The organism is Streptomyces sp. NPDC058000 (genome assembly GCF_042886435.1).
Classification (GTDB): Bacteria; Actinomycetota; Actinomycetes; order Streptomycetales; family Streptomycetaceae; genus Streptomyces.
In genome coordinates this window covers 172,064-227,559 of record NZ_JBHVQS010000006.1, presented here as the reverse complement: position 1 = coordinate 227,559, position 55,496 = coordinate 172,064, and the positions used below count along the sequence as shown (strand labels likewise).

53 protein-coding genes (1 of these 53 cut by a window edge) are annotated in these 55,496 nt (G+C 71.6%); 26 read left to right on the top strand and 27 right to left on the bottom strand.

Annotation, left to right across the window (positions count from 1 at the left end; genetic code table 11):
• Window positions 1–3: 3 nt before the first annotated feature.
• Both ACFVT2_RS09650 and ACFVT2_RS09645 read right to left on the bottom strand, forming a co-directional pair.
• On the bottom strand, window positions 4–678 hold the full coding sequence (locus ACFVT2_RS09650) for a hypothetical protein (protein WP_390014345.1): 675 nt from the start codon (window positions 676–678) through the stop codon (window positions 4–6).
• 24 nt (window positions 679–702) lie between these two features.
• The gene (locus tag ACFVT2_RS09645; RefSeq protein ID WP_390014343.1) at window positions 703–1,479 is read right to left on the bottom strand and encodes a hypothetical protein; all 777 of its coding nucleotides are present in this window, start codon (window positions 1,477–1,479) and stop codon (window positions 703–705) included.
• A gap of 617 nt (window positions 1,480–2,096) precedes the next feature.
• On the opposite strand from ACFVT2_RS09645, the gene ACFVT2_RS09640 reads away from it, so the two are divergent.
• Window positions 2,097–2,504: a molybdopterin-binding protein gene (locus tag ACFVT2_RS09640; RefSeq protein WP_390014340.1), complete on the top strand. Its 408-nt coding sequence runs from the start codon at window positions 2,097–2,099 to the stop codon at window positions 2,502–2,504.
• A 22-nt stretch (window positions 2,505–2,526) separates the two neighbouring features.
• On the opposite strand, the gene ACFVT2_RS09635 is transcribed toward ACFVT2_RS09640, so the two are convergent.
• Window positions 2,527–4,044, bottom strand: a complete 1,518-nt coding sequence (locus ACFVT2_RS09635) for a PucR family transcriptional regulator ligand-binding domain-containing protein (protein WP_390014338.1) — start codon at window positions 4,042–4,044, stop codon at window positions 2,527–2,529.
• Between the two features lie 206 nt (window positions 4,045–4,250).
• Here ACFVT2_RS09635 and ACFVT2_RS09630 point away from each other — a divergent pair, with 206 nt between their 5' ends.
• The 3 genes from ACFVT2_RS09630 to ACFVT2_RS09620 all read left to right on the top strand — a co-directional run bounded on the left by ACFVT2_RS09630 (window position 4,251) and on the right by ACFVT2_RS09620 (window position 8,613).
• A complete protein-coding gene (locus ACFVT2_RS09630; RefSeq protein WP_390014335.1) occupies window positions 4,251–5,093 on the top strand; it encodes an FAD binding domain-containing protein in 843 nt (280 codons plus the stop codon).
• Window positions 5,090–7,888, top strand: a complete 2,799-nt coding sequence (locus ACFVT2_RS09625; protein WP_390014332.1) for a molybdopterin-dependent oxidoreductase — start codon at window positions 5,090–5,092, stop codon at window positions 7,886–7,888. The genes ACFVT2_RS09630 and ACFVT2_RS09625 overlap by 4 nt, the downstream gene beginning before the upstream one ends.
• A 209-nt stretch (window positions 7,889–8,097) precedes the next feature.
• Entirely contained in the window at window positions 8,098–8,613 is a 516-nt protein-coding gene (locus ACFVT2_RS09620) for a molybdopterin-dependent oxidoreductase (RefSeq protein ID WP_390014330.1), read from the top strand.
• A 134-nt stretch (window positions 8,614–8,747) separates the two neighbouring features.
• Here ACFVT2_RS09620 and ACFVT2_RS09615 read toward each other — a convergent pair whose 3' ends face one another.
• On the bottom strand, window positions 8,748–9,170 hold the full coding sequence (locus ACFVT2_RS09615; protein ID WP_390014328.1) for a molybdopterin-binding protein: 423 nt from the start codon (window positions 9,168–9,170) through the stop codon (window positions 8,748–8,750).
• Window positions 9,171–9,542: 372 nt separating this feature from the next.
• Here ACFVT2_RS09615 and ACFVT2_RS09610 point away from each other — a divergent pair, with 372 nt between their 5' ends.
• The 3 genes from ACFVT2_RS09610 to ACFVT2_RS09600 all read left to right on the top strand — a co-directional run bounded on the left by ACFVT2_RS09610 (window position 9,543) and on the right by ACFVT2_RS09600 (window position 13,131).
• Window positions 9,543–9,938 (top strand): molybdopterin-binding protein, encoded by a 396-nt coding sequence (locus tag ACFVT2_RS09610; RefSeq protein WP_100601900.1) that lies wholly within the window; start codon window positions 9,543–9,545, stop codon window positions 9,936–9,938.
• A 148-nt stretch (window positions 9,939–10,086) separates the two neighbouring features.
• Window positions 10,087–10,884: a molybdate ABC transporter substrate-binding protein gene (gene modA, locus ACFVT2_RS09605; protein ID WP_390014325.1), complete on the top strand. Its 798-nt coding sequence runs from the start codon at window positions 10,087–10,089 to the stop codon at window positions 10,882–10,884.
• Between the two features lie 120 nt (window positions 10,885–11,004).
• The gene (locus tag ACFVT2_RS09600) at window positions 11,005–13,131 is read left to right on the top strand and encodes an ABC transporter permease (protein WP_390014323.1); all 2,127 of its coding nucleotides are present in this window, start codon (window positions 11,005–11,007) and stop codon (window positions 13,129–13,131) included.
• Between the two features lie 75 nt (window positions 13,132–13,206).
• On the opposite strand, the gene ACFVT2_RS09595 is transcribed toward ACFVT2_RS09600, so the two are convergent.
• The 8 genes from ACFVT2_RS09595 to ACFVT2_RS09560 all read right to left on the bottom strand — a co-directional run bounded on the left by ACFVT2_RS09595 (window position 13,207) and on the right by ACFVT2_RS09560 (window position 19,967).
• Entirely contained in the window at window positions 13,207–13,653 is a 447-nt protein-coding gene (locus tag ACFVT2_RS09595; RefSeq protein ID WP_390014321.1) for a nitroreductase family deazaflavin-dependent oxidoreductase, read from the bottom strand.
• A 163-nt stretch (window positions 13,654–13,816) separates the two neighbouring features.
• A complete protein-coding gene (locus ACFVT2_RS09590; protein WP_390014319.1) occupies window positions 13,817–15,271 on the bottom strand; it encodes a SulP family inorganic anion transporter in 1,455 nt (484 codons plus the stop codon).
• 16 nt (window positions 15,272–15,287) lie between these two features.
• The gene (locus ACFVT2_RS09585) at window positions 15,288–15,890 is read right to left on the bottom strand and encodes a carbonic anhydrase (RefSeq protein WP_390014316.1); all 603 of its coding nucleotides are present in this window, start codon (window positions 15,888–15,890) and stop codon (window positions 15,288–15,290) included.
• Between the two features lie 105 nt (window positions 15,891–15,995).
• Window positions 15,996–16,412, bottom strand: coding sequence for a hypothetical protein (locus tag ACFVT2_RS09580; protein ID WP_390014314.1), 417 nt, complete (start codon window positions 16,410–16,412; stop codon window positions 15,996–15,998).
• Between the two features lie 235 nt (window positions 16,413–16,647).
• Window positions 16,648–17,895 (bottom strand): MFS transporter, encoded by a 1,248-nt coding sequence (locus tag ACFVT2_RS09575; protein ID WP_390014311.1) that lies wholly within the window; start codon window positions 17,893–17,895, stop codon window positions 16,648–16,650.
• Window positions 17,892–18,449: a hypothetical protein gene (locus ACFVT2_RS09570; protein WP_390014308.1), complete on the bottom strand. Its 558-nt coding sequence runs from the start codon at window positions 18,447–18,449 to the stop codon at window positions 17,892–17,894. The genes ACFVT2_RS09575 and ACFVT2_RS09570 overlap by 4 nt, the downstream gene beginning before the upstream one ends.
• Window positions 18,446–19,687, bottom strand: a complete 1,242-nt coding sequence (locus ACFVT2_RS09565; RefSeq protein WP_390014307.1) for a hypothetical protein — start codon at window positions 19,685–19,687, stop codon at window positions 18,446–18,448. The genes ACFVT2_RS09570 and ACFVT2_RS09565 overlap by 4 nt, the downstream gene beginning before the upstream one ends.
• A 115-nt stretch (window positions 19,688–19,802) precedes the next feature.
• Window positions 19,803–19,967, bottom strand: coding sequence for a hypothetical protein (locus tag ACFVT2_RS09560; RefSeq protein ID WP_390014304.1), 165 nt, complete (start codon window positions 19,965–19,967; stop codon window positions 19,803–19,805).
• Between the two features lie 363 nt (window positions 19,968–20,330).
• Between ACFVT2_RS09560 and ACFVT2_RS09555 the strand changes: the two genes are divergently transcribed.
• Complete coding sequence (locus tag ACFVT2_RS09555) at window positions 20,331–22,064, top strand: hydrogenase maturation protein (RefSeq protein ID WP_390014301.1); 1,734 nt, start codon at window positions 20,331–20,333, stop codon at window positions 22,062–22,064.
• A gap of 85 nt (window positions 22,065–22,149) precedes the next feature.
• Here the strand turns inward: ACFVT2_RS09555 and ACFVT2_RS09550 are convergent, their stop codons facing one another.
• Both ACFVT2_RS09550 and ACFVT2_RS09545 read right to left on the bottom strand, forming a co-directional pair.
• Window positions 22,150–22,527, bottom strand: coding sequence for a winged helix-turn-helix domain-containing protein (locus ACFVT2_RS09550; protein WP_390014299.1), 378 nt, complete (start codon window positions 22,525–22,527; stop codon window positions 22,150–22,152).
• Window positions 22,528–23,111: 584 nt separating this feature from the next.
• On the bottom strand, window positions 23,112–23,645 hold the full coding sequence (locus ACFVT2_RS09545; protein ID WP_390014297.1) for a CGNR zinc finger domain-containing protein: 534 nt from the start codon (window positions 23,643–23,645) through the stop codon (window positions 23,112–23,114).
• A gap of 130 nt (window positions 23,646–23,775) precedes the next feature.
• Between ACFVT2_RS09545 and ACFVT2_RS09540 the strand changes: the two genes are divergently transcribed.
• The 4 genes from ACFVT2_RS09540 (at window position 23,776) to ACFVT2_RS09525 (ending at window position 28,809) form a co-directional block, all read left to right on the top strand.
• Entirely contained in the window at window positions 23,776–25,113 is a 1,338-nt protein-coding gene (locus tag ACFVT2_RS09540) for an MFS transporter (RefSeq protein WP_390014294.1), read from the top strand.
• Window positions 25,114–25,332: 219 nt separating this feature from the next.
• On the top strand, window positions 25,333–26,289 hold the full coding sequence (locus ACFVT2_RS09535; protein ID WP_390014291.1) for a hypothetical protein: 957 nt from the start codon (window positions 25,333–25,335) through the stop codon (window positions 26,287–26,289).
• Window positions 26,290–26,447: 158 nt separating this feature from the next.
• Window positions 26,448–27,899, top strand: coding sequence for an amino acid permease (locus ACFVT2_RS09530; RefSeq protein WP_390014288.1), 1,452 nt, complete (start codon window positions 26,448–26,450; stop codon window positions 27,897–27,899).
• Window positions 27,900–27,930: 31 nt separating this feature from the next.
• Window positions 27,931–28,809: a GNAT family N-acetyltransferase gene (locus tag ACFVT2_RS09525; RefSeq protein ID WP_390014286.1), complete on the top strand. Its 879-nt coding sequence runs from the start codon at window positions 27,931–27,933 to the stop codon at window positions 28,807–28,809.
• Between the two features lie 156 nt (window positions 28,810–28,965).
• On the opposite strand, the gene ACFVT2_RS09520 is transcribed toward ACFVT2_RS09525, so the two are convergent.
• Window positions 28,966–29,853, bottom strand: a complete 888-nt coding sequence (locus tag ACFVT2_RS09520; protein ID WP_390014283.1) for a DUF2268 domain-containing protein — start codon at window positions 29,851–29,853, stop codon at window positions 28,966–28,968.
• Between the two features lie 144 nt (window positions 29,854–29,997).
• Between ACFVT2_RS09520 and ACFVT2_RS09515 the strand changes: the two genes are divergently transcribed.
• Window positions 29,998–30,675 (top strand): nitroreductase family protein, encoded by a 678-nt coding sequence (locus ACFVT2_RS09515; protein ID WP_390014282.1) that lies wholly within the window; start codon window positions 29,998–30,000, stop codon window positions 30,673–30,675.
• Window positions 30,676–30,750: 75 nt separating this feature from the next.
• Here the strand turns inward: ACFVT2_RS09515 and ACFVT2_RS09510 are convergent, their stop codons facing one another.
• Together ACFVT2_RS09510 and ACFVT2_RS09505 are read right to left on the bottom strand one after the other, a co-directional pair.
• Window positions 30,751–31,080 (bottom strand): branched-chain amino acid transporter permease, encoded by a 330-nt coding sequence (locus ACFVT2_RS09510; RefSeq protein WP_390014280.1) that lies wholly within the window; start codon window positions 31,078–31,080, stop codon window positions 30,751–30,753.
• The gene (locus tag ACFVT2_RS09505) at window positions 31,073–31,759 is read right to left on the bottom strand and encodes an AzlC family ABC transporter permease (protein ID WP_390014492.1); all 687 of its coding nucleotides are present in this window, start codon (window positions 31,757–31,759) and stop codon (window positions 31,073–31,075) included. Before ACFVT2_RS09505 ends, ACFVT2_RS09510 begins: the two co-directional genes overlap by 8 nt.
• Window positions 31,760–31,887: 128 nt before the next feature.
• Here ACFVT2_RS09505 and ACFVT2_RS09500 point away from each other — a divergent pair, with 128 nt between their 5' ends.
• On the top strand, window positions 31,888–32,346 hold the full coding sequence (locus ACFVT2_RS09500; protein WP_390014277.1) for an Lrp/AsnC family transcriptional regulator: 459 nt from the start codon (window positions 31,888–31,890) through the stop codon (window positions 32,344–32,346).
• A 105-nt stretch (window positions 32,347–32,451) separates the two neighbouring features.
• Here the strand turns inward: ACFVT2_RS09500 and ACFVT2_RS09495 are convergent, their stop codons facing one another.
• A complete protein-coding gene (locus ACFVT2_RS09495) occupies window positions 32,452–33,039 on the bottom strand; it encodes a hypothetical protein (RefSeq protein WP_390014275.1) in 588 nt (195 codons plus the stop codon).
• A 202-nt stretch (window positions 33,040–33,241) separates the two neighbouring features.
• The gene (locus ACFVT2_RS09490; RefSeq protein WP_390014272.1) at window positions 33,242–33,670 is read right to left on the bottom strand and encodes an ArsI/CadI family heavy metal resistance metalloenzyme; all 429 of its coding nucleotides are present in this window, start codon (window positions 33,668–33,670) and stop codon (window positions 33,242–33,244) included.
• Between the two features lie 79 nt (window positions 33,671–33,749).
• Here ACFVT2_RS09490 and ACFVT2_RS09485 point away from each other — a divergent pair, with 79 nt between their 5' ends.
• From ACFVT2_RS09485 to ACFVT2_RS09470, 4 genes are all read left to right on the top strand, one after another.
• Complete coding sequence (locus tag ACFVT2_RS09485; RefSeq protein WP_390014270.1) at window positions 33,750–34,175, top strand: ArsR/SmtB family transcription factor; 426 nt, start codon at window positions 33,750–33,752, stop codon at window positions 34,173–34,175.
• Entirely contained in the window at window positions 34,172–35,290 is a 1,119-nt protein-coding gene (gene arsB, locus ACFVT2_RS09480; protein ID WP_390014267.1) for an ACR3 family arsenite efflux transporter, read from the top strand. The genes ACFVT2_RS09485 and arsB overlap by 4 nt, the downstream gene beginning before the upstream one ends.
• On the top strand, window positions 35,283–35,693 hold the full coding sequence (locus ACFVT2_RS09475; RefSeq protein ID WP_390014265.1) for an arsenate reductase ArsC: 411 nt from the start codon (window positions 35,283–35,285) through the stop codon (window positions 35,691–35,693). The genes arsB and ACFVT2_RS09475 overlap by 8 nt, the downstream gene beginning before the upstream one ends.
• A 416-nt stretch (window positions 35,694–36,109) precedes the next feature.
• The gene (locus ACFVT2_RS09470) at window positions 36,110–36,463 is read left to right on the top strand and encodes a hypothetical protein (RefSeq protein ID WP_390014262.1); all 354 of its coding nucleotides are present in this window, start codon (window positions 36,110–36,112) and stop codon (window positions 36,461–36,463) included.
• A 3-nt stretch (window positions 36,464–36,466) separates the two neighbouring features.
• Here ACFVT2_RS09470 and ACFVT2_RS09465 read toward each other — a convergent pair whose 3' ends face one another.
• A complete protein-coding gene (locus ACFVT2_RS09465) occupies window positions 36,467–37,321 on the bottom strand; it encodes a hypothetical protein (protein WP_390014259.1) in 855 nt (284 codons plus the stop codon).
• Window positions 37,322–37,419: 98 nt separating this feature from the next.
• Between ACFVT2_RS09465 and ACFVT2_RS09460 the strand changes: the two genes are divergently transcribed.
• Window positions 37,420–37,653 carry a hypothetical protein gene (locus ACFVT2_RS09460; RefSeq protein WP_390014256.1) on the top strand — a complete coding sequence of 78 codons (234 nt, stop codon included), beginning with the start codon at window positions 37,420–37,422 and terminating at the stop codon, window positions 37,651–37,653.
• 171 nt (window positions 37,654–37,824) lie between these two features.
• Here ACFVT2_RS09460 and ACFVT2_RS09455 read toward each other — a convergent pair whose 3' ends face one another.
• Window positions 37,825–38,670, bottom strand: a complete 846-nt coding sequence (locus ACFVT2_RS09455) for an SDR family oxidoreductase (protein WP_390014490.1) — start codon at window positions 38,668–38,670, stop codon at window positions 37,825–37,827.
• Between the two features lie 160 nt (window positions 38,671–38,830).
• Between ACFVT2_RS09455 and ACFVT2_RS09450 the strand changes: the two genes are divergently transcribed.
• Window positions 38,831–39,211 (top strand): winged helix-turn-helix transcriptional regulator, encoded by a 381-nt coding sequence (locus ACFVT2_RS09450; RefSeq protein ID WP_390014253.1) that lies wholly within the window; start codon window positions 38,831–38,833, stop codon window positions 39,209–39,211.
• Between the two features lie 226 nt (window positions 39,212–39,437).
• On the opposite strand, the gene murJ is transcribed toward ACFVT2_RS09450, so the two are convergent.
• The 4 genes from murJ to ACFVT2_RS09430 form a co-directional block, all read right to left on the bottom strand.
• Window positions 39,438–41,243 (bottom strand): murein biosynthesis integral membrane protein MurJ, encoded by a 1,806-nt coding sequence (gene murJ, locus ACFVT2_RS09445; RefSeq protein WP_390014250.1) that lies wholly within the window; start codon window positions 41,241–41,243, stop codon window positions 39,438–39,440.
• Window positions 41,244–41,601: 358 nt separating this feature from the next.
• Window positions 41,602–42,108 (bottom strand): DinB family protein, encoded by a 507-nt coding sequence (locus tag ACFVT2_RS09440; protein WP_390014247.1) that lies wholly within the window; start codon window positions 42,106–42,108, stop codon window positions 41,602–41,604.
• Between the two features lie 117 nt (window positions 42,109–42,225).
• Window positions 42,226–42,417 carry a hypothetical protein gene (locus ACFVT2_RS09435; protein WP_390014245.1) on the bottom strand — a complete coding sequence of 64 codons (192 nt, stop codon included), beginning with the start codon at window positions 42,415–42,417 and terminating at the stop codon, window positions 42,226–42,228.
• A gap of 99 nt (window positions 42,418–42,516) precedes the next feature.
• On the bottom strand, window positions 42,517–44,925 hold the full coding sequence (locus ACFVT2_RS09430; RefSeq protein WP_390014242.1) for a SpoIIE family protein phosphatase: 2,409 nt from the start codon (window positions 44,923–44,925) through the stop codon (window positions 42,517–42,519).
• Between the two features lie 242 nt (window positions 44,926–45,167).
• Between ACFVT2_RS09430 and ACFVT2_RS09425 the strand changes: the two genes are divergently transcribed.
• A complete protein-coding gene (locus tag ACFVT2_RS09425; protein WP_390014239.1) occupies window positions 45,168–45,959 on the top strand; it encodes a VOC family protein in 792 nt (263 codons plus the stop codon).
• 157 nt (window positions 45,960–46,116) lie between these two features.
• On the opposite strand, the gene ACFVT2_RS09420 is transcribed toward ACFVT2_RS09425, so the two are convergent.
• A complete protein-coding gene (locus ACFVT2_RS09420) occupies window positions 46,117–48,918 on the bottom strand; it encodes an ABC transporter substrate-binding protein (protein ID WP_390014237.1) in 2,802 nt (933 codons plus the stop codon).
• Window positions 48,919–49,604: 686 nt separating this feature from the next.
• Between ACFVT2_RS09420 and tdh the strand changes: the two genes are divergently transcribed.
• From tdh to ACFVT2_RS09405, 3 genes are all read left to right on the top strand, one after another.
• Window positions 49,605–50,633 carry an L-threonine 3-dehydrogenase gene (gene tdh, locus ACFVT2_RS09415; protein WP_390014234.1) on the top strand — a complete coding sequence of 343 codons (1,029 nt, stop codon included), beginning with the start codon at window positions 49,605–49,607 and terminating at the stop codon, window positions 50,631–50,633.
• Between the two features lie 96 nt (window positions 50,634–50,729).
• Complete coding sequence (locus ACFVT2_RS09410; protein ID WP_390014231.1) at window positions 50,730–51,962, top strand: glycine C-acetyltransferase; 1,233 nt, start codon at window positions 50,730–50,732, stop codon at window positions 51,960–51,962.
• Window positions 51,963–52,020: 58 nt separating this feature from the next.
• On the top strand, window positions 52,021–52,929 hold the full coding sequence (locus tag ACFVT2_RS09405) for a LysR family transcriptional regulator (protein ID WP_390014229.1): 909 nt from the start codon (window positions 52,021–52,023) through the stop codon (window positions 52,927–52,929).
• Between the two features lie 54 nt (window positions 52,930–52,983).
• Here ACFVT2_RS09405 and ACFVT2_RS09400 read toward each other — a convergent pair whose 3' ends face one another.
• Window positions 52,984–54,024 carry a PHP domain-containing protein gene (locus ACFVT2_RS09400; protein WP_390014226.1) on the bottom strand — a complete coding sequence of 347 codons (1,041 nt, stop codon included), beginning with the start codon at window positions 54,022–54,024 and terminating at the stop codon, window positions 52,984–52,986.
• A gap of 673 nt (window positions 54,025–54,697) precedes the next feature.
• Here ACFVT2_RS09400 and ACFVT2_RS09395 point away from each other — a divergent pair.
• Together ACFVT2_RS09395 and ACFVT2_RS09390 are read left to right on the top strand one after the other, a co-directional pair.
• A complete protein-coding gene (locus ACFVT2_RS09395; protein WP_390014223.1) occupies window positions 54,698–54,913 on the top strand; it encodes a type A2 lanthipeptide in 216 nt (71 codons plus the stop codon).
• A gap of 223 nt (window positions 54,914–55,136) precedes the next feature.
• A protein-coding gene (locus ACFVT2_RS09390) for an HlyD family efflux transporter periplasmic adaptor subunit (protein ID WP_390014220.1) crosses the window boundary here: on the top strand, window positions 55,137–55,496 show its start. The gene runs 447 nt beyond the window's last position; the window shows 360 of its 807 coding nt (coding positions 1–360); its start codon is at window positions 55,137–55,139; the stop codon falls past the right edge of the window.

Genomic DNA, 55,496 nt, shown 5'->3' with positions numbered 1-55,496 from the left:
GGGTCAGCCCTTGCCGAGGTCGTTGTTCCAGGAGCGTGGGGCGAACGTGGCCTTACTGCCGAAGGGGTCGTCCCAGGTGGTGCCGTGGCGGACCGCGGCCAGCCAGGCGCGGTTGCCGGTGCTGTCCCGCATCCGGATCGAGCCGGTGTACTCGTCCTCGGAGATCCACGAGTCGCCTACGCCGGAGATGTCGAAGCGCAGCGCGAACCGGATCTGCTCCGGATAGATGTTCCAGTTGTTGATCTTGCGCATGGTGTTGCTGGAACCGGAGTGCGCGATGTAGTGGTACTTGCCCTTGCGCTGGACCGGCCGGGACCACGAGCCGCTGCCGACGCGGTACTGGAACTCGGCGTCCTTGACGGTGTGGTTGTCGAGGTCCCCGTCGGCGGTCACGAAACGGCATTGGACGATGCCGGACCTGTCCACCGAGCTTTTGGGGGAGAAATCCTTGTTGTCCCACAGGCCGACGGGATAGTAGGTGTCCCCCGTGCCCTTGCACCAGTAGAGCAGGAACGGCATGTTGGCGGCGAGCCGCCGTCTGGTGTTGTCCTTGTCCTTGTAGTGGATGAAGTTCTGGTTGGACAGGATCCCGGACTCATCGTCCTTGGCTGCGCGCTGGGCGGCGTCCACCTCGGTCGCGGCCGGATCTGCGGGTCGGGCGGTGTCGTCGGTGCTCAAGTTCGTCTCCTGGGCCGGTTCCGGTCAGTGGTCGAGGTCGTGTCGCTCGGCCTGCGTGCGCAGGTCGTTGGAGAGGAGGTCGGCGGGGAAGCGCAGCCCACCGCCGTCGACCGTCTGCACTGCGGAATCGCCCTGGCCGGACAGGGCGCGTACCCGGGAGACGAGGGCGTCGGTCATGGGGGTGGAGCGAAGGGTGTAGAGGTCCTTCAAGTTGCCCTCGATGCCGGGTGCTTCGATGACGCCGCTGAACTTGCCGATCTTCCGGGTGCCGGAGGCGGCACGCAGGTAGACGAAGTCGCCGTCGAGGACACGGGCCACCGGGGAGACCTCGATCCAGGCCACCCAGCCCGGCCGGATGTTCACGGTCATCGACTGGGAGAAGGTGGTCGATTCGCTCCAACTGGCGCTGAAGGAGTACGTGGTGGACACCTTCACCAAGTCGAAGAAGCCTGCCTCGGCCGAGTACTCGACACCGAAGGTGTACTCCGAGCCGATGGTCCGGGACCCGCCCACCGTCATCGAGGCGTCGTCAGGGGTGTCGTTGAAGACCGGATCCCCGACATAGGTCGGCACGCCCCGGTAGTAGCTCATCACCTTCCAGTTGCCGACGACTCCGTAGCCGTCGCTGTTGTTGCCGACGGGGTCCTTCCAGTGGTTGGCGGGCACTTCGGTCGACTTGATGGCCGGGATCTTCTCCGGGAAGTCGTAGTAGCTTCCGAAGCCGAGCCGGTGCATCTTCTCGCTCAGGGCACGCTTGTCGGGATTGCGGCTCAGCAGTAACTCGCGGTCATCGGTGGCCACGGCACTCCTCTGCGGGATTCGGGAAGGACGGCGTAGGCGCCCGGCATCGGCGGGAATACGCTGGGGGCAATCTTCGTCACCATTTGCGCAACGGCACCGAAGACAGAGCGATTTAGTCCAGATGGGTCATGGGGAATCGGCCACGGGAACACGCGGCTCCTGCCTGCCTAATCGGCGCGCGTGGCCGAGCGGCGGAGCAGCGGTCGTCCCGGTACGGGTGGTAGACACTCGACGGACACGTCCCGAACCATCTCGTGGATCCGACCGTTGAAGTGTGCCTGAAGTGCGCCTGAAGTACGGCTGAAGTGCGGCCGGTTGCCAGGCCGTTGCCGCCGGCTCCATGGCTCCCTTCCGGCTCGCGCCGTCACTTCCTACCCGTTGGTGAACCCGTCCGTCTCGCGTCGCGCGGCGATGGCGCAGCCGATGTCCTCATGCCGGAAGAAGTCGTGGAGGTCCGCCGAGTACACCACCAGCGCTTTCCGCTTCCGCGACGGAAAGCTGACGCCGGCCGAGATGCCGGAATCGCTCCCCGAGGGCGCGGAGCCGGCGCCGACCGGCGGCACGGCGACGGCCGGACTGACGCCCGGGTCGGTTCCGGGGTCCTCTAGAGTGCCGACGTGCCCTCGTACAGCATTGGTCAGGCAGCGCGGCTGCTGGGTGTGAGTTCGGAGACCGTCCGTCGCTGGGCCGACGGCGGGCAGTTGCGGATGGACCGGGACGGGGCGGGCAACCGCGTGATCGACGGGGTGAGCCTGGCCGCGTTCGCCAAGGAACGGGCGGCCGGCGCGCACCCGGTGCCCGGCGAGGTCCGCACCTCCGTCCGGAACGCCTTCGCCGGCATCGTCACCGCCGTCACCCTCGACGACGTGATCGCCCAGGTCGAAATCCAGTCGGGGCCGCACCGGGTGGTGTCGGTGGTCAGCCGGGAGGCCGTCGAGCAGCTGGGCATCGAGGTCGGCGTCGAGGCCACCGCCCGGATCAAGTCGACCCATGTGCACGTGGACCGGCCCGACGAGCGCGGCTGAACCCGCCCGCGGACCGCGGCGGTCAGCGGCACAGCAGCGCCGCGTGCAGATCCAGCTTGTGGTCGAGCCGCGACAGGTCGCGGCCGGTCAGGGTCTCGATCCGCTGGACGCGGTAGTGCACGGTGTTGACGTGCAGATGCAGGATCTCCGCGGTGCGCGCCCATGACCCGTGCTGGGCGAGGAACACCTCCAGCGTCTCCAGCAGCATCCGGTGCGAGGCACTGCCACCGCGCGCCAGCGGGCCGAGCACCCGGCTGCTGAACGCCGCCCGGACGTCGGACGGCACCCCGGAGAGCAGCGCGCCCAGCGTCGTCAGGTCGTCGACGTCGGTCACCTCGGCGCCCTCCGGGGCCGCCGACCGGGCCGCGGCCAGGGCGTAACGGGCCTGGTCCAGTGCCGGGTTGAGGTCGACGGCGGCCACCGGACCGCTCACCCCGGCGTGCAGGGGCGCCTGCGGACGGCATGCGTGCAGCGCCGGCCACACCTCGCCGAGGGACGGCCGCCCCTCCTCGCCGACGCCGGCGACGACCACCGCGGCCGCCTCGCCGCCCGGCAGCAGCCCGGCCGCGAACGGCTCGCCGGGCGAATGCCGCAGCGCCTCGGCCAGCGCCCGGACCGCCTGCCCGGGCTCCGCACCGTCCGATGCGGCCACCACCACGTGGAACGGGCCGTTCGTGGGCAGCCCGCAGGCGTGCAGCGCCGCGTCGAGCGCCGCGCCCTCGGCGGCGCCCGAGGCGACCAGGGCCAACAGGGCGTCCGTCGCCCGCCGCGCGGCGGTCCCGCGCGCCGCATCGTGGTGCCGGTACTGCGCGATGACCTCGGCGATCTCGTGCAGCACCCGCGGCGGCGCGTCGTCCGCGCCGCGCAGGTGCAGGAACCAGGCGTCGTACGGCCCCGGGTCCCCCTCGATGCGCAGTGTGCTGCCGACGCCGGCGGCGAGGTCCCGCCGGGCCTGCCGGGCGGTCAGTTCGGGGGCGTCGGGGGTGTGGGCGACCACCCGGCCGGCGACGGTCAGCAGGTAGCAGGCCGGGCCGCCCAGATGCGCGAACGCCCGGTCCAGCAGGGCGTCCGGTGCGGCGTCCCCGGCGATCAGCCCGGCGAGTTCGGTGCGCACGTTCTCGGGGAGGGCGTAGTGGCCGGCGGGGCGGCGGCTGAGGTCGCCCCACCGGCGCAGGTACACCGCCTCGGTGATGGCCCGGAAGGTGGTGTGTGCGGGCACCGTGAGCAGGGCGACGCGGTGTGCGCGGCAGGACTCGACCAGGACGTCGGGGACCTTCCCGTGGGTCTCCTCCCCGGCCAGCAGCGCGGCTGCCCCGGCGTCCGCCAACGCCGCCACGAAGCGGTCCACCTTCTCCCGGTCGTCTCCGGGCGCCCACCACACCAGTCCGCTCAGCACCAGCTCGCCCGGCTGGAGGAACCGCGCGGGGTCCTCCAGGTCGGTGGCGGTGACGCCGCTGACCTCCTGGGCGAGTAGGGAGTCCTCGCCCCATAGGAGGGTCAGGTCGAGCGCATCGAGCTGGAGGAGGTCGTGGACGTGCATGTGGTGGCTCCTTGGACGGCTACCGGGCACGGAACCCCGGTATCTCACATTCACGAGGTGAATGTGGGTTCTGGCATCGTAAATGCCAGGCGTTCTTGCCGATATACCTCTTGGTTGATCATCCAGTTTCGGGTCCGGGTGTTGGTGTGTTTTCCGTGCTGCGGACCAGTCGTGCGCCAGGCCGCCGGGTTGCTTCACTCGACGGCATGGACCTGAACACCGTGCTGGAGGTGCGCGACGCCCGGCAGCACGCCCCCTGGCGCACCGGCGATGCCTGGCTGGGCGGCGGCACCTACCTCTTCTCCGAACCGCAGCCGCACCTCCGGCGCCTGGTGGACCTGAGCCGGATGGGCTGGGAGCCGGTCGGCCAACTCCCGGACGGCTCCCTGGAGATCGCCGCCACCTGCACCATCGCCCAGCTCTCCCGCTTCGCGGCAACCTTCCCGGCCCCGACCGCGCCCCTCTTCGAGCAGTGCTGCCGCGCCTTCCTGGCCTCGTTCAAGATCTGGAACATGGCCACCGTCGGCGGCAACCTCTGCAACGGCCTGCCCGCCGGGCCGATGATCTCGCTCACCGCGGCCCTCGACGGCAGCTGCCTGCTCCAGGCCCAGGACGGCTCCCGGCGCCGCATCAAGGTCGCCGACTTCATCACCGGCGCCGGCCGCAAGGACCTCGCCGCCGGCGAACTCCTCCGCTCGGTGACCCTGCCCGCCCGCGCGCTGACCTGCCGGACCGCGTTCCGCCAGGTCTCCCTCTACGGGCTCGGCCGCTCCGGTGCCCTGGTCGTCGGCGCCCTCGACCCCCTGGACGGCTCGCTGGCGCTCACCGTCACCGCCGCCACCGTCCGCCCGTTCCGCCTCTGGTTCCCCACCCCGCCCAGCGCCGCCGTGCTGCGCGGCACCCTCGACGGGGCCGTCACCGACCCCGAGTGGTTCGACGACATCCACGGCCTGCCCGCCTGGCGGCGGCATATGGCGCTCCGCCTCGCCGAGGAGGTCCGCGCCGAACTCACCACCCGCTCGCCGTCCCCCAAGGAGGCTGTCCGATGAGCTACGCCCTTCACGTCAACGGCCGGGACTTCGACGCCGAACCGCGCCCCGGTCAGTGCCTGCGCACCTACCTGCGGGACCGCGGCTGGTTCGGGGTGAAGAAGGGCTGCGACGGCGGTGACTGCGGGGCCTGTACGGTCCATGTCGACGGCGAACCGGTGCACAGCTGCCTCTACCCGGCGGTACGCGCCGACGGCCGCCGGGTCACCACGGTCGAGGGTCTGGCCGAACCGGACGGCGAACTCCACCCCGTCCAGCGGAAGTTCCTCGGCGCCCAGGGCTTCCAGTGCGGCTTCTGCACCGCCGGCTTCCTGATGACCACGGCCAAGCTGAACGAGGACCAACTCACCGACCTACCACGGGCGTTGAAGGGCAACCTCTGCCGCTGCACCGGCTACCGGGCCATCGAGGACGCGATCCGCGGCGTCACCCACGTCGAGGAGCCCCGTCCCGGCGAGTCGGTCGGCCGCAGCCTCGGCGCCCCGGCCGGCCCCCAGGTGGTCACCGGAACCGCCCGCTACACCTTCGACATCGAGGTCGAGGGGCTGCTCCACATGAAGCTGCTGCGCTCCCCGCACCCGCACGCCCGGATCGTCTCCATCGACACCGCCGACGCGTTGCGCGTCCCCGGCGTGCGCCTCGTCCTCACCCACCACGACGCCCCCGAGCGGCTGTTCTCCTCGGCCCGCCACGAGCACCCCACCGAGGACCCCGACGACACCCGGGTCCTGGACGACATGGTCCGCTTCGTCGGACAGCGGGTGGCCGCCGTGGTCGCCGACACCGAGGGCGCCGCCGAGGAGGGCTGCCGCCGGATCGCCGTGGAGTACGAGGTACTGCCGCACGTCCTGGACCCGGAGGAGGCGATGCGGCCCGGCGCCCCGGTGGTCCATCCCAAGGACTCCGCGGACTGCCGGATCTCCCGCCCGGAGGACAACGTCGTCGGCGAGGTGCACGGCGAGATCGGCAGCGTCGAGCAGGGCTTCGCCGAGGCCGACCTGATCTACGAGGAGACCTTCCGCACCCAGCGGGTGCAGCACGCCAGCCTGGAGACCCACGGCGCCGTCGCCTACTTCGAGGAGACGGAGGACGGCGACGGCGAACGGATCGTGGTCCGCTCCAGCACCCAGGTCCCGTTCCTGATCCGGCGTGCCCTGTGCGCCCTGTACGACCTGCCGGAGGACGGGGTCCGGGTGGTCGCCGGCCGGGTCGGCGGCGGCTTCGGCGGCAAACAGGAGATGCTGACCGAGGACATCGTGGTGCTGGCCGCGATGCGTCTGCACCGGCCGGTCAAGCTGGAGTTCACCCGCGCCGAGCAGTTCTTCGGCGCCACCACCCGGCACCCCTTCACCATCGGCATCAAGGCCGGCGCCAAGCGCGACGGCACCCTGACGGCCCTTCAGCTCCGGGTGGTCTCCAACACCGGCGCGTACGGCAACCACGGACCGGCGGTGATGTTCCACAGCGTCGGCGAGTCGATGGCCGTCTACCGCGCCCCCCACAAGAAGGTCAACGCCTACTCCGTCTACACCCATTGCGTCCCGGCCGGTGCGTTCCGCGGCTACGGGCTGGGCCAGGTCACCTTCGCCGTGGAATCGACCATGGACGAGCTGGCCCGCCGCCTCGGCATCGATCCGCTGGTCTTCCGCGAACGCAACATCATCGGCCCCGGGGAACACATGATCAGCCCCGGCGGCGAGGAGGAGGACCTCCACATCGCCAGCTACGGCCTGGACCAGTGCCTGAAGGTCGTCCGCGACGCGATCGCCGCCGACCACAGCGCCGAGGACGCCCCCGACGGCTGGCTGGTCGGCCAGGGCACCGCGATGTCGATGATCGCCACCGGCCCGCCCGGCGGCCACTACGCCGATGCCACCGTGACGCTCCTGGAGGACGGCATCTACGACATCGCCGTCGGCACCGCCGAGTTCGGCAACGGCACCACCACCGTCCACAAGCAGATCACCGCCGGCGCGCTGGGCACCACCGTCGACCGGATCGTCATCCGGCAGTCCGACACCGACGTCGTCCGGCACGACACCGGCGCCTTCGGCTCCGCCGGCACCGTCGTGGCCGGCAAGGCCGTGATGCGGGCGGCCAACGGACTGGCCGAGCGGATCCTGTCGTTCGCCGCCGAATACGCCCGCACCCCGCGCAGCCAGTGCCACCTGCTGACCGACGCCGTGGAGTGCGCCGGGCGGACGGTCTCGCTCAAGGAACTGCACGAGGCCGCCCGCGAGCGCGACGTGGAACTGGCGGCGGCCGGGCACTGGGGCGGCTCCCCGCGCTCGGTGGCCTTCAACGCCCAGTGGTTCCGGATCGCCGTCGATCCCGACAGCGGCGAGATCAAGATCCTGCGCAGCGTCCACGCGGCCGACGCGGGCAAGGTCATGAACCCGATGCAGTGCCGCGGCCAGGTCGAGGGCGGGGTCGCCCAGGCGCTCGGCGCCACCCTCTTCGAACAGGTCCTGGTCGACGCCGGCGGCAAGGTCCTCACCCCCGCGTTCCGCCGCTACCGGCTGCCGGCCTACGCGGACGTCCCGCGTACCGAGGTGCACTTCATGGAGACCTCGGACGCCATCGGGCCACTGGGCGCCAAGTCGATGAGCGAGAGCCCGTTCAACCCGGTCGCCCCCGCCTTCGGCAACGCGCTGCGCGACGCCACCGGGGTGCGCTTCACCGAGGTGCCCTTCCTCCGGGACAAGGTGTGGCTGGCCCTCGCCGAGCACCGTGCGGAGGGCGGCGAGGAGGGCTGGTCGGCCCGGGCGCACCCGTCGCGGGAGGGCTCCGTGTGACCACGGTCCGGTCGCCCGAGCGGGCGCGGCGGTTCCGGGGCGGCCCTGCCGATGAGAAGGGGCCCCGGAACTGCCACCCTCTTGCCCCCATTCAACTCACTTACGCAAGGGGAACATGGGTTGCTGGTTGGCATATGTGATTGAGTCATGCGTCGCCGGGGCATCACCGGGAGGCAGCCGCCGCGTGGACCGTCTCCAGGGGGACACCAATGAGCCGACTCAGCCCGCCGCCCCGCCCCGTCGCCGTCCGTGGCACGCCCGGTGACGCCCCGCCCGCCGCCCGGCGCTTCCTGATCAGCGGTCAGCTGCGCCGCCCGCTCACGCTGACCGTCGCCGACCTGCGGGAGCGCTGGCCGCAGCGGCACGCTCCCGTGGTCTTCGACTGCGCCACCAACGGCCCGCAGCACCACACCTTCGACGGCCCGCTGCTGCGGGACGTCCTGGACGAGGCGGGCCCGGTCTTCGATGCCCGGCGGCGCAAGGACCGCTCCCGTTTCCTGCTGACCGTGACCGGCGGGGACGGCCACCACACCGTGCTGTCCTGGGCGGAGATCGACGCCGACTTCGGCAACGCCCCGATCCTGCTGGCCACGGCGATGGACGGAGAGCCGCTGGACGCCGCGGGCAGCCAGCTCGTGGTGCCGTCCGACCGCTGCGGCGCGCGGTACATCAGCGCCATCACCGGCATCTGGGTGGGCACCTGCCCGGCGCCGGGGGAGCGGTAGGCCGCGGGCCGCGCCCGCCGGTGGGGCGACCCACGCGCCGGCTGTCGCCCGGGCCTACGTGCCGGCTGTCGCCCGGGCGTCGCGCGCCGGCCGTGGCGCGGGCCGGGGCGGCCGCCGGCCGGGCGCCGGATCGCTCAGCTTTCGGTGGCCAGCGCGACCTCGGTGGACTTGATCAGCGCGGTCACCTCGGAACCGGTGGTCAGCCCCAGGTCGGCCGCCGCGTCCTTGGTGATCGCGGCGGTCAGCTCTCCGCCCGCCACGGCCACCTTGACCCCGGCCATCGCGCCGCCGGTGGCCACCGCGACGACGGTTCCCGGGAGCTGGTTGCGGATGCTGAGCCCGTCGACCGCACCGGTGGACAGGGCGACCTCGGTGGACTTCACCAGCGCGCGCACCGCTGAACCGACCGTGATGCCCAGGTCGTTGACGGCTTCCACGGTGATCGCGGCGGTGAGCGTCTGGCCGCCGGACAGCCGTACCGCGACGGTCGACATCACCTCCCCGGCGGTCACGGCGAGAACCGTGCCGGGGAGCTGGTTACGGATGCTGAGGCTCATGGAAACCACTTCCTCGGGTGCGAGACGTGCGGCGGAGTGTGCGGAGAAATACCGAGCGGCACAGCGAGAGGCGGTGCAGTGCGGGGAATGTCGGGTAATCCGCCGGATTGCACTGGGTACGCTGGATTACGGCGCAATGCGGATTATCGCGGGGATATCCGTAATGGTCTTCCTGTCCCTCGCACTGTAAGCGGCTCCGGGTGCGGATTCCTCGCGGGATGCGGCCTGTCGGGTGCGGGCCCCGCGTATGCCGCCCGGTTTTCCGGTGGCCGGAACTCGCGCTTGTCCCTTCCTCCAATGGGCCTTGCATCTGCTGTGGAGGAATGCCAAAAGGATTGTAAATGCGAGCCAATACCTCATATCTTGTCGCACATGCAGTCCTACACAATCGGCCAGGCGGCGCGGCTGCTGGGCGTCAGTCCGGACACCGCCCGCCGCTGGGCGGACGCCGGACGGGTCGCCACCCACCGCGACGACAGCGGCCGCCGCCTCATCGACGGCCGGGACCTGGCCGCCTTCTCGATCGAGGTGGGCCAGTCCGCCGGCGGCGAGGAGGACGACACCTACACCTCCGTCCGCAACGCCTTCCCGGGCATCGTCACCGCCGTCAAACTCGGCGACGTCGCCGCCCAGGTCGAGATCCAGGCCGGCCCGCACCGCCTGGTGTCCCTGCTCACCCGCGAAGCGGTGGAGGAACTCGGACTGGAAGTCGGCATGCAGGCCGTCGCACGGGTGAAATCCACCAGCGTGCACATCGACCGCACCTGAACCCCCGCGCGCCACCACCCGGAGGTCCGCCCCCACGTCTCCCTCCGGGCCGGCCGCACCACCCAGCGGCGTCGCCCGTCCACGGCGCGGCTATGTCCCCATCCGCTCGGGCGACCGCATCGCCCCGCGTACCAAGGAGCCCCGCACCATGTCCCCGTATCTCACCGGACGCCGCGCCGCCACCGCGCTCGTCACCGCCGCCCTCCTCGTCCCGCTCGCCGCCTGCTCCGGCGGCAGTGGTGACAGCGCCAAGAAGGGCGGCGACGCCGGGTCCGGCAGCACCACGAAGCTCACCGTGCTCGCCGCCGCCTCGCTCACCGACGTCTTCCAGAAGGCCGGCGCCGTCTACGAGAAGGAGCACCCGGGCACCAAGGTCGCCTTCTCGTTCGCGGGCTCCCAGGAACTCGCCGCCCAGGTCAAGCAGGGCGCCCCCGCCGACGCCCTGGTCACCGCCGACACCAAGACCATGGACGGGCTCAAGGCGGACACCGGTACCCCCACCGTCATCGCCAAGAACCGCCTGGTCATCGCCACGGGCAAGGGCAACCCCAAGAAGGTCGGCGCCCTCAAGGACCTCGCCGACAGCAAGCTGAAGGTGGTGCTGGCCGCCCCCGAGGTACCGGTCGGCCGCTACAGCAAGAAGGTCCTGGACGCCCAGCACCTGACCGTCAAGGCGGTCTCGCAGGAGCCCAACGTCCGCGCCGTGCTCAGCAAGGTGGAACTCGGTGAGGCGGACGCCGGCATCGTCTACAAGACGGACGCCGCCACCGCGCCCAAGAAGGTCGACGCCATCGACATCCCCGACGCCCAGAACGCCGTCGCCTCCTACCCGGCGGCCACGCTCAAGTCCTCCCAGCACTCCACCGCGGCCGCCGCGTTCGTGAAGTGGCTGAGCACCCCGGAGGCGCAGAAGCTCCTCCAGGAGGCGGGCTTCCAGAAGCCGTGACCACTGCGGGGTGGGGACTGTCCGGCTCGGGGGAGTGGACAGCCCCCACCCCGCCGCCGTACCTGCCGTCGTCCGCCGGCCCGCCCGGACCCGACGCCCGCCCCGATCCCAGGACTCCCGATGAGCCGCCCCAGCACCTCTGCCCCGGCGCCGGCCGGCCGACGTCGCGCGCCCGGTGCCCGCACCCCCGTCGCCCTGGCCGTTCCCGCGCTGCTCGCCATCGCGTTCCTGCTGATGCCGCTGCTCGGCATCCTCGCCCGCACCAGCTGGGGCGACCTCGGCACCCATCTGACCAGGCCCGGAGTGCTCGAAGCGCTCCGGCTGTCGCTGCTGGTGTCGTGCTGGGCGCTGGGCCTGTCGCTGCTCCTCGGCGTCCCGCTGGCCTGGCTGCTGGCCCGGGTCGACTTCCCCGGCAAGGTGCTGGTCCGTTCGCTGGTGCTGCTGCCGATGGTGCTGCCGCCGACCGTCGGCGGTGTCGCCCTGCTGCTCGGCTTCGGCCGTCGCGGACTCCTCGGCCCCTGGCTGGAGAACACCTTCGGCATCGTGCTGCCGTTCCACACCTCGGGTGCGGTGGTCGCGGCCACCTTCGTCGCGATGCCCTTCCTCGTGATCAGTCTGGAGGGCACCCTCGCCGGGCTCCGCACCAGCTACGAGGAGACCGCGGCGTCACTCGGCGCCTCGCCGGTACGGGTCTTCTGCACCGTCACCCTGCCGATGGTCGCCCCCGGCCTGGCCGCCGGCGCCGCGCTGACCTGGGCCCGCGCGCTCGGCGAATTCGGCGCGACCATCACCTTCGCCGGCAACCTGCCCGGCACCACCCAGACCCTGCCGCTCCAGGTCTACCTGCTGCTCCAGGACTCCCCGGAAGCCGCCACCTCCGTCTCCCTGCTGCTGCTCGCCATCGCCATGGCCGTGCTGGTGTGCCTGCGCGGGCGGTGGACGGGCGGGCCCGTTGACCGGTCCGGTCGGTCCGGCCGCCGTGTTCGTGCCGGTCGTCTCGACGGCGGCGACGGCGCCGACGGCATGGGGCGCGACAGCGGTGCTGACACCGACCGTGGCGGTGAGCGGGGCGGTGAGCCGGCCACCGGTGGCCCGGGCGCCGGTGGTGGCGATGCTGCCGCGGGGACGGGTGGGACCGTCGCGCCGTCGGCGGTCGGTGCCACGGACGCCGGGCGTCCGGAGTCGCCCGCGCCGGACCCGTCCCCCGGGGAACGCTGGCCGCTGCACGCCGACGTCACCGGCTTCACCACTCTCACCCTCCAGGCCGCCCCGGGGACCACCATCGCCGTCGTCGGCCCCAACGGCGCCGGCAAGACCACTCTGCTGCGCGCCCTGCTCGGGCTCACCCCGCGCGCCCGGGCCGCCCTCCGCCTGGGGGAGTCCGACGTCACCGCACTGCCCCCGCACCGCCGGGGCGTCGCCTGGGTCCCCCAGGACGGGGCCCTCTTCCCGCATCTGACGGCGCTGGCCAACACCGCCTACGGGCTGCGCGCCCAGGGCGTCCCGCGCGCCGAGGCCCGGCGCACCGCACAGCAGTGGCTCGACCGGCTCGGCGTCGGTCCGCTCGCCCACCGCCGGCCCGCCCAGCTGTCCGGCGGCCAGGCCCAGCGCGTAGCCCTGGCCCGGGCGCTGGCCGCCCGGCCGCGCCTGCTGCTGCTCGACGAACCGCTGGCCGCCCTCGACCAGACCACCCGGGCGCACGTCCGGCACACCCTGCGCGGCCATCTCGCCGGCTTCGGCGGGGTCTGCCTGATCGTCACCCACGACCCCGTCGAGGCGGTCTCGCTCGCCGACCGGGTCCTCGTTCTGGACGGTGGTCGTGCCCTCCAGGACGCCCCGCCCGCCGAGGTCACCCGCAATCCCCGCTCCCCCTGGGTGGCCCGGATGCTCGGCCGCAACGCCTGGTCCGGCACGGCGGCCGGCGACGGACTCGCGCTCCCCGGCGGCGGCCACCTGGTCGTGGCCGACCCGCTCCCCGACGGCACCGAGGCGCTCGCGGTGATCGCCCCCGAGGCGGTCTCGGTGCACGTCGACAGGCCCGCGGGCAGTCCGCGCAACGTCTGGCCCGGCACCGTACGGGAGATCACCGCCGCGGGCAGCCGACTGCGGGTCGTCATCACCTCGTCCGAGGCGCCCGATCTCGTCGCCGAGATCACTCCGGCGGCGGCCCTGGAACTCGGGCTCGCCGACGGCGCCGCCGTCTGGACCAGCGTCAAGGCCACCGAGGTCACCCTGGTGACGCTCTGACGATGCGTCAGACCTGCGACTGGCACCCGCAGTTAGCGGGCCGCGGGCCGCAGTTCGCGGCCCGCCGGGCGGTGATCAGTGCGGGCTGCCCGCCGGCTCCAGTACGAAGACCGGTATCTGACGGTCCGTCTTCTCCTGGTAGTCGGCGTAGTCGGGGTACGCCTCGACCGCCCGCGCCCACCACGCGGCCTTCTCCTCGCCGGTGACCTCGCGGGCCGTCATGTCCTGGCGGACCGGACCGTCCTGGAGCTCCACCCGCGGATCGGCGAGCACGTTGTGGAACCAGACCGGGTTCTTGGGAGCGCCGCCCTGGGAGGCAACCGCGGCGTACGCCCCCGCGTGCTCCACCCGCATCAGCGGGCTCTTGCGGAGCTTGCCGGACTTGGCGCCGCGGGTGGTCAGCACGATCACCGGCAGGCCGCGGAGCGTCGTGCCCTGCGTGCCGCCGGATCCCTCGTACAGCTCGACCTGATCGCGGACCCACGCGGTCGGGCTCGGTTCGTACTCTCCCTGCAGAGGCATGTCGTCCGCCCTCTCGTCGAAGACTCCTGGTCCTCTGTGAACGACGGAGCCGGCGGGATCATTCCGGCTCCGCCACATCGATGGCCGGCCCGCCGTCCGGTGCTGTTGCTCCCGGCCGGGAACGCCGTTGGTCCCCGCCGGGAGCACGGCCCGGAGCGCCGGATCAGGAGACCAGCTCGACCGCCCGGCTCCGGCTTCGGCGGTGCTGCTCGGCCCAGTTCGCCAATGCCGCCTCACAGGCGTGGTCGACGTGGCGCAGCCCGCTCAGATCGAGTTCCACGTCCCGGTCGGCCGGCAGCGACTCCAACTGGTCGAGGAGCTTGGGCAGTCGCAGGAAGGTGGCGTTTCCGACGGCCCTGACCCGCACCGGGCCGGGAACGCTCGGGATGTGCACCTCCAGGTGCGCCTTCGAGGTCTCCCAAGCGGTCTTGGCCACGGCCAGCAGCAGTCCGATCAGCACGCCCTCGAACATGTTCACCGTCACGATGGCGATCGCGGTGACGCACAGCACCACCGCCTCACCGCGGTGCGCCCGCCACAGCGGCCGCAGCTCCCGCAGCGGGATCAGCTTCCAGCCCGCGTGCACCAGCACACCGGCCAGCGCCGCGACCGGCACCACGCCCAGCGCCGCCGGGAACGCCGCCGCGAACAGCAGCAGCCACACCCCGTGCAGCACCCGGGACGCCTTGGTCCGGGCCCCCGCCTGGACGTTGGCGGCACTGCGCACGATCACCGCCGTCATCGGCAGCGCACCGAGCACTCCGCACACCGCGTTGCCGGCGCCCTGGGCCATCAGCTCCTTGTCGTAGTCGGTCCGTGTCCCGTCGTGCAGCCGGTCCACCGCCGCCGCGCTGAACAGCGACTCCGCGGACGCGATCAGGGTGAACGCCAGCACCGTGCCCAGGACCCCGAGTTCGGTCAGCCGGCCGATGTCGGCCAGACCGGGCGGCTGGACCGCGTCCAACAACCCGCTGACCTGCACCCGGGCGACCGGCAGATCCAGTGCCCAGACCGAGGTGGTGGCCAGTGCGACCGCCGCCAGCGGGGCCGGCAGGATCCGCGCCGCACGCCGCCAACGGGGCCAGAACACCAGGACGGCGATGGTGCCGGCCCCTATGGCCAGCGCGGCGAGCGCGGTGCCGGACCGCGCGGTGTCCAGCACCAGCCGCGGCAGCGCCCCGATGTTGGCCAGCCCGCTGCCGGGCGCCTTGGCGTCCGCCAGGGCGTAGAGCTGCCCGGCGATCAGGACCAGCCCGATGCCCGCCAGCATGCCCTGCACCACCGCGACCGAGATCGCCCGGAACCAGCGCCCCAACTTCAGGGCACCCATGGCCAGTTGGAGCACGCCCGCGGCCAGTACCAGCGCGCCCAGCACGCCCAGGCCGTACGTCTTGACCGCTTCGAAGACCAGCACCGTCAGGCCGGCGGCCGGGCCGCTGACCTGAAGGCTGCTACCGGGGAGCAGTCCGGTGACCAGTCCGCCGACGATGCCGGTGACCAGCCCCAGTTCGGCCGGTACGCCGGAGGCGACCGCCACACCCACGCACAGTGGGACGGCGACGAGGAAGACCACGAGGGAGGCGGTGAAGTCCGCCCGGAGGAAAGGGAATCGCTTCATCACGTACAGTCCGCCTTCACAGAGGGAGGAACGCGTCGACGGCCGGCTGGTGCACGGACACCGACCCGGTGTGCACCTCGTAGAACCAGCCGTGCAGCCGTACTTCGCCGGCGTCCAGCCGCTCCCGCACGCACGGGTAGTCGCCCAGCCGGTCCAGCTGCCGGCGCACGTGGCGTTGCACGGCCGTGGTGACGGCCGGCCCGTCGTCGCCCGGCAGTTCGTCGGAGAGTTGGAGCGCCAGCCAGTCGCGGACGGCGGGCGCACCGGTCAGGTCCTCGCCGCGGGCCCGGGCGCCGACCGCGCCGCAGTGCGAGTGGCCGCAGACGACGATGTCGGCGACCCGGAGCACCCGCATCGCGTATTCGATGGTGGCGGCTTCCGCGCTGGCCGCCATGCCTTCCTGGTAGACGGGCACGGCGTTGCCGGCCGTGCGGAGTTCGAAGAGTTCACCGGGCCGGGCCCCGGTGATCAGGGACGGGATGACCCGGGAATCGGAGCAGGTGATGAACAGGGCGAGGGGCGACTGCCCGGCGGCGAGCCGGCCGAAGGTCTCCTGTTCTTCCTGCTGTGCGGCTATGCGGGCGGTCAGGCCCCGGGCATGCTGGATGAAGGTCTCCACGAGGAGGTCTCCTGCTGATGAGTGGTGCCATCGTGGGGATGGCGAGGGCGTGCGGCACTCACATGGCGGGGCACGGCGCGCGGCCGTTGCTCGCCACGGAGCCGCTCAGCAGCGGAAGACGCAGTGGAGAACGGGGAGTTGGGCCGGTCTGGGCGCCTCTGGGGCACCGTCGGTGGCCGATACCCGTCCTGGTGCTTCGTCGTCGCCGGTCGCTCCGCTCAGGTGCGGCGGCAGCGGGCGCCGGGTGGGCGGTACCCCCTCAGTGGCCGGCGTAAGCCGCCTGGGGCGGCTGCGCTCGGTCTCGCGCTTGGGGTGTTTCTCCTCTTCGGAACTGGAATTCGCGGCGGCCGGTGCGCCGGCGGTCTTGGACGCCGAGGCGGCCGGGCGCGCGGACTTGACCGCGCACGCCGGTGCCGCCGCACCCAGCAGGAACGTCAGGACGACGACGAGCGCGGTCAGCGGCAGACGGCACAGGGTCGGTATCCGGGGGCGCGCCCCCGGTATCCCGGTGTCCTTCCGCATCGTCGTCCTCCGTGTCGTCCCGTGGTGTCGGGGGCCGTTCGGTCGTTCGGCAGGGGGTGGGGCCGCCGCGCGCTCGGCGCGGTCGGCCGCGGTGCTACCCGGGTTCGGTCGTCGGGACGTGGTGCGGACCGCGTGCGCTCAGCGCCGACCGCGTGTTTCCGGAACCGCGCTCCCATAGTGCAGCATCCAGGTTTCCAGTTTGAAAACAGGAAATGACACCATGTTGCGTGGTTTCTCAGGGATATCGGGCGTCGCCGGCTCCCCGGGCGGCCAGTACGGCCACAGGGACCACCGCCGCCGCGAGCACCCCGCAGACCAGCGCCAGCACCGGGAATCCGCCCGCGGCCAGCACCGGTCCGGAGGCCATCCCGCCGGTCGCACCGGCCAGCGCGATCCCGACGTCCACCAGCCCCTGGGAGGTGGCGCGGCGGGCCGGCGGCAGCGCGTCGGTGACCAGCGCGGTACCGCTGACCAGCCCGAAGTTCCAGCCGATGCCCAGCAGTACCAGCGCTGTGGCGAGCCCGGCCACCGCATGCGGCGGGGTGAGCGTGGCGAGCAGTCCGGCGCCCAGCAGCGTCACCCCGGACGCCGCGGCCACCCGGTGCGGCCCGGCCCGGTCGACCCACAGCCCGGTGAGCGGGGACGGCAGGAACATCGCCCCGACGTGCAGCGCGATGACCAGCCCGGCCGTCTGGGTGTCGTGGCCGTGCGCGCGCAGGTGCACCGGGGTCATGGTCATCAGCGCGATCATCACCAGTTGGGTGAGGAGCATGACCGTGGTGCCGGCGGCCAGACCGCGCCGCTGTCCGGCCGTAAGACCGGGGGTCGCGGGGGTGGCCGATCCGTCGTCCGGTGGCGCACCCGAACCGGCCGCCGCCGGTGCCCGGGGCGCCGGCAGCGGATCGGGCCGCAGCAGGCAGGCCAGGACGACGGCGGCGGCAGCGAACGCGGCGGCGGCCAACAGGAACGGCCCGGCGAGCCGGGGCACGCCCCAGGCCAGGGCCAGATTCTCGGTCACCGTCACCAGGTTGGGGCCGGCCACCGCGCCGAGCGTGGTGGCGAACAGCACCGTGCTCACCGCGCGTCCGCGCCGGTCCGGCGGGGCCAGGTCGGCGCCCGCGTAGCGCGCCATCAGGTTCGTCGCGGTGCCCGCGCCGTAGACCAGCAGCGACGGGAAGAGCAGCAGCACGCTGTCCAGGGCGGCGGCGGCCACCACGCCCAGGCTGCCGAGCACCCCGGCCCCGTACCCCAGCACGAGCCCGCGGCGACGGCCCCGGCGCTGGGAGAGCCGGCCGATGCCCGCGGCGCCCAGCGCCGCGCCGGCGGTGAACAGGGCGCTGGGCACACCGGCCAGCCCCGTCGAGCCGAGCATGTCCTCGGCGAGCAGCGCCCCGACCGTGATCCCGGCCGCCAGGCCCGCCCCGCTGAGCACCTGCGAGAACACCAGGACGGCCAGGAGCCGCCGCGGCGCGGTAGCGGTCATGCGGCCAGCGGCTCCAGCGCCGCGATCTCCGCGAGGGACAGCCCCATCCGCTGGTGCAGGAAGCGGACGATGGTCCAGTGCGGCAGCGCGTCTTCGTCGAACGGGCCGAACTCCCGGCAGTACAACGGGATCCAGCGCAGCGCCTCGTCGAGCGCCTGCTCCCGGCCCGGCTCCTGCTGGTACGCCTCGTAGCCGATGCTGCGGTGCTCGATGAAGTAGCCGCCCGGGAGCCGCTGCTCGCACAGCGCGCGGTATTCGCGGGTTTGCAGGATGAGGTAGTGCCAGATCTCGTCGATGTCCTGCTCGACGGGGAGGAACAGCCCGCTGAGCCGGTCGCGGTAGCGGGAGACGAGGTAGAGGTAGCGCAGGCATTCGGTGACCTGGCGCGCCACGAACTCCCGCGGCGCACCGGTCTTCTCCTCGAAGTGGGCGATGACTTCGGTGTGCAACGGTGCGCCGAGGAGGTCCCGGAGGTCCTCGACGGAGATCAACCGGTGCGGGGCGCTCGCGGCGGGTGCGGTGGCCGCGGTCGCCGGCGCGGTCCGGTGGGTCATGCTTCTCCTCTCGCCAGCCAGGAGTACTTCCCGGACCGGCCGATGGGGATGTGCGGACGGTGGTCGAGCCGGCAGTGCCGGCCGGTGAGTTCGGTGATGCTCCGTTCCAGCGCGGCGGTGTCCGCCGGCGCCAGGGGCGCGCCGCTGAAGGTGGTGTACGCCAGTCGTGCCTCGGTGGTGCCCACCAGTCGCAGTTGGTGGACGAAGATCTGCGGGGTCGTCCCGCCGATGCACCGGTCGAGGTCGCCCTGGGCCACCGGACCGTGCCGGGTGTCCAGCAGTTCCTTCTGGCGTCCGCAGAACTGGGCGATCTTCTCCGGGTCGGGGGTGCCGTCCGTGGTCCGTACGCAGTCGCCCGAGCGGTACCGGATCAGCGGCATGTAGGGGTTGCGCACACTGGAGACGATGAGGTGGTACAGGGTGCTGTCCGGGGCGACCGGGTGGAGTTCGACGCTCATCTCGTCCAGGTGCGGCCGGTAGTTGCCGCGGCGGTCGCTGGAGTAGAGGTAGCCGAGTTCGGTGCTGCCGAAGAGGTCGATGATGGGGCAGGCGAAGTGCTGGTGCAGGAAGCGCTGCACGTTGACCGGTGTGTATTCGTAGGCGTGGATGATGCTGGCGGGCGGCGGGAAGTCGTCCCACAGCCCCCATTCGCCGACCTTCCGCACCAGGTGTGCCAGGTGGTAGGCGGAGCAGTCGAGGTGGTACCAGCCCTGTGGGTGCGCCTGTTGGGCGGTGCGGAGTTCGTCGAGCATGCGGACCACGTCGTCGCGGCTCCACAGCGCCGGGTCGAGCCGCAGGTTCAGATAGCACGTGCGGTCGTCGAGCCGGCGGTCGTCGAGGCCGGGCACGGGGTCGGGTGCGGCGCCGCGCTTGGCGGCGTTGACCCGTGCGACGTGCTCCGTCGCCAGGACGGTCGTCAGCGAGACGCGGCGGCATCCCGCCTCCCAGGTGGCGGCGAGGTCGGGGTGCTCGCTCCACAGGCGGTAGTAGGAGTGCAGCAGGAAGTACGGGGGCCGGATGAGCTGCATCCGGGCGTGGTTGGTGCCCGTGGTGAGCACGAACTCGGCCTCGCCGGACTCCAGCGCGGCGGCCAGCCGGGGTGTCATCCAGTTGTCGGGGAAGCCGCGGGCGATCTCCGGCTTGTCGAGCACCGGGAAGTGGCCCTTCGCCAGTGACGCGCGGTAGATCGGGATGTCGCGGATCTGCTCGATGACCTCGGCGGTCGGCTGGCCTTCCATGGGATCCCTCGGGTGTGTGCGCGGACGGGGGCCGCCCGGGACGTCGGGTGCGGTGGGCCGGTCGGCGGGCCGGCAGCGGTACGGTCGCCGGCCCGCCGGGGCCGTCAGCCGGGCGTCAGGAGATACAGCCGCTCTTGGGCGCGGCGCTGATGCAGCCGGTCTTGGGGGCGGCGCTGATGCAGCCGCTCTTCGCCGTCCGCGGGTCCGCGCCCGCGGAGTTGGCGGCCACCCAGCTCTGCCAGACGTTGTCCTGGGCCATCTTCTTGATGAGCTGCTCCATGGGGACCTCCATAGGTGTGGGAAGGGGAGCCGGCGCCCGGCGGTGTGGTGATGACCTGCGCCGATGCCAACCCAACGAAGGTAAAAGGATCCCCAAGTGAATGTCAATGAAAGGCAATGTCAGGGGTGCGGTAACGAGGGGCGGTGCGCCAACTTTGGCGAGATCCCGCCGCGGTGATCGACCGCGGAACTTTCTGACGAGTAGTCAACTCGACACTGTGGCGCCACACCACGGCGGTCCGCCGCCCGGCGGTCCCGGGCCGGGTGCGTTCGGGTGACCTCCCCAGCGGGTCCGCCGCCCGGCCGCCGCGCACGGGGAACGATCACGACCGTCCACCGCTTCCCCCACCCCAGGGAGCCCGCTGTGCGCATCCTGCTCCTCGCCGGCGCGTTCAACAGTCTGACCCAGCGCGCCCATGCCGAACTCGCCGACCGCGGACACCACCTCGGCGTCGAACTGGTCACCCGCGGGACCCCACTTGCCACGCTGGTGCCGCGACACGCCCCCGATCTGATCGTCGCGCCGATACTCACCACGGCCGTCCCCCGCGAGGTCTGGTCCGCCTGGCCGTGCCTGATCGTCCACCCCGGCCCGCTCGGCGACCGCGGGCCGTCCTCGGTGGACTGGGCCGTGCACCTGGGCGCCGAGCGGTGGGGCGTCACCGTCCTCCAGGCCAACGAGGAGATGGACGCCGGCGACATCTGGGCGACGGTCGAATGCCCGGTCCCGGCCGTCGGCAAGAGCGACCTGTACCGCAACGAGATCGCCGACGCGGCCATCGAGGCGCTGCTGACCGCCGTCGCCCGCTTCGCCTCCGGCACCCACCGCCCGGAACCGCAGCACACCCTCCCCGCCGCCCGACTCCTCGGCCGCCCCCGACCCCCGCTCCGCCAGGCCGACCGCCGTATCGACTGGGCGGCCGACCCGACCGAGACCGTCCTGCGCACCCTCCGGGCCGCCGATTCCCGCCCCGGCGTACGGGACGAACTCCTCGGCGGCACCTGGTTCCTGCACGGCGGCCACCCCGAGGACACCCTCACCGGTCGCCCCGGTGAACTGCTCGCCACCCGCCACGGCGCGCTCTGCCGGGCCACCGCCGACGGCGCCGTCTGGATCCCCGAACTCCGTCCGGCCCGCGCCCCGGGGGAGCCCGCCACCGTCAAACTGCCCGCCACCCTTGCCCTGGGCGACCGGCTCCCGCCGCTGCCCGAGGTCCCGGCCCCCCTGGAGAGCGGCGACGGCCCCCGCACCTGGACCGACATCCGCTACCACGAGGACGGACCGGCCGGATTCCTACGCTTCGCCTTCCCCGGCGGCGCGATGAGCACCGACCACTGCCGGCGGCTGCTCGCCGCCTACCACTACGCCTGCACCCGGCCCACCACCGTCCTGGTCCTCGGCGGACAGCGGGACTTCTTCTCCAACGGCATCCACCTCAACGTCATCGAGGCGGCCGCCGACCCCGCCGCGGAGTCCTGGGCCAACATCAACGCCATCGACGACCTCGTGCACGCCGTGCTCACCACCACCGACCGGCTGGTGGTCGCCGCCCTCGGCGGTAACGCGGCGGCCGGCGGCGCGATGGTGGCGCTCGCCGCCGACGAGGTCTGGTGCCGTTCGGCCACCGTCCTCAACCCGCACTACCGGCTGATGGGCCTCCACGGTTCGGAGTACTGGACGTACACCCTGCCGCGCCGGGTCGGGCCGGAGACGGCCGGGCACCTGACGGCCCGCGCCCTGCCGGTCACCGCGGCCCGCGGGCAGCGGCTCGGCCTGGTCGACCGGATCCTCGACTGCACCGCGCAGGAGTTCGGCGACCACACCGGACGGCTCGCCCGCCGGCTCGCCGCGTCACCGGGCGTCCAGTCCCGGATCGCCACGAAGAAGGACCGTCGGGAGTGCGACGAGGCGCGGCGGCCGCTCGCCGCCTACCGGGAGGACGAACTCGCCCGTATGCGGCGCACCTTCTTCGATCCGGACGCCCCGTACCACGCGTTGCGCCGCGCCTTCGTCCGCAAGGAGCCCTCGCCCGGTACGCCGGCGTACCTGAACGCCGGCGCCGCGCACGGGGGCGGCACGGTGAACGCATCCGGCTGACCGGGCGTACTCGGCCGGAACGGGCCGGCGGCCGCACCTGCGCGGCCGCCGGCCCGTTCCTCCCGTAGCGCCTACGCGGCCGGATTCACGTCGTCGGCAGGTACTTGTACCCGATGCCGAAGACGGTGCTGATCAGCTTCCGTCGGCCCGGTCCCAGCCGCCGCCGGAGCCGGGCGACGTGCACGTCCACCGTGCGGTCGCTGGACCGGCAGTCGGGCCAGACCGCGGCCATCAACTGCGGCCGGGTGAACGCCCGCCGCGGGTTCAGCACCAGGTGGGCCAGCAGGTCGAACTCCAGCCGCGGGACGTCGATCTGCCGACCGTCGATGGAGACGGTGCGGGCCGCGGTGTCGATCTGGATCGGGTCCGGCGCGGCCTCTCCGGACGGCTGCGTACCGGAGAGCGGAGCGGGCGGCTGCGCGCAGGGCGGGGCGAGGATGATGTGGAGCTTGTCGGAGGTCAATCGATGAACCGATACGGGCTCCAAATCGTGCAAGGTGAGTTGCCACTTGCCGTCGGGGAGCCGGTCGACCGCCAAGGGTGGCCCTCCGCCGGGGCCGGCCTTTGCCGGCCGACCGAAATCGGCATCCGGTCGCAACGCAAGGGGGGTCGTCGACGCGTTCATAAACATGATCTGGGCCCATTCCTCTTGCAAAGCAGGCGTGTTCGGACAGACATGGCGGTGCTCGACGTGCGGCGCGCGGTTCGGTTACGCCGCAATCGCTGCGCAGGCCGGTGGGGAGTCGGGCGGGTACACCGGCACTCGTGATGCGGGTGCGCCCAGCGGGCCAATCACCCTCCCATCCCTGTTAGGGAGGGCGTTCGCGCCCGTGCCCGGACTCGGCCGTGACGTGAACAACCGTCACGTCACCGGTCTGACCGAACGCTACATGTGATCGCGCGCTTCCGGATAGTAGCTTCCGCTAATTACGGTTGCTCTTGAGCCGATTTCGTGTTTGCCCCCATCGGTGCGGGCGGCGACCCGATGCGTCGAGTCGCCGACGGTCGGGAAGCGGTGTATTGCACACCGATTTCTTTACGGCTCCCTTATGAACCGTTCTCCTTCTCCCGCCGGGCGCGGTGTCGCCGTACCGCATCGCGATTGGCGCAGGTGGGGGAGCAGTACCGCTGTCGGCCCGCGCGACTGAAGTCCCCGAAGGCATTGCCGCATTCAACCAATGCGCAGCGGCCCAGCCGGTGCATGCCCAGCCCGGTCAGATGGAGCGCGGTGCCGACACTGGCCACCGCCCGCAGCACCCCGGCGAGGCTCTGACCGTCCTCGCGGTAGTGGATGTGCCAGCCGCCGTCGGCATGATCGGTGAGGCGGGGATGTCTGGCGGCGTCCGCGAGCAGCGCGTTGAGCAGTTCCGCCCGGTGGGCGTCGGTGGTGGCGTCGACGACCTCGGCCCAGTGGTCCACGTACACCAGCACCTCGGCCAGATCCTCGTCCGTCACCGGCCGGTCCAGGACCATGCCGGCCGCGACGGAGCGCTGGGCCAGCTCCTTCGCGCTGGTCGGCGGGGAGTTGGTGAGGTCGGTCACATAGCGGACCGCGTCCTCCCCGTAAGGGTTCAACTGCATAGGACCATTACAACAGGGTGGGGTCATGGACGCACCCCTGGCCGGCCGGCCGCCTTGCCCCTCTTCCCGGTCTTCCCGGTCTTCCCGGTCCGACAACACCCCGCCGGAACACGGCAGTTGGCTGCCCCTCGTGGCGGCCTGCCTGGGCACCTTCCTGTTGTTGGTCTACGCGACGATCGTGACGGTGGCGCTGCCCCGGATGGCCGGCGATCTGCACGCCGACTTCGGGGCCCTGCAATGGATCACCGACGTCTACACCCTCGCCCTGGCCGGGCTGTTGCTGGGGATGGGTTCCCTCGGCGACGTCCTGGGTCGCAAACGCCTCTACGTCCTGGGGCTCGCCGTCTTCACGGTCGCCACCCTCGCCTGTGCGCTGGCCGGGAACGTCCCCCTGCTGATCGTCGCCCGTGCGGTGCAGGGCTGCGCGGGCGCGGCGATGTTCGCCACCCTCGTCCCGCTGATCGGCCTCGCCTACACCGGGCGCGACCGGTCCCGCGCGTTCGCCGTCTGGGGCGCGGTCGCCGGCGCCGCCGCCGGCATCGGCAATGTCGCCGGCGGCATGCTGACCCAACTGCTGTCCTGGCAGTGGATCTTCTACGGTGCGCTGCCGTTCTGCGCAGTGGCGCTGTGGCTGGCCGCCAAGGTGCCGGCCGACCGGGCCCGGAGCGCGGCCCGGATCGACTGGCCGGGGATCGCCACCTTCAGCCTCGCCGCGACCGGCATCACCTTCGGCTTCATTCGCGGCGGCGAAGCCGGCTGGGGCGATGGCTCGACGCTGCTGGGCCTCGGCGCCGGTGTGGTGCTGCTGCTCGTCTTCGCCGTCGTGGAGCGCGTCGCGGACCGTCCGATGGTGCCGCTCGGACTGTTCCGCACCCCCGCCTTCAACGGGTTGCTGTTGGCCTCCGGCGCCTACTACCTCGGCGCGTTCGCCTTCCTGCCGGTGCTCTCCCTCTGGCTCCAAAACGGCGCCGGGCTCAGCTCGTTCGCCACCTCCCTGGTCATCACCGTCCAACCGCTCGCCTTCTTCGCCACCTCCGCACTGGCCGGCGGCGCACTGCACCGGATGCCCGCCCGCTGGAGCGTCGGTGGCGGCACCCTGCTGGTGGCCGCCGGCGATCTGCTGCTCCTGGTCCAACCCGGCTCCTCCTGGCCGGTGTTGATACCGGGCCTGATCGTCACCGGAGTCGGTGCCGGCCTGGTCTCACCGGTCCTGCCGGCGCTCGCGATGGCCGCGGCGGAACCGGCCCACAGCGGGGTCGCCAGCGCGGCGGCCAACAGCGCCCGCCAGCTCGGACTGGCGCTGGGCATCGCCCTCTTGGGCACCGTCTTCCGCCGGTCCGTACCGGGGACGGGAACCGGCGTCGCACCGGCGGCGTACGCGGACGGACTGGGCGCGGTGTTCCTCGTGGCGGGCTCGGTCGCGGCGTTCGGTGGACTGGTGGCGTGGCTGGTCTGCCGGAAGGAGTGAATATGCCAGTCATAACCTGCCGACGCAGTGGTCTGCGTTTCAAACTTCGTGCGGCGAAAAGGTGCGGAACCAGATATTCCAGACGACTGTTTTCGAAAAGAGGACGAAATGAGTAGGGTGTGGGCCGCTGCCGACTGACCAGCGGCGGCGGTCCGGCCGAATTCGGCATGGACGAATGCGTAGGTGCCGCAAGACACCTGCGTGCACCGGGAGGGGAACATGCCGGCCGGCTCATTCGAGGGGCAGTACGTATGGAGTCCAGCAGCCGATGACCGGGCGCTGGCGCGAGCGTGTATGGATGTCCGCACCGGGCGCTACTTCAGTGCTCATGAGGTACTGCGGGAGACCCGTCAGGATTTCGAGCTACGGGCCCACCGATCACTGGTACTGGCCTCCGAAGCGGCCGGTACCGACCTGGCTGAACGCTGGCTCGCCGAAGAACCGGGACCGGACGCTGCCCTGTTATGGGCCCGGGTGGCGATGCTCCGGGCACTGCGTATGGCCGACGCCGGCGACCGGCGGGCCGGCGCCCTGGACCGGATAGCGCGCACCGCCTGCGAACGGGCCGCGAAACTGGCGCCCGAGGACCCCACCCCCTGGGTCGCCCAGCTCGCCCTGGCCCGGCTCGACCGCCCCCAGGACGCCGCTCCTCAGGGACTGTTGACCTCGCCCACCGGGCCTTGGCACCTCTTCGCGCACATCCTCCGGCTCGACCCCTGGCACCGCGAGGCCCACCACCGCTTCCTGTCCTTCTTCTTCACCCGCTACGGCGGCTCGTCCAGTGCCAGTTGGGACGTCGCCGCCTTTCTGAGCCAGCGCGCCGCGGCCTCCTCACCGCTCCGGCTGCTGCCCTTGGTGGCACTCGTCGAGGACTACAACCCCGACGCGCTGCTGGCCGACCGCACCTGGGAACAGCCGCAGTGGATCACCGCCGCTTCGGGCGTCCACCGCAACTGGTTCCCCACCGTGGCCGGCTACCGCTTCACCCCGGTCGTGGATCTGGCCTATCTCGCCCATGCGCTGTTCATGGCGAAGTGCGAATTCGAGGCCCGCGAAGTCCTGACGGCCATGGGCCCTTATGCGTCACGGATGCCCTGGAGTGCCTTCGGTGATCCGGAAGAGCAATTGACCAAAGCACGAAGAGCGTGCGGACTTCCCGTTCCGCACGATCTGTGACGCACTGACCGCATCCCCGCCGAACCGTTGTCCCCACCAACAGAAAGGTTTCGGTAGTGTCCGATCGTACGTCCTCCCCATCCCGCGCCAAAACCCGCTCGAAAATCCCGCACGGTGTGGACCCCGCCACCCTCGATGATGACGCGACCCTGCATGCCATGGGTTATCCGCGGAAACTCACCCGAAGATTCCGGCCCTTCGACAATTTCGCCATCTCCTTCACCATCATCAACATCATCTCCGGCATCTTCTCCTCGTTCGGTTTCGGCCTGAACGCCGGCGGCCCGCGCATCCTGATATTCGGCTGGATCGCGGTCTCCCTCATGGTGCTGTTCGTCGGCGCCGCCATGGGCGAGATCGCCTCCGTGTACCCGACCAGCGGGGCGCTCTACTTCTCCGCCGGCAAGCTCGCCAAGCGCCACCAGGGCGCCTGGTCCTGGTACACCGGCTGGCTCAACTTCGTCGGCCAGGTCGGCGGCACCGCCGCCACCAACTTCGCCGCCGCCACCTTCATCCAGGCGTTCATCGCCATGCAATGGCCTTCGTATGTGCCCACCGGACCGCAGACCGTCGGCATCACCGCGGCCATTTTGCTGGTGCAAGCCCTTGCGAACACCTACACCGTGCGCCTGGTCGCGGTAGTCAACCGTATTTCCGTGTGGTGGCTGCTGATCGGCATGGTGGTCATCGTCGCCACTCTCACCCTGATTCCGACGCATCATCAAGAACCGTCCTTCATCACCCACTTCGCCAACAACACCGGCTTCACCAACGCCATTTACGGCGGAATGCTCGGTCTGCTCGTCGCCAGCTGGACGTTCACCGGCTTCGACGGAAGTTTCCACATGTCCGAGGAAACGGTGAAGGCGAGCGTCAATGCCCCGCGCGGCATCATGCGGGCCATCAGCTACTCCGCGATCACCGGACTGATCCTCATACTCGCTCTGGTGTACGCCATCCGTGACTACGGCCACGCCGCGAAGGCCGACGCCCCGCCGGTGGCGATCCTCATCGACGCGCTCGGCGTACACACCGCGAAGCTCCTGCTGTTGATCGTCATCGGCGCCATGCTCTTCTGCGGACTCGCCAACATGACCAGCAACACCCGGCAGATCTTCGCCTTCTCCCGCGACGGCGCGATGCCCGGCTCCCGCTGGTGGCACTCGGTCTCCGACCGCACCCGCACCCCCGTCAAGGCCGTCTGGCTCGCCGCCGTCTGCTCACTCGTACTGGTCATCCCCGGTTGGTGGTCGCAGACCGCCTTCACCGCGGTCGCCAGCGTCAACGTGGTGGGCCTCTTCCTCTCCTACGGCGTGCCGATCTTCCTCCGGTTGCGACTGGACGACTTCCAGGCCGGACCGTGGAACCTGGGCCGCTACGGCAAGCCGGTCGCCGCGATCGCCGTCCTGTGGATCGTCATCAGCAACCTCCTCTTCATGCTGCCGCAGCACTACCCGGTCACCCCGGAGTCCTTCAACTACGCGCCGATCGCACTGGCGGTGGTCCTCGTGATCGCCACGGTCTGGTGGTTCGCCACCGCCCGCCGCCGCTTCCAGGGGCCGGTCAGCTACGGCAGCCCCGACGAGGTCGCGGCGATGGACCTGATCTGACCCCGCCCCACCAGAAAGGGACGCACCCCCGATGCGACCGACCACCCACACCACTCCGACGGGCGGCGGCGAACTCACCGTCACCGCAGCCCCGTTGGACCACTGGCACGAGATCGCCGGCTGGACCGCCGACGAAGGCTGGAACCCCGGCGACGGCGACATCGCCCACTTCCACCCCACCGACCCCGACGGCTTCTACCTCGGCCGCCTCGGCGACCGCACCGTCTCGGCCGTCTCGCTCGTCAACTACTCCGCCGACTACGCCTTCTTGGGCTACTACCTCGTCGCCGCCGGCCTCCGCGGCCAGGGCCTCGGCCTCGCCACCTGGCGCACCGCCTTCCCGCACGCCGGGGCCCGGACCGTGGGCCTGGACGGGGTCCCCGCCCAGCAGGACACCTACCGGCGCGCCGGCTTCACCACCGCCCACGACACCCTCCGCTACACCGGGCGCCCCACCCCCGGCGCCCCGCCCTCCCCGGACACCCACCCGGTCACCGTCGCCCACCTCGACGCGATCGCCGCCTACGACCGCCGTTGCTTCCCCGCCGACCGGCGCGGTTTCGTCGCCCGCTGGCTGACCGCGCCCGGCCACACCGCCCGGGTCCACCTCCGCGACGACAAGGTCGCCGGATACGGCGTGCTGCGCCCGGCCCACTCCGGCTACCGCATCGGCCCGCTCTTCGCCGACTCCCCGCAGACCGCCGGAGCCCTCTTCGACGCCCTCATCCGCCGCCTCGACCCCGCCGACGAGGTCAGCCTCGACATCCCCGAACCCAACACCCCCGCCCACACCTTGGCCACCGGCCGTGGACTGACGCCCCGTTCGCACACCGTCCGCATGTACACCGGCCCGGTCCCGACCGTGGACGCGTCCCACACCTTCGGCGTGACCAGCCTCGAACTGGGGTGACCGCACCTCCGCCGCACCCCCGCCGCGCCTACGCCGGCCGACCGCTGCCGCGGACTCTGCAGGGCTCAGTCCCCGGGGCCCGCGGCAGCGCCGTCGTGCGCCACGCCGGTGACGGGTCTCCGCCGGCGAGCGGTGGGTGCGCTCGTGCCGGGACGGTCACGCGCCGGTCGGCACACCGGCGTTGACGAGGACCTCGCGCGCGGGCAGGGCGACGCTCTGGGCGGCGGTCAGGCCGGAGGCCGCCAGGTGGGCGTCCACGATCCGCAGCCCGGCCGCGTACCCGGCGAAGTCCGGCAACCCCACGGGCTCGTGCCCCATGAGCCGTGCCGTGGCGTCGCCGAACACGTACGGCGGCAGGTTCCGCATACCGGCAAGGTCGATCGCTGCGGTGACCTTCTCGTACGCACGGTCCATCTCGGCGCCGGTCAGTGCCGTCGCCCACGGGCCCATGGCCTGCTCGCCGGCCATCTCCCGGACGAACGCCTCGGCCAGCCCCTCCGCGACGACCTGTTCCCCCACCGTGACCGTCATCGGGTTCCAGACCACGTTCGCGTAGCGCACGTTGTGGTGGAGCTCGTGCGCGGCGGCGTGGTCGATCTTCGCCAGGCTCGTCTCGGTGGGCCACATCAGCAGGTGGATCGCGCCGGGGAACCCGCCCAGCCCGAGATAGCCGGCACTGCGGACCGTCAGGTGGTGGTCGTCGGGATCGCCGAGCACCACGACGACGTGCAGGGTCTCGGCGTGTTTGATCCCGGGCACCGCGCCGCCGATCCGCTCCCACGCGGCCGCGAGCGAGTCCTCGATCCGGTTCCACACCCGCGCGTCCTGCATCTGGTGCAGGGCGGCCACGTACCGCGGGTCCTCGCGGTCGAGGCGGAAACCGCTGCCCCGTTGGTGCACCTGGACCTGATCTATGTCACCCATCACCGCCATCGGGCCGCGGAGCGGGCTGAGCATCTCTCGTAGGGCGTCGGGCCGCTCCTGCTGCGGGCGTTGGAGGAGGTCGAGCATCGCGGACGCCGTGTCGTGAACAACGATCTTCATGTCTCGGGACCGTAGGGCCTCCGGTTACCGGAGGGTCAAGCCACGTCGACGCAACCGGCACCGCCCTCCCACCCACTCACCGATCCGATCCAGCGCGGCCATGCGTCTCGCACCCGGGCCGCCTCGCCCCGCCCCGGCCGGTTCGTGAGCCGTCACACACGATCTCCGGTCACCTTCCCCCGCCCCCGACCGTCCTACAGAGGGACCACCGACCACCGACCATCGATCACCGGACACACGGAGCCTCCGACGCCCGGCGCACCGCTCGCCGAACTCAAGCAGTGCACCGCCGGGCGACTGGCCGCGGGCGACGCCGGTGACGAGCGGGAGTACGAGATGTATCCCGCCGAGTTGGCGTCCCCGTACCGAGAGCGCCGGTTCGCCGCAGCCGAGCAGCGGTACGCCGCGCTCGGCATCGCACGGGACGACACCGCGGCACGGCAGCGGGCCGTCGGGGCGAACTGGGAGTGCTTCGGCGCCCCCGCCGCGCTCTTCTGTTACATCGACCGCGGGTCGGCGCCGACCCAGTGGGCCGACCTCGGCATGTATCTCCAGACCGTCATGCTGCTGCTCCGCGCCGAGGGGCTGCACAGCTGCCCGCAGGTGGCGTGGTCGGCGTACCACCGGACCGTCGCGGAGATCGTCACCCCGCCGGAGGAGCTCATCCTGTTCTGCGGCATGTCGATCGGCTACGAGGACACCACCGTCAGGCACGCCCGAACCGGCCGGGCCCCACTCCCCGAGACGGTCACGTTCCTCGGCGCGGACGGCGAGGGACAGCGGGAGGACATGGCCGATCAGGGCAACTCCGGCGCCCCGTAAGAGGCGTTCGGCCACGGCCGGGACCACGCCGAGCGCTGCCCCCGAACGTCGGTGAGCGGCTCGCGGCGTGCGCGATCAGTGGGCGAAGACCGTGCTGGCCAGGACGACGTGGACGGTCGTTCCGCCGAGGATGCTCAGCAGGGCGTTGCGGCGCCACAGGTGCAGACCGATCGTGACGGCCAGCGCCACCAGGGGAGCGAGCGCCCGCGGTTCGGTCACCGGCAGGTCGCGCAGGCAGTAGACGAGCAGGATGACCATGACGCCGGCGGGCATGCGGCGGCTGAGGTACTGGATGGTCCTGCTCGCGCGCAGCGGGGCGAGGGCGGCGAAGGGGAGGGCGCGCAGGGCCCAGGTGACGGCGGCGGAGACGGCGACCGCGGCGATGAGGTAGGGGGTGTCAGGCACGGGCGGCCCTCCTGCCGGTGACGAAGTGGCGGGCCAGGAGCCCGGCGGTGAACAGGGCGAAGGCGGCCGGGAGCAACTGCTCGGGGAAGGCGAGGCGGGCGACCAGGGCGCTGATGAGGGCGAGGGCGGGGGTGGCCAGGTCACCGCGACGGTCCCGGATGGCGTCGATGGCCAGCACGGTGAACAGGGCGGTCAGGGCGAAGTCCAGCCCGGTGACGCCGTCGGGGATCAGCGAGCCGAGCAGCGCTCCGGCGGTGGCGCTGCCGGCCCAGTACAGGTGCATGAACAACTGGAGCCACAGGATGCGGCGGCTGGGCCAGGTTCGGGCCTGCTCGCCGGTGGACAGGGCGTACGCCTCGTCGGTGAGCGCGAAGGTGCTGTAGGTCTTGGCGAGCCGGCCCTCGACGCGGTGCAGGGGGAACGAGAGCGCGTAGAAGACGTGCCGGATGTTGACCAGGAAGGCGGTCAGGGCGACCGTTGCCAGCGGCGCGACGGCGGTGACCAGGCCGATGAGCAGGAACTCGAACGATCCGGCGTAGATGAGGGTGGTGAAGAGGCTCGCCCACCACCAGGCGAGACCGGAGTGGGTGACGAGCACGCCGAAGGCGAGGCCGAGCGGGACGAGGCCGAGGCCCACGGAGGTGGAGTCCTTGAAGGCGGCCCGGGCCTGGGGCGGCAACCGGGGTGAGGGTGCGGGAGGCGCGGACCGAGCGGGGGCGTCGACGGTGGCCGAAGGTATTGCCATGTCGAAATTTTACGACCAAATGGATCTTATATGGTTGCTGATTGTGCCCGTAGAATCGCCGTGTGAGCAATGAAATCGACCTCGATGCCATCGATCGAGAAATTTTGTTTCATCTTCGGCAGGACGGGCGGTTGACCAACGTCGAACTGGCCAAGCGCGTCGGGCTGACTCCGCCGCCGTGCCTGCGCCGGGTCAAGCGGCTGGAGGAGGTCGGGGTCATCGCCGGCTACCGCGCCGTCATCGATCCTGCGGCGGTCGGCCGGGGCCTGGAGGTCCTGGTCGACGTCGAGGTGTACGCCACCGATCGCGAGACCGTCGAGGAGTTCGAGAACACCGTGGCGTCCTATGAGGAAGTCATCGAACTGCGCCGGTTCTTCGGTCGTCCGGACTACTTCCTCCGCGTCGCGGTCGCCGACCACGCCGCCTACGAAGCGTTCCTGACCGGCAAGCTCACGGGCCTGCGCGGCGTCCTCCGGGTGGAATCCCACCTGACCATGAAGAAGATCAAGACCGACCTTTGAGCGGCCGCTCGGCGCCGCACTTCGGCCGCCGGCCGAGTGGGTAGGTCTGCCAGTCGCGCCAGCCGCGCCCGTCGCGTCCGTCAGACCCGTCGCGCCCGTCCGACGTCAGAGGAACCGTTCGGCCAGCGGAAGCACCACCATCAACACCAGGCAGGCGGCTGCCGCGGCCGCCGCCCCCGCGGACACTCTGCTGAGCAGCCACAGCAGTGCACCCCAGGGTTGCGGATTCGCGCTGAGCCGTGTGCCCTTCCCGAAGGAGACCCGCAGGGGCATCAGGCACAGGAAGAGCAACAGCGCCGCCGCGCCGCTCACGATGGCGAAGACGATGCCGAGGATCATCGCGGCGCGCGACGAGAGGGGCTGGGTGTATCCGCCGTCGGACCGGCGCTGGAGCCGTATGGGGCCGTCGTCGATGCGCGCGACCTCGTAGGCGTGTGCCGAGGGGTCGGTGAATGTGCCCTTCAGGGCGACGAACGTGCCGGTGCAATCGCGCCTGCTGTACTTGCCGCTGCCGGTGACGTGGCAATGGGCCGGGGTGAGGGTGCCCGGCGTACCGGCCAGGGCCGCGCGATAGGCGAACGGGCCCCAGACCAAGGACACCAGCCAGACGGCCAGAGCGAGTACGCCCGCGGCGAGGAGCAGGCCGAAGGCGGTGAACGACGGACTGGGCGACAGGCCGGGCTTTTCTTTCACTCCTGCGTTATATCCGCTGTCCGCCAAGTGCCCGGACGGTCGCCTCGCGGATCCGTACGCGACCTTGACGTGCGCACGTCCGCGATGCGGTGCGGGGGCCGGCCGGCGTTCGGGTACCGGCTCCGGCCCTGAACGCCACGCGCCGACCGGGAGGGCCGCCAAAGCCGCCAACTGCCGTGCTCGGCCCTGCCGGTTCGGGCGCTCACCAGCCGCTCTCCTGCGCGAGCTTCAATGCTTCCTGGGCGGGGGTCTTGCCCCGTTGGTCGGCGTCGGCCTTGACGACGTAGACCTCCCAGGGTTCGTTGCCCGGGCCGTGGACCCAGACCTTGTCCTGGAGGGCGTAGCAGCAGGAGGTGTCGTTCTCCTCGAAGGTCGCCAACCCGGCTTCCTTGAGGCGGTCGGTGGCGGCGGTGACCTCCTCGGTGGAGGCGACCTCGACGCCGAGGTGGTCCAGGCGGGTTGTCTGGTCGGGTTCGCCTTCGATCAGGACGAGCTTCAGCGGCGGTTCGGCGAGGGCGAAGTTGGCGTAACCGGGGCGTCGCTTGGCCGGCTGGACGCCGAAGAGCTTGGCGTAGAACGCCACCGACGCCTCCAGGTCGGGGACGTTGAGTGCGAGCTGAATGCGGGACATGGCGACCTCCTGATCACGTTGCATTGATGCCTGTCGATGCAACGTTGCGCCTTGGGTTGAAGTTTGTCAATATAGACGCATGTCGAATCAAGAGCTTGAGGTGCCAGGCCCGGCACCGGAGTGCTGTCCGGGGCTGCTCACCGCGCCGCTGGACGAGGACCAGGCCGTCGAGCTGGCGCAGGTCTTCAAGGCCCTGGGCGATCCGGTGCGGCTGCGACTGCTGTCGATGATCGCGTCCAGGGCCGGCGGCGAGGTGTGCGTGTGTGATCTGACCCCGGCCTTCGACCTGTCCCAGCCGACGATCTCCCACCACCTCAAGCTGCTGCGGCAGGCCGGGCTGATCGACTGCGAACGCCGCGGGACGTGGGTGTACTACTGGCTGCTGCCTGAGATGACCGATCGACTCGCCGGCATCCTGACCCGCCCCGCCGGCCGGCCCCTCCCGCAGCCCGACCGGACGCCTGCCGAGACGCCCGCCGAGACGGCGGCGGGGGTTGCGTCGTGAGCGCGCGGAACGCCGCGGCGGCGGGTCCGGTCGCGGCCCGGCTGTCGTTTCTCGACCGCTTCCTGGCGGTGTGGATCCTGTTGGCCATGGCCGCCGGCCTCGGCCTTGGTCGCCTGGTCCCGGGGCTGGGGGACGCGCTGGCGAAGGTGGCCGTCAGCGGCGTCTCGCTGCCGATCGCGCTGGGCCTGTTGGTGATGATGTACCCGGTACTGGCCAAGGTCCGCTACGACCGCCTGGACACCGTCACCCGGGACCGCCGCCTGCTGATCCCCTCACTGGTGATCAACTGGATCGTCGGCCCGGCCATGATGTTCGCGCTTGCCTGGCTCTTCCTGCCCGACCTGCCGGAATACCGGACCGGGTTGATCATCGTCGGACTGGCCCGCTGCATCGCCATGGTCATCATCTGGAACGACCTGGCCTGCGGCGACCGGGAAGCCGCCGCCGTCCTGGTCGCCTTGAACTCCGTCTTCCAGGTCCTGGCGTTCGGCCTGCTGGGCTGGTTCTACCTCTCGGTCCTGCCTGGCTGGCTCGGGCTGCAACAGACCGGGCTGAACGTCAGCGCCTGGGAGATCGCCCGCAGCGTGCTGGTCTTCCTCGGCATCCCCTTGGCCGCCGGATTCCTCACCCGGCGCCTGGGCGAGAAGGTCAAGGGCCGCACCTGGTACGAGCGGGAGCTGATCCCCCGGATCGGCCCGTTCGCCCTGTGGGGGCTGCTGTTCACGATCGTCGTGCTCTTCGCCCTGCAAGGGGACGCGATCGCCTCCCGCCCGCTGGACGTCGTGCGGATCGCGCTGCCGCTGCTGGTGTACTTCGCTCTGATGTGGGCCGGGTCGATGGCCGTGGGCAAGGCCGTCGGGCTGGACTATCCGCGGGCGACGACCCTGGCGTTCACCGCGGCCGGCAACAACTTCGAACTCGCCATCGCCGTCGCCATCGCGACCTTCGGCGCGACATCCGGGCAGGCCCTGGCCGGCGTCGTCGGCCCCCTCATCGAGGTGCCCGTGCTGATCGGCCTGGTGTACGTCGCCCTGGCCGCCCGTCGGCTCTTCTCCAACGCGGCCCCCGTCCCGTTCACCGAACCAGTTGGCCTTGAGGAGCCCGCCCGTGACTGAGTCCCGCAAGCCATCGGTGCTGTTCGTCTGCGTCCACAACGCCGGACGCTCCCAGATGGCTGCCGCCTTCCTCACCCACCTCGCCGGCAACCAGGTGGAAGTCCGCTCGGCCGGCTCCGCTCCGGCCGGCACAGTGAACCCGGCTGTGGTCGAGGCGATGGCCGAAGTCGGCATCGACCTGTCGGCCGAGACGCCGAAGGTGCTGACCATGGAAGCGGTGCAAGCATCCGACGTGGTGATCACCATGGGCTGCGGAGACGTCTGCCCCGTCTTCCCCGGCACGAACTACCTGGACTGGCAGCTCGACGACCCGGCCGGCCGAGGGGTCGAGGCGGTCCGGGCGATCCGCGACGAGATCGAGCGGCGCGTCGACGGCCTGCTGGACGAGCTGTTGTCCGCTTGAACCTGACGTGACGGGACAGGCCCGGGCGGGGCCAGGGCAGTGCACGAACGCCCCGCCTGCCTTGCGAAGCTGGTGATGTCGCACCGCCGGCGGGCGAACACGGGGCTGGCGGCCACGCCCCACTACGGCGCGTGGCTGCCATCCCCGTCGCTCCCGGCGGTCCTCGGCAGGCGCCGCTCACCGAGAGGTGCGTGCCGGTGCCCGATCGCCTTCGGTCGCATTCCCGGCTCAAACGCATCGGTGGAAGTGGCGATGCGCTAGGGGCCGACAAAATCGCGGTGGTTGAGGAGGTTGAACCGGAGCGGGGAGAGGTGGGCCAACAGGTCGTCGTCGGTAGCGGGAGACCGTCGGTGGTGAACTGCTCGGTCGCCTGGTCCGATTGAGTGCTCGCCCATGACCGCGGGGTACTCCACGTCATGGTGAAGGGCAGTGACTGGGCGACGGCCTGCCCCCTGCTCGACCGGGCCCACGCCGTGCTCGGCACCGAGCCGATCCGGATGCCGACGCGGATCCTTACGCCGTCGGCGCTCTTCGACACCGGCGCTCAGTTCTCCAAGTCCCTGATCCGCGAGGCCGGTGGCGCCGACGGGTTCCAGGACGTCGCGCCGTGGATGCTGTCCGTCGAGCACTGGTACGGAACACGGGAAGAGCACGCCCTCGCCCGCTACGACCTGGCCCGTGACCTTCTCGCCGATACGGACCGCTTCGACTGCTCCTACACGGCCACCGAACTCACCCGCCGTATCGACAGACTCCACCGCCACCCCTGAACGTCATGGCTTGAACACCGTGTTCCACGCTGCGGTCAGCACCGTGACGGCGTCGCGGTCCGCCAAGTGCGGTGCGCCGAGGGCCATCGCGGCATCGAGCAGCGCGCCCAGGGCCGTCTCCCATGGGTCTGCCAGGACTTCATCGCCGTCCTCATCGAGGGTGAGGGACCCCGCGCTGCCTCGGTCCCGGGCACTTGCGCTCACCGTCTTCCAGATCAGGGAGAAGCCGTGCCCGATCGGCGATCTCGAAGGGCCGGCCCCGGGGATCGCCAGGGTCCATGCGTGATCGAGGTTTCGGTAGGGCGCGGCTTCCGGCTGTTCAGCGAGCCACCGGTGCCATGCCTGGCCGTACTCCCGCTCGGCTGCGGGGTGGCGAGCGGACGCGAGTGCCCGTGCACCCGCCTCGTCCAGGGCGCTTCCGGCCTCGATGACGCGGAGGACCGTGTCGCCATGGGGGCCGAAGAGCACCGAGGGGGAAAGCTCCTCCAACAGGTCGACGGCGATGGCGCGCGTGTAGTCGGCGTGCGAAGCCAGACCCTCGGCGGCTCGTGCCATCGCGGCACGCTCCTCGTCTGTCGTGGGAGGCACCACCTGCACCCGGAAGAGCCGCCCCGGCCAACTCGTGACAGACACGCCTTCCCACGCGTGGTGGACCACGATCCACGGCGGAGTGAACGCGGGCAGTGTCACCCGTGTGCCAGCGGTCGCTGCCTTCAGGTAGCCAGGGGACTCGTCACTGACGAAAACGAAGCCCACCGCCGCGTGCGGATCCGCAAGGTTCTCCACTGACGCCCCCGAGTTCCTGTTCGCCCGACCTTCGATGGCACGACCGTAGGGGCCATGGATCTCTGACGACAACGATCGGACTGCGATGGCCCAGGCCCTCAGTCACACGACGCCATGTTCACTCTTGTGAGTGCTGCACCGTAATTCGAACATGTGATGCAATTTGGTTCATGACGCACTACACCTTTCCTCCCGACCTCGTACAGGCCCAATCCGCCTGGTACGCCGCCTATCGACAGCTTGCCGCGGAGAAGAGCCCCGCGCAGACGACCGTGCTGCGCCGCCGACTTCAGCGGCTCTCCGTGCAGATCGCCACGCACCCTTACTGGGCTGACATCCCTGGCCACGCTCCGGCCGCCCGGATGGCGCTCAAGGAAATGACCTGGGAGGGGCACCAGTCATGACGCGCTCGCACGTGCGGCCCGGAGCGGTCGCCGACCGAGTCCGACCCTCACCTCGGGGCGAGGTGGTGGCCTCGGCACGGTGGATGGTGAGGGACGGACGTCGTGAACGGGGGCAGGAGGAGAACCGGGGCAGAGAAGGGCCGGGGCCGGGGAGAGGCCGCGGCCGAGGGCTCAGCGGAAGGCGGGGGAGTGGTGCCGGGCCCAGTCGGCGAAGGTGCGGGGTGGGCGGCCGAGGACGTGTTCCACGTCGGGGCTGAGGCGTTGCTCGGCGGGGGAAGGGTTGCCGAGGATGGTCAGCGTGGTCTCGGCCACGGGCCCGGGCATGAAGTGGAGCATCTGCGCGTGGGCCTCGTCCCGGGTCTGCTCGACGAAGCGGACCGGTTCGCCCAGTGCGTCGCCGAGCGCGCCGGCGCACTGCCGGGGCGTGGTCAGCGCCGGCCCGGTCAACTCGTATATCCGGCCCGCGTGTTCGTCTCCCCGCAGTGCTGTCGCCGCGACCGCGGCGATGTCGGCCGGGTCGACGCTGGGCAGCCCGATATCGCCGAACGGTGCGTGGACAGCCCGTTGGCTGCGGACCGACTCGACCCAGGCGAACGCGTTGGAATGGAAGGCGCCGGGCCGCAGGATCGTCCACGCGAGCCCCGACTGCCGTAGCGCGTCCTCGGCGGCGCGTGCGGTAACTCCGTGGGAGGCCGACTCGGGCCGGGTTGCGACACCTTGGGAGGACAGCAGTACGACCCGCACGACACCGGCGCTTTTGGCCACGTCCAGGATGTCCCGCGGACTCAGCAGGTGCGCCTGGGCGCCGCCGCTGTGCAGGAAGAGCGCGTCGGCGCCGTCGAAGGCGGGCCTCAGGCTCGCGGGGTCGGTGAGGTCCGCGCGCCGCGGCAGGACGCCCTGCGGCACGTCCGCCGCAGAGATTCCCCGGGATGTGGCGGTCACCTGCTCGCCGGCGGCCACGAGCGTCTGCACGAGCGAACGGCCGACGTTGCCGGTCGCCCCCGTCACTACGATCAGGAACAACTCCCTTGTGAGGATGGAGGGTTGAGGGTGCCCACGTGGGCGTGACCGCCTCGGAGGATGTGCTCTCCGGGCGACAGAGGGACGCTAACATCGTCCGTATAGTAGGTACCTACAGGAAAGTGACTATCCCGAAGGGGAGTTCATGGGGGGCGTCATGAAGCAGCAGGTATCCACGGCCACCGATCCGGCACTTGCCTGCCCGATCGGTCCGGTGGTGGACATCGTGTTCAGCCGGTGGACCACGCCGATCCTGTGGACCCTTCATACGTACGGCCGCCAGCGTTTCGTCGAGGTGCAACGGCGGATCGCCAAGATCACCCCGAAGGTGCTGACCCAGCGGCTACGGCAGTTGGAACGCGACGGTCTGATCGTGCGCACCTACCACCCGGAGGTGCCCCCGCGCGTCGAGTACGAGATCAGCGAACTCGGCCGCAGCCTCGCCCCGCTCTTCGCCCACCTCACCGAATGGGCCGCCGCCAACCTGGACAAGGTCGAACGGGCCCGGCAGGACTACGACGCGGACCCGGATCGATAGCTGCCCGTGCCGGGAGCCGTATCCGAAGGCCCGTTGGCGCACTGATGACGTCGCATGCGGCCCCTGCTGACGGACCGTTCCGAGGACCGGGCACGCGTACCGGCACGGGTACGGGAACAGGTGCAGGCACGGGCACGAGTACGGGAACAGGCACGGGCGTGGGTACGAACATCGCGGTGTCTGTGCCCACGCCCGTGCCTGTGCGGGTGCGCTGCGTCGCTGCGGTTCAGCGTCCCAGTCGGCTGCGGATCAGGGTGAACATGGCGTCGAGTTCAGGGATTTTGAGGAGGCGGGCGAGGGTCAGGAAGAGACCGAGGAGGACGACCGTGCCGGCGACGAGGGCGGTCAGGGAGCTCAGGGCGGTGGTGCCCAGGGCGTGGAGCAGGGCGGTGGAGGCGGCTCCGGCGGCGAGTGCGGCCGGTGCGGCGGCGGCGCACAGACGGGTGTAGGTGCGCAGGATGCGGGCGCCGTCCAGGTCGCCGCCGAGTCGTGTGCGCAGGCGGCGCCAGGCGACGGCGATGCCGACGGCGAAGGCCAGGCCGTAGGAGGCGGCCATGCCGGTGACGGCCCAGCGCGCGGGGAGCAGGGCGAAGCACAGTCCGGAGGCGGCGGCGTTGACGAGGGCGACGACCAGGGTGTTGTAGAAGGGCGTGCGGGTGTCCTCGTAGGCGTAGAAGCCGCGCAGGACGACGTACTGGGCGGAGTAGGGGATGAGGCCCAGACCGAAGGCCATCAGGACGTGGCCGATGCCCTGGGCGCCCTCGGCGCCGGAGCTGGCGTAGAGCAGTGTGGCCATCGGCGTGCCCAGGGCGAGGAAGGCGAAGGCGCAGGGCACGACGGCGACGGCGGAGGTGCGCAGACCGTAGGAGATGTCGTCGCGGACGGCGGTGGCGTCGCCGGAGTGGGCCGCGCGGGAGATGCGGGGCAGGACGGCGGTCATGACCGACACGGTGATGATCGCCTGGGGCATCTGCCATATCTGGTAAGCGAAGTTGTACGCGGTGATGCCGGCGCCGGTGTGGCCGGCGCGTTCGGCGGCGGCGCCGGCCTTGGTGGCGAGTTGGGTGACGACGGTCAAGCCGATCTGGTTCGCGAGCACGAACAGCAGCGTCCACTTGGCCAGGCCGACGGCCTTGCCCAGGCCGTGTCCGCGGAAGTCGAAGCGGGGGCGGAGTCGGACGCCGGCGTCCCGCAGGTACGGCAGCATGGCCAGTGCCTGGACGGCCAGTCCGAGCAGGGTGCCCAGGCCGATGAGCCGGACCCCTTCGGGGGTGATGGTCGCCGGGCTGACGCCGGAGGCGGTGAACCCGCCGAACGCCCAGATGAACGCGCCGAAGCCGGCGATGGTGACGACGTTGTTGAGGACCGGGGTCCACATCATCGCGCCGAAGCGGTCACGGGCGTTGAGGATCTGCCCGAGCACGACGTGGATCCCCATGAAGAACATGGTGGGCAGACAGTAGCGGGCGAACGCCACGGTGAGCGCCATCCGTTGGGGGTCGGCGGCGATGTCCGGCGACATCATGCGCACCAGCAGCGGCGCGGCCAGCACGCAGAGCGTGGTGGCGCCGGCGAGGATCACGACGACGAGGGTGAGCAGCCGGTTGGCGTACGCTTCGCCGCCGTCCTTGTCGTTCTTCACGGCGCGGACCAGCTGGGGCACGAACACCGCGTTCAGTGCCCCGCCGCCGACCAACGTGTAGATCATCGTGGGCAGGGTGTTGGCGACTTGGTAGGAGTCGTTGAGGGTGCCGACGCCGATCGCGGCCGCCATGACGAGCGTGCGCAGGAACCCGGTGATCCGGGACACGACGGTGCCCGCCGCCATCAGGGCGCTGGACTTGGCCAGGCGGGCGGTGCCGCCCTTCGGTTCTGGCTCGGGTTCTGGCTCGGGATCGGGATCGGAGGTGGTGGGAGCCGTGCGGGGAGACGCGGGGGCGTGTTGGACGGGCGTGCGGAGCGGCAGGGTGTCGTCCGGCGGATGACTGGGGAGTCCTCCTCGTCCGTTGGACTCTTCGTGCGGCGCGGCCATGCCTGTTCCTCCTCGTCAGGACGGACCCCCGCGGCCCGTCGTGGCTCGACAGACACCTTCGCACCCCGCCGCGGCCAACTGCGCACGGGCTGCCGCGGACCGGGACTTTTCCGTCATGTTCTGCGTGATCCGCCGTCGTGATGCTCTGTCGGGATCGGCCGGAGTTCATCGCGGGGAGGCGTGCCGCGGTGCCTGAGTGACCATGAACGAACTCCGGTCCTGCGGGCGGGAGTTCGCGCGTCCGTGGTCCAAGGCGAGACGTCCATCAACCGGTGGGAGACGCAGGTGCAAGGCAAGCCGGGCGCTCCGGTTGAGGTCCCTTTCCTGTGGTGGAAAGGGGACCTCGTTCCGTAGTGGGTCAGGGGCCGACGGTTCCGTCGACGCCTTCGCGGAGGAAGTCGGCGTGGCCGTTGTGACGGGCGTACTCGTGGATCATGTGCAGCATGATCAGGCGGAGTGAGACGTCCTCGCCCCACCGGGGTTGGTAGGCGGTGAGGTCGAGGGAATCGGCCGCCCGCTCGATGCGCCGGGAGTGGGCCACCTCCGCCTGCCAGGTGGCGAAGGCCGAGGCGCCGGTGGTGTCGGCGTCGTCGAACGCGGCCTGGAAGTCGAACTCGTCCGACCAGACCAGGGGGATGTCCTCACCGTTGATCACCCGGCGGAACCAGGTGCGTTCCACCTCGGCCATGTGCCGGACCAGGCCGAGCAGGGAGAGCGTGGACGGCGGCATGGAGCGCTGCCGCAGTTGCTCGTCGGTCAGCCCCTCGGTCTTCATGGCGAGCGTGGCGCGGTGGAAGTCGAGGTAGGCGCGCAGCGTCTCCCGCTCACCGGCACGTCGGGGCGGGTCGATGCGTTCGATTGTCATGTACGGAGAGGATAGTGGGGGAACGGAGCGGGGAGCGGTCGACGCCCGCGCGGTACGTCGCGGCCCGGGGGCCGTTGCACCCGGGCCTTACAGGCGTGTGACGGCGGAGCACCGTCGCTACGGCAGATACCGCTCGATGGCGGCCCGCCCCTTCTCGTCGATCAGGCGCTGGGCCCAGGCCAAGCTCTGCGGAGTGGGTTCCCGTCCGGACGCCCTGACCAGGTCCTCCGCGTCGAAGGGTCGCTCGCTACCCGTGTACAGCTCCGCCGGCCGCCGCTCGGACGGGGTCTTACTGCCATTGGTCGTCACAGGTCCTCCTCTGTCCGCGCCCGCCGAGTGCCGGGACCTCGCTGGTTCCATCATGGGACCGGCGCCAGCGACCCGCACGGCGTACCCCGGCCCACCTGCTCAGCCCACCGGCCGCGGAGCCCCCGGATAGTGCGGCGGGAATGCCTGTTCCGTCCAGATCGTCTTGCCGAACGGCATGTACCGCGTCCCCCAGCGCTGCACCAGTTGCGCGACGATGAACAGCCCCCGGCCGCCCTCGTCGTCGCTCGCGCTGTACCGCAGGTGCGGCGAGGTGTGGCCGGTGTCGGAAACCTCCGTGACCAGGGCCAGATCCCGCAGCAGCCGCAGGTGCACCGGCCCCGAGGCGTGCCGCACCGCGTTGGTGACCAGCTCGCTCACCGCCAGCTCGGTCGCGTACGACAGCTCCGCGAGGCCCCACTCCGCCAGCTGCCGGGTGGCCAGCGCACGGGCGGCGGCCACCGCGGCCGGCTCGGCGGGCAGCTCCCAGGCGGCGACCTGCCGGGCGTCCAGCTCCCGGGTCCGCACCAGCAGCAGCGCCGCGTCGTCCGGCGCCGCCCCGCCCGGCAACAGCGCCGCCAGCGCCCGGTCGCACAGCTCCTCCAGTGGGCGCTGGTTCTCGCGCAGGACGTCGCCCAGGATCGCCAGTCCGGCGTCGACGTCGCGGTTCCCGCCCCGGAGCAGTCCGTCGGTGAACAGGGCCAGCAGGCTGCCCGCCGGCAGCTCGGTCTCCCACGACTCGAACGGCAGGCCGCCCAGCCCCAGCGGCGGACCGGCCGGCAGGTCCGGGAACGACACCTCGCCCCCGGGGTCCACGATCGCCGGCGGCGGGTGCCCGGCCCGGGCCATCGTGCAGTGCCGCGACACCGGGTCGTAGACCGCGTACAGACAGGTCACCCCGGTGGCCACGTCGTCCGGGGCGGGTTCCGCGACGGCGCCCGCCGCGCGCTCCTCCGGGGTCTGCCCCACCTGGTCGTCGAGCCGGCTCAGCAGCTCGTCGGGCGCCAGGTCCATGCGGGCCAGCGCCCGTACGGTCGTCCGCAGTCGGCCCATGGTGGCCGCGGCCTGGAGACCGTGTCCGACGACGTCGCCCACCACCAGTCCGACCCGGGTGCTGGACAGCCCGAAGACATCGAACCAGTCGCCGCCCACCCCGGCCCGGTCGTCGCTGGGCAGGTACCGGTAGGCCATCTCCACCGCGGACTGCGGCGGCAGGCGCTGGGGCAGCAGGTTGCGTTGGAGGGTGAGGGCCGCGGCGTGCTCCCGGGTGAAGCGGCGGGCGTTGTCCATCGAGACCGCGGCCCGGATGACCAGCTCGTCGGCCAGCTCGATCTCGCCGCTGTCGAAGACCGCCGGGGTGTCCCCGCGGTCGAACGTCACCAGCCCCATCGGGGTGCCGCCGGCCCGCAGCGGCACCACGATCGTCCGCTCCGTGCGGATCATCCCGCCCGACGACAGACTCCGGTACGGGAGCGTGCCCCGCTGGTACGCGACCGGATACGGCGGCTCCGGCGGCCGGTCCGGCGGGTCGTCCCAGGAGCGCGAGGCCACCCGGATCAAGTCCGGCACGCGGCCCTCGCCGGGATCCGGATCCTCGCCCTCCAGCACCGACCGCAGCAGATCGACGGTGACCGTGGCCGCGAAGTCCGGTACCGCGACCTCGGTCACCTCCCGTGCGGTGCCGACCATGTCCAGCGTGGTGCCGATCCGGCGGCCGGCCTCCACCAGGAGGTTCAGCCGGCGCTGCGCCTGGTAGCGGTCGGTGATGTCGAAGGAGTCCTCGCACACCCCCAGCACCCGCCCGTCCGGGTCCTGCAACCGGTAGTACGAGCAGGACCAGACGTGCTCGGTCCCCGGGTCGGTGGGCTGTTCGCCGACGAAGTGCAGGTCGAGGAACGGCTCACCGGTCGCCAGCACGTGGTGCATCACCGTGTCCAGGCTGTGCGGGTACCCCTCCGTCACGAACTCGCCCGGATACAGCTCGTCCGCCAGCTTGCCGCTCAACTCCCGCAGCGGCAGCCCGACCTCCCGCCCGTACGAGGTGTTGAACCACGTCAGCCGCAGATCGTTGTCGTAGATGGCCAGGCCCACCGGCGACTGGGTCGCCAGGCCGTGCAGCATCGCCTGCCGGGCCTCCCAGCGGCGCAGGTCGCCGAGTGACGTCGCCACCAGCACCCGGGCCGGTCCCGGCCCGGCGTCGGGGAGCGCGTCGGCCAGTGGGCACATCGTGACCGCCACCGAGAGCTGGTGGCCGTCGGCGTGCCGGGCGGTGCGGGTCTCGATGTGGGTCGGTTCCACGGCCGGCGGTGCCGCGCCGTCCGGAGCCCGCTCCAGCAGGAACGTGCCGGCCGGCCGGCCGATGATCTCCTCCGGTGCGTACCCCAGCAGCTTCCGGGCCGCCGCGCTCCAGCCGATGACCCGTCCCCGGGCGTCCAGAACCGCTGTGGCCGCCCTGGTGACGTCGAGGGGACCACGGAAGTCGGCGCTCGTCGCCGCGCTCCATGCGTTCATGGCATCAATCCAGCCCGGTTCAGTACCTCCAGCATCGAGCCCGGTCCCCACCCGCACAACCGGCCCCGCCCCGAGCGGGCGACCGGGGCGGCGGGCCTCCCTTGGTGCGGGGCCGGGCGGTCGCTGGCACAGTGGGAGGGGCGCCGGGGGCCCGGCCGCGCTCCGCGCCGACCCGCGCGGGCTGCCCCACGCTCACCCGTCGGACCGGCCCCAGGCCCTGTCGCAACAGGAGGCCGATGCCCATGCCGTCCCCCCGCCCGACCACGCCGGTCCGCGGTGCGCCCTGCTGGGTGAGCCTGCTGACCAGCGACCTGCGGTCCGCGCAGCGCTTCTACGGGGCCGTGCTGGGCTGGCACTTCCGGCCGGCCACTTTGGGCGAGGAGTTCTCGGTGGCCCTGCACGACGGGGAGCCGGTCGCCGGGGTCGGGGCGCTGGTGCCGAGTTTCCGGGTGCCGGTGGCCTGGACCGCGTACTTCGCGGTGGCGGACGCCGATGACATCGCCGCCCGGATCCGCGAGCGGGGCGCCACGGTGGCCGTCGGACCGCTCAAGCTCGGTCCCGGGCGGGCCGCCCTCGCCGCGGACCGCGACGGCGCGACCTTCGGCTTCTGGGAGGGGCAGACGCTGGCCTGGTCGGTGGGGACCGGCCATGCCCCGGCGATCCTGGAACTGCGGACCAGGGATGCGTTCGCCGCGGCCATCTTCTACGCCGAGGTCTTCGACTGGGCGTCGGAGAAACCGGGCGGCTGCCAGGTGACGTACGAGCACGACCAGGTGATCGTGCGCGACGGCACGCACGTGGTGGCGGCGCTGCGCGGCGGCGGGGTGGAGGCCGCCCCGGACCCGCGGGTGCGGCCGCAGTGGCACGTGCACTTCCGGGTGCCGGACGTTGCCGCGGCCATCGCGGCCGCGGTGGCCGCCGGCGGGACCGCGACCCCCGTGACGTCGACCCGGGACGGGAACGGGAGCCGGGCGATGGTGCGCGACCCGGACGGCGGGTTGTTCACCGTGACGGGGCCCGGAACGCCGTCCTGACACCCGTCCGGCGCCGGTTGCCCGCCCTTCCCCAGCCACCAGCCCTTCCCCAGCCACCAGTCATCCGCCCCTCTCCGGCCATCGGCCATCCGCACCTCTCCAGGCGTCCGGCCTTCTCCAGTCAGCCGTGCCTTTCCAGGCATCCGTCGTTCGCCAGTCACCCGCCCTGCTCCGGTTGCAGGGGCGGGCACCACGTGGACTGGGTGCGGCCGCCGATCCGGCCGCAGTAGCCGGCCTGGGTGGGCTTGCCGACGCCGTCGATGTGCTGCACAGACAGCAGCTTGTCCAGCGGGACCTGACGGTCCACCGAACCGCCGAAGCTGATGATCCCGCTCTCCCCGTCGAGCGCCCCGTCCCCGTGCACCCCGCTGATCGCGTGCCAGACGGCGGGCGGGCTCAGCGGCATCCCCGCGGCGTCCTCGCGCAACTGCTTGACCGCGTTGACGTACAGCTTCACCGCGTCGAAGCCGAGTGCGGCGTGGCCGTCGAGGGACGAGTTGGGGACCTTGACGCACTCCTCGGGGAAGAGCCGGGACATCTCCGAGTACAGCTCGCTGGAGTCTTCGCAGTGCGCCGAACCGAGGGTGAAGTCCAGGAAGTCGTAGGGGATTCCGGGGTACTGCGCGCGGCGGACCGGGTCGGCGGCCAGGCGGGCCACGTCGTCGCCGCCGATGACGGTCGGCGGGGCCGAGTTGCAGGACTCGTTGATCCCGCCGAGGAAGGTCTCGAAGTCCTCCGCGCGGCCGGCGTAGAACACCAGCCCCGGGTAGGAGCAGCTGCGCTGGCCGACCGAACCGGCGCCCGGTGCGTCCGAGGACGGCTCGTCGCCCGGGGGCGGCGGCGGGCTGAAGGCGGTCCGCTCGACCGCGAAGCCGCGGGCCCGGAACTGCTTGGCGACGTCGTCGCTGAGCGTCCTGCTGTAGGTGTCGGTGGGGTCGGCGGAGCTGATCACCCGGACCCGCCGGGTGGGCTTGGTCCGGCCGCTGACGAGGTGGTCGGCGTAGGCGGCGGCGACCTCGGCCTCCCGGCTGTTCTGCGGCGACACCTGGAAGTACATCGGTGACTGTCGTACCAGGGAGTCCGCGGAGAGGGTGGTGGCGACCATGGGCAGCCCCGCCTCGGTCAGCTTGCGGATCGTCCGGTTGGTGGCCTCGCGGCTCTGGTCGAGGCCGGTGACGCCGACGATGGACGGGTCCTGGACCTTCAACTCCTGGAATATTGCGACGACTTCGGTGCCGTAGCGCATACCGGACCCGGCGTTGGCGGGGAAGATCCGCAGGATCGGTTCGGTGCTGCCGGTGGTGCGCAGCTGTCGGGACTGGGCGCTGGCCGCGCCCTGTAGCGCCTCCCGCCCGTAGGCGAGCTGGGCGGTGGACTTGCCGGTGCTGCTGAGCAGCGCGGAGAGGTGGACGAGGGTGACCAGCGGGCGTTCCGGGGACGCCTGGTGGATCTGGTCGGCGCGGGCGTTCTGGTCGGCGATGGTGCGCAGGGTCTTGTTGAGCTCGTCGTCGGGGGAGTGGAAGGTGAAGCCGTGTCGGGAGACGCCGATGCACTCGCCGGTCTCCACGGTGCGCAGGGTGTCGGCGTCGTCCTCGTAGCGGCCGAGTCCGCAGTGCGCCTTGCGGTAGGCGCTCTCCTGGCCCCACAGCAGCCCGCCCGCCCCCAGCAGGGTTGCGGTCACCGCGCAGGCGACCGCGACGGAGACCGCGCGCCGCGCCCACAGCGGCGGCTCGGGCAGGCGCAACCTGGCGTCCTGTGCCACTTCTTGACGTCTCGTCAGTTCGTATTGGGCCTTGGCCGCCGGGTCGTCGGAGGGCGGCATCAGCGCGGGTACGGTGACCGGCAGGTACCAGGGGGCCCGGTTGCGGGCCCGGCCGGTGTGCAGGAAGGTGTCCCGCCAGCCGCCGTAGAGCCGGTCGGAGAGTTCCCACAGTGAGCTGTGCCCCCAGTCGGTGCGGATCTCGGTGCCCTCCGCGGGCGGCTGCGCGCCGCAGCTGATGACCAGCAGCGGATCGAAGGCGCCGGTCTCGTTGCGCACGTCGATGACGGTGCGCAGCAGCGGATAGCCGCAGTTGTCGGCGTCCGCGCCGGCCAGCAGGGCGACGCAGTACGCGGTCCGGCGGGCCGAGCGCGGACGCCACGGCCGGCGGCGGAACGCGATCCGCAGGTCCTCCAGGAAGGCGTTGACCATCAACTTCCGTAACTGCTCCGGGTCCTCGACCTGGTTGTGCGGGACGGTCAGCCGCTCCGCGAAGCCGATGAACGTGCCCGGGTCGCGCGGGGCGAGGTAGGGCTGGTTGAGCAGCCAGCGGTACTCCCGGCCCAGTCCGCGGCGGACCCGGAACCAGGCCAGCGGGAAGACGTGCACCGCGAACAGCCAGACCCACCAGGGCACATGACCGTCCACCGCGAGTTCGGTCTCCGGCGCCCGCAGCAGGCCGAACAGTCGGCGGCGCCGGAACTCCCGTTCCCGCAGCCCCTGGAGGAGGCTGTGGTCGGTGCCCTCGACGTCGCCGGCTCCGTCCGGGTAGCCGCCGGCACCGGTCTGCACCAGCCAGTTGACCAGGCCGAACCGGCGGAACCGGACCCGCCCGTCGGCGCCGTTGACGCTGCGGGCGAAACCCTGCGCCAGCCGCTCCAGCGTCCGCCGGACCGCCTCCACCGACCCGGGGTCGGTGGACGACGGCTCGGCCGTCAGATCGTGCAGGCAGTGCGGGACCCGCCGGGGGTCGGCATGGGTGAGGAAGTAGTTGATGCCGCGGGCGAGTTGGGCGTGGTCGTCGCCGGCGACCAGGCAGAGGGCCGGGAGGCCCTCGCGGCCCTGCGCCACGCCCCGGTGCCGCACGGGTTCCGGACACTCCCTGCGGCGCGGCCGGCGGACGAGATCGGCGATCAGCCGGAGCAGATGTCCGGCCCCGTGGAAGACGGGTATCTGGGAATCGAGTTCGTTCGGCGCCATGGTGCCCCTGAGGCCGGTTCCGAATAAGGCCGGCATTGTGCCACCGCCCGGCGGCCGGAAGCTACGGTTCGGACCCCTGTGCCCAAAGCTCTTGGCGGGCCTGCACGGTCGTGTGTGTCCCGCTGTTGAGGGACTGCTGTTGAGGGACTGCGACACCGGCCTCGTCGGCGGTGGGTCGGCGCGACATCCCGGTGGCGGCCGGGCCGGCGCCCCTTGCGCGCAGTGGTCCTGCCGCAGGCCGCCGCGGTGCGTGGCGGCCACGGCCCGGGGGCGTGATACCGCCCGTACCGGCTGCCGCCCCGGTGCCCGGGACGGCCCGTACCCGATCGCCGCGCCTCCCGGGCGGCCGGCGGCGCATGTCGATTCCGGCCACCGCGCCGCTGGCCCATCTGGCGCCGGCCGGACGCCCGGGGTCGGGTGACTCTGAAGCCCGGGTGGTCCTGGAGGCCGACGGGACCTTCCCCTAAAGGCCCGTGGCGCGGCTGTGCTGGTGTGCTCCGACGGGCGTGATGTGGTGGATGTGCACTCTCGGTGCGGGTGGGGCGTAAAGGGGAGCTGTGGGCGCGGTTAAGAAAACCTCGATGGACCGGGCGGCCGCCGTACGGAAGATTTCTGGCCGGAGATCGGCGGCCCGCACCGGGCCCCGTGAACGTCACAGCACTCATTCACGTACGGGAGCCGTTGCGGTGAAGGCACTGATCAAGGAGAAGGCGGAGCCGGGACTCTGGCTGACGGACGTGCCGGAGCCGTCGATCGGCCCGGGCGAGGTGCTGATCAAGGTGCTGCGCACCGGCATCTGCGGCACCGATCTGCACATCCGCGCCTGGGACGGCTGGGCGCAGCAGGCCGTCAGCGCCCCGCTGACCGTGGGACACGAGTTCGTCGGGGAGGTCGTCGAGACCGGTCGGGACGTGCCCGACATCAAGGCCGGCGACCTGGTCAGCGGCGAGGGCCACCTGGTCTGCGGCAGCTGCCGCAACTGCCTGGCCGGCCGGCGCCATCTGTGCCGCGCCACGGTCGGCCTGGGCGTCGGCCGGGACGGCGCCTTCGCCGAGTACGTCGCGCTGCCCGCCGCCAACGTGTGGGTGCACCGCGTCCCGGTCGACCTCGACATCGCCGCGGTCTTCGACCCGTTCGGCAACGCCGTGCACACCGCGCTCTCCTTCCCCCTGGTCGGCGAGGACGTCCTGATCACCGGCGCCGGGCCGATCGGCATCATGGCGGCGGCGGTCGCCCGGCACGCCGGCGCCCGCAACGTGGTGATCACCGACGTCAGCGAGCAGCGCCTGGACCTGGCCCGCAAGGTCGGCGTCAGCCTCGCCCTCAACGTCTCCGCCACCTCGATCGAGGCCGGCCAGCGCGAACTGGGCCTGCGCGAGGGCTTCGACGTCGGCCTGGAGATGTCCGGCCGGCCGGAAGCACTGCGCGGCATGATCGGCAACATGACGCACGGCGGCCGGATCGCCGTCCTGGGACTGCCCTCCGAGGAGTTCCCGGTCGACTGGTCCCGGATCGTCACCTCCATGATCACGATCAAGGGCATCTACGGCCGGGAGATGTTCGAGACCTGGTACGCGATGTCCGTGCTGCTGGAAGGCGGCCTCGACCTCTCGCCCGTGATCACCGGCCGCTACCCGTACCAGGAGTTCGACGCCGCCTTCGCCGACGCGGCGAGCGGCCAGGGCGGCAAGGTCATCCTCGACTGGAGCGCCTGACCCCCGCCCGGACTGCCCTCCCGTCACCCGACCTCCGCCCCCAGACGACGGCGCTGCGCGCCGGCTGCCTCGCGCACCCCTAAGGAGACCTCCCTCATGTTCGACGCCGTACGCGACGACCTGCGCACCGCCCTCGACGAGATCCGCGCCGCCGGACTGCACAAGCCCGAGCGGGTCATCGGCACCCCGCAGTCCGCCACCGTCAAGGTCACCGCAATGGGGTCTCCCCTGCTCGAGCGAAGCCGAGAGCTTGGGGAAGGCCGCCCCGGCGAGGTCCTCAACTTCTGCGCCAACAACTACCTGGGCCTGGCCGACCACCCCGAGGTCATCGCCGCCGCCCACGAGGCCCTGGACCGCTGGGGCTACGGACTGGCGTCGGTCCGCTTCATCTGCGGCACGCAGGAGGTGCACAAGGAACTGGAGCGCCGGATCTCCCACTTCCTCGGCCAGGAGGACACCATCCTCTACTCCTCCTGCTTCGACGCCAACGGCGGCGTCTTCGAGACCCTGCTCGGCCCGGAGGACGCGGTCATCTCCGACGCCCTCAACCACGCCTCCATCATCGACGGCATCCGGCTCTCCAAGGCCCGCCGCTTCCGCTACGCCAACCGCGACCTGGCCGACCTGGAACGGCAGTTGAAGGAGGCCCAGGGCGCCCGGCGCACCCTCGTCGTCACCGACGGCGTGTTCTCCATGGACGGCTACCTGGCGCCGCTGCGCGAGATCTGCGACCTGGCCGACCGCTACGGCGCGATGGTCATGGTCGACGACTCGCACGCGGTCGGCTTCGTCGGCGCCGGCGGCCGCGGCACCCCCGAGCTGTGCGGGGTGATGGACCGGGTCGACATCCTCACCGGCACCCTCGGCAAGGCGCTGGGCGGTGCCTCCGGCGGCTATGTCGCGGCGCGCGCCGAGATCGTCGCGCTGCTCCGCCAGCGCTCCCGCCCCTACCTCTTCTCCAACTCGCTCGCGCCGGTGATCGCGGCCGCCTCGCTGAAGGTGCTCGACCTCCTGGAGTCCGCCGGTGAACTGCGGGAACGCCTGCACGCCAACACCGCGCTGTTCCGTTCGCGGATGACCGAGGAGGGCTTCGCGATCCTGCCCGGCGAGCACCCCATCGCGCCCGTGATGATCGGTGACGCGTCCGAGGCGGGCCGGATGGCCGAGCTGCTGCTGGAGCGCGGGGTGTACGTCATCGGCTTCTCGTACCCGGTGGTCCCCCAGGGCGCGGCCCGGATCCGCGTCCAGCTGTCCGCCGCCCACTCCACCGAGGACGTGCACCGCGCGGTGGACGCCTTCGTGGCCGCCCGCGCGGCGCTGGGGAGCTGACCGGACCGACCGGACGGCCGCGGGGCGCGACCCGGTCGAACCCTGCGAAACTGGCACCATGATCGAAGCACGTCGGCTGCACATCCTCCGTGCGCTGGCCGACCACCGCACGGTGACCGCCGCGGCCGCCGCGCTCTACCTCACGCCCTCGGCGGTCTCCCAGCAGTTGGCTGCGCTGGAGCAGGAGACCGGCCACCGCCTCGTCGAGCGCGGTGCCCGCGGCGTCCGGCTGACCGCCGCGGGCGACATCCTGCTCGGTCACGCAAACGCCGTCCTGGCCCAGCTGGAGCGCGCCGAGGCGGAGCTGGCCGCGTACGACCAGGGCGAGGCGGGCACCGTGACGGTGGCCGCGTTCGCGACCGGTATCGGGCTGGTGCTCGCCCCGGCCCTCGCCGAACTGGCCGGTTCCGCGCCCGGCATCCGGGTCCGGGTCCAGGACGCGGAGGGCGACGCCAGCCTGCTGATGGTGCTGGACCGGCAGGTCGACGTGGCGGTGGCCGTCGAGTACCGGGGCGCACCGGACGCGGACGACCCCCGGCTGACCCGCGTCCCGCTCTACGCCGAGCCGTTCGACGCGGTGCTGCCGCCCGGGCACCCGCTGGCCGGGGCGGCGGCGGTGCCGCTGGCCGGGCTCGCCAAGGACCCCTGGATCGGGCCCTATTCCGGCAACCCGTGTCATGACGTGGTCGTGCTGGCCTGTGAGTACGCCGGGTTCCGGCCGCGGGTGGAGCACTCCTCGGACGACTTCCGGGCGGTGGTGGCGCTGGCCTCGGCGGGGGTGGGGGTGGCCCTGGTGCCGCGCTCGGCGCTGAGCGGGATGGACCTCGGGGGTGTGGTGGTGCGGCCGGTCGACGGGGTGGCGCCGACCCGTCGGGTCTTCGCCGCAGTCCGGCGGGGCGCGGAGGACCATCCGCTGTTCCGTCCGGTGCTGGCGGCACTGCGGACGGCGGCGGCCGAGCAGGGGTGAGCCGGCGGAACCGCCCGTCGGGCTGACGGTACGTCAGAAGCGGGCTGGTGGTCGTCAGGCCGTGGTGCCGCGCGGAGGGCGACCGGTCCGCTTCCAGGTCGCCAGCTGGCGGGCCGTCCAGGTGGTGATGACCCGGCCGGCCGGGACGCCGCACTCCTCGGCGCGGGCGCAGCCGTAGATCTGCCAGTCCAACTGGCCGGGCGCGTGCGCGTCGCTGTCGACGGCGAAGAGGGTGCCGGCGTCCAGGGCCTGTCGCAGCAGGCGGCGCGGCGGGTCGAAGCGGTCCGGGCGGCAGTTGATCTCCACCGCGGTGCGGTGCTCGGCGCACGCCGCGAAGACCTCCGCGGCGTCGAACTCCGACTCCGGGCGGAGCGTGCCGGTGAGCTGCCGCCCGGTGCAGTGGCCGAGGACGTCCACCAGCGGATTGCCGACCGCGGCCAGCATCCGCCGGGTCATCGGCCCCCTGTCCATCCGCAGTTTCGAGTGGACCGAGGCGACCACGACATCGAGCTCGGCCAGCAGGTCCGGTTCCTGGTCCAGTGAGCCGTCGTCGAGGATGTCGCATTCGATCCCGGTCAGCAGCCGGAACGGCGCCAGGCGTTCGGCGACCTCCGCGACCAGGTCCAGCTGCTTCCGCAGGCGTTCGGCGGTCAGCCCTCGGGCGACGGTGAGCCGGGGGGAGTGGTCGGTCAGCGCGCACCAGGCGTGGCCGAGATCGCGGGCGGTTCTGGCCATCTCCTCGACGGGGCTGCCGCCGTCCGACCAGTCCGAGTGCAGATGGCAGTCGCCGCGCAGCGCCCGGCGAAGGGCCCGCCCCTGTTCCCCCTCGACCAGTGGGCCGCCGGCCTCCTCCTCCAGCCGCGCCAGATAGGCGGGCCGTTGGCCGGCGAGCGCCTCCTCGACGACCCGGGTCGTCTTGGGGCCCAGCCCCTTCAGGCGCCCCAGCGTTCCGTTCCGGGCCCGCTCGCCCAGGGCGTCCGCGGGCAGCCCGGCGATCACCGACGCCGCGGTGCGGAACGCCTGCACCCGGTACGTCACCGCCCCCTGCCGCTCCAGCAGGAACGCGATCCGCTCCAGCGCCGCTACGGGATCCACCTACCCACCGTGCACCGGGCGGGGGCCGGCTGCCACCGCGACCGGGCCCGCCAGTGGCCCCTACCGCAGTTATGCGAATATGTCCGTTCTCTGGATGGTCGATCCCTTTCCTTCGGAATGACGGGGCGATAGCGGTGATGAATCCGGTCATTAGTGCACGGGAAGTCGAGGGCAATCATGTTCGGTTAAAACCTGTGCAACATCCCGGCTGTACTGCGGAAACGCGAATCGGACTTCTCGGCCTCGCGGCGCGCTGGCCGGACGTTAAGTTCGATCGCCTTCAGGAAATCTGCACACCGAATGCGCAGCCGGCACACGGGCCGGGGTTTCGCGTACCGGCGGTACCGCGCTGGTCAGGGGCTTGGTTCCGGAATGCCCCATTCCGCGGGAACCGCAACGACGGTTCGACGGAGAAGAAACCGGGGGAGTTGTGAAGATGCTTCGACCATGTCATGGACGCGCGTACACGTCCGGTAATTTCGTGGAGCAGTTGCGCCGGGATCGTCACTCATCCGATTAGCAGCGCAACCCACCTGCATGCTTTGATCCATCGCACCGCGGTAGTCACCGGGTTTCCCGATATCGGGAGCCCGACCATCGCGGTCGCGGCCGGGTCACCCACCGGACGGCCCGTACGCAGTTTTTTCTTGATATTGACCCGAAGGGAAACATCATGAACAACGCCCAGGTGCAGACCCAGGAAATCTCCGACGCCGACCTGGACAACGTGTCCGGTGGCCTCGTCGGTGGCGTCCTGAGCACCGTCACCACCACCGCCGACTCCGTCGCCCCGGTCTCCGGCGTCCTCGGCACCGCCACCGGCCTGGTCCAGCAGACCACCGGCCTCAACCTTCAGGGTGTCGCGGGCGGCCTGACCGCCGGTCTCTGATCCGAGCCGACCCTGTGCCGCCGCGCGGCACAGTCGGTGACGAACGGTCGTGACGGCAATCGGCGCCCCCTCCCTGCCGATCTGCCGTGCCGAGTGCCCCGGACAACCCGGTTCCGGCCGGGTCCGGGGCACCCGGCTGTCCGCCGCCGGAGCTCCGCGCCGGTGGCGTACTCCCGTACCCTCGTACTCCCGTACCATCCGCAGCAGTTGAGGGAAGAGTGTCGTGCAGTTCCGCCAACAGGCCCTTTCCAAGCTGCAATCGCCCGAGGAACTCGACCTGCCGGTGCGCTTCGCCCGCCCGCAGGGCTGGCTGGTGCTGACCGCCACCGTCCTCGTCATGATCGCCGCAACCGTCTGGGCGATCACCGGCACCGTCTCCTCCACCCTCACCGCCCCCGGCATCCTCACCCACGGCCACGGCAGCTACGTCCTGCAGAGCCCGGTCGCCGGCCAGGTGACCGCGGTCCTCGCCGAGGAGGGCAAGCCGGTCGCCGCCGACGCCCCACTGGTGCGGATACGCACCGCACAGGGCACCACCACCGTCGTCCGCGCGCTGGCCGCCGGCCGGCTGACCAGCCTGGTC

Excerpts from the sequence above, each read along its gene's own strand:
- ACFVT2_RS09560 (WP_390014304.1), bottom strand. The coding sequence starts at position 19,967 with ATGGAGCAGCTCATCAAGAAGATGGCCCAGGACAACGTCTGGCAGAGC.
- ACFVT2_RS09615 (WP_390014328.1), bottom strand. The coding sequence starts at position 9,170 with ATGAGCCTCAGCATCCGTAACCAGCTCCCCGGCACGGTTCTCGCCGTG.
- ACFVT2_RS09580 (WP_390014314.1), bottom strand. The coding sequence starts at position 16,412 with ATGCGGAAGGACACCGGGATACCGGGGGCGCGCCCCCGGATACCGACC.
- ACFVT2_RS09575 (WP_390014311.1), bottom strand. The coding sequence starts at position 17,895 with ATGACCGCTACCGCGCCGCGGCGGCTCCTGGCCGTCCTGGTGTTCTCG.
- ACFVT2_RS09590 (WP_390014319.1), bottom strand. The coding sequence starts at position 15,271 with ATGAAGCGATTCCCTTTCCTCCGGGCGGACTTCACCGCCTCCCTCGTG.
- ACFVT2_RS09530 (WP_390014288.1), top strand. The coding sequence starts at position 26,448 with ATGGGTTATCCGCGGAAACTCACCCGAAGATTCCGGCCCTTCGACAAT.
- ACFVT2_RS09535 (WP_390014291.1), top strand. The coding sequence starts at position 25,333 with ATGCCGGCCGGCTCATTCGAGGGGCAGTACGTATGGAGTCCAGCAGCC.
- modA (WP_390014325.1), top strand. The coding sequence starts at position 10,087 with ATGTCCCCGTATCTCACCGGACGCCGCGCCGCCACCGCGCTCGTCACC.
- ACFVT2_RS09485 (WP_390014270.1), top strand. The coding sequence starts at position 33,750 with ATGTCGAATCAAGAGCTTGAGGTGCCAGGCCCGGCACCGGAGTGCTGT.
- ACFVT2_RS09595 (WP_390014321.1), bottom strand. The coding sequence starts at position 13,653 with ATGCCTCTGCAGGGAGAGTACGAACCGAGCCCGACCGCGTGGGTCCGC.
- ACFVT2_RS09625 (WP_390014332.1), top strand. The coding sequence starts at position 5,090 with ATGAGCTACGCCCTTCACGTCAACGGCCGGGACTTCGACGCCGAACCG.
- ACFVT2_RS09470 (WP_390014262.1), top strand. The coding sequence starts at position 36,110 with ATGGTGAAGGGCAGTGACTGGGCGACGGCCTGCCCCCTGCTCGACCGG.
- ACFVT2_RS09630 (WP_390014335.1), top strand. The coding sequence starts at position 4,251 with ATGGACCTGAACACCGTGCTGGAGGTGCGCGACGCCCGGCAGCACGCC.
- ACFVT2_RS09520 (WP_390014283.1), bottom strand. The coding sequence starts at position 29,853 with ATGAAGATCGTTGTTCACGACACGGCGTCCGCGATGCTCGACCTCCTC.
- ACFVT2_RS09545 (WP_390014297.1), bottom strand. The coding sequence starts at position 23,645 with ATGCAGTTGAACCCTTACGGGGAGGACGCGGTCCGCTATGTGACCGAC.
- ACFVT2_RS09565 (WP_390014307.1), bottom strand. The coding sequence starts at position 19,687 with ATGGAAGGCCAGCCGACCGCCGAGGTCATCGAGCAGATCCGCGACATC.
- ACFVT2_RS09620 (WP_390014330.1), top strand. The coding sequence starts at position 8,098 with ATGAGCCGACTCAGCCCGCCGCCCCGCCCCGTCGCCGTCCGTGGCACG.
- ACFVT2_RS09490 (WP_390014272.1), bottom strand. The coding sequence starts at position 33,670 with ATGTCCCGCATTCAGCTCGCACTCAACGTCCCCGACCTGGAGGCGTCG.
- ACFVT2_RS09395 (WP_390014223.1), top strand. The coding sequence starts at position 54,698 with ATGAACAACGCCCAGGTGCAGACCCAGGAAATCTCCGACGCCGACCTG.
- ACFVT2_RS09405 (WP_390014229.1), top strand. The coding sequence starts at position 52,021 with ATGATCGAAGCACGTCGGCTGCACATCCTCCGTGCGCTGGCCGACCAC.
- ACFVT2_RS09425 (WP_390014239.1), top strand. The coding sequence starts at position 45,168 with ATGCCGTCCCCCCGCCCGACCACGCCGGTCCGCGGTGCGCCCTGCTGG.
- murJ (WP_390014250.1), bottom strand. The coding sequence starts at position 41,243 with ATGGCCGCGCCGCACGAAGAGTCCAACGGACGAGGAGGACTCCCCAGT.
- ACFVT2_RS09410 (WP_390014231.1), top strand. The coding sequence starts at position 50,730 with ATGTTCGACGCCGTACGCGACGACCTGCGCACCGCCCTCGACGAGATC.
- ACFVT2_RS09450 (WP_390014253.1), top strand. The coding sequence starts at position 38,831 with ATGAAGCAGCAGGTATCCACGGCCACCGATCCGGCACTTGCCTGCCCG.
- ACFVT2_RS09570 (WP_390014308.1), bottom strand. The coding sequence starts at position 18,449 with ATGACCCACCGGACCGCGCCGGCGACCGCGGCCACCGCACCCGCCGCG.
- ACFVT2_RS09440 (WP_390014247.1), bottom strand. The coding sequence starts at position 42,108 with ATGACAATCGAACGCATCGACCCGCCCCGACGTGCCGGTGAGCGGGAG.
- ACFVT2_RS09430 (WP_390014242.1), bottom strand. The coding sequence starts at position 44,925 with ATGAACGCATGGAGCGCGGCGACGAGCGCCGACTTCCGTGGTCCCCTC.
- ACFVT2_RS09420 (WP_390014237.1), bottom strand. The coding sequence starts at position 48,918 with ATGGCGCCGAACGAACTCGATTCCCAGATACCCGTCTTCCACGGGGCC.
- ACFVT2_RS09525 (WP_390014286.1), top strand. The coding sequence starts at position 27,931 with ATGCGACCGACCACCCACACCACTCCGACGGGCGGCGGCGAACTCACC.
- ACFVT2_RS09600 (WP_390014323.1), top strand. The coding sequence starts at position 11,005 with ATGAGCCGCCCCAGCACCTCTGCCCCGGCGCCGGCCGGCCGACGTCGC.
- ACFVT2_RS09635 (WP_390014338.1), bottom strand. The coding sequence starts at position 4,044 with ATGCACGTCCACGACCTCCTCCAGCTCGATGCGCTCGACCTGACCCTC.
- ACFVT2_RS09460 (WP_390014256.1), top strand. The coding sequence starts at position 37,420 with ATGACGCACTACACCTTTCCTCCCGACCTCGTACAGGCCCAATCCGCC.
- ACFVT2_RS09610 (WP_100601900.1), top strand. The coding sequence starts at position 9,543 with ATGCAGTCCTACACAATCGGCCAGGCGGCGCGGCTGCTGGGCGTCAGT.